Raw genomic sequence first — 51,195 nt, 5'->3', positions numbered from 1 at the left:
TACGGCTACAGCCTGGACGCCACCTGATGCGGCCGTCGATGTTCATGGGAGCGGGGGGGCTGCCGCCTGCGGAGTTCGTCGGCTCCCTCATTGGTGAGGTGATCGGGACGGCAACGGTTGGGCTGGGCCTTATCTCCGGACTGCGCGCCGGTGACTATGTCCTCATGTTCGCCTGCACCAACAGCGGCTCGCCCCAACCCGATATTGCTGGTTGGGACCGGGAAAACCACACCTGGGGCGCCGGCTATACGACAACCACCTATCGTCGGCGGATCACCTCGCCAGCCTCCTTCGTGGTGTCGGGCTGGGCGGTGCCGACGACACTCATGATCGTCGCCTATCGAGGCGCTACGCGGTCGGCTAGGCGGTCCATCGGGGGCGGGTCGAGCCTCAGCACCAGCCTGACCCTCGCCGGAGTCACGCGGCAGCCAGACTGCGTGGGCCTGATGTCGGCGATAAGCGATCGGCAGGCTGGGCTGGACAACTTCACGGTGTCGAGCGGTTGGACGCGTCGCGTCATTAGCACCGTCGGCAACTTCCGCATGTCAGCGGCGGATGTCCTGCCCCGGTTGAACTACGTGGACGGCACAAGTCTCACCTGGGGCTCGCTCGGCGGAAACTACGTCGGCGGCCAACTCTACGAGCTGCTCCGCTAGCAGCGCCCACTCACAACGACACGCGCAAGCGCCGAGCCTCCAGGCCGGTGAGCGCTCCCCCTTTGCCCAGCTTAAGAGGTCTGGCCCATGGCCGATGATGTGAACACGGACGTCGGCGTGATCGCGGCCGACGAGATCGGCGGCGTGAAGTTCCAGCGGATCAAGATCACTTGGGGCGTCGATGGCGCCTGGATCGACACGTCGCTCACCGATCCGTTCCCGGTCCAGATTGCGAAGCCGCTGCCGGTCGGCGCGAACACGATCGGCAAGGTTGATGTCACCAGCCTGCCGAAGGGGCGCGCCGCGGGGGGCAACTCCACCTCAGTCACCACGGCGATCGATGAGCTGAAGGTGACCGAGGTCACGGTGACCACGGACACCAACGCTTACGCGGCTGGTGACCTACTGGCGGACACTCAGGCCGTGCTCGCGTGCATGAAGGCCGATGATGCTCCGGGCATGCTGCAATCGGTCACTGTGCTGGACGAGAGCGACCAGGGCGCCGCCTTCACGATCTACTTCCTCGACCAGGGCGTGACGTTCGGGACCGAAAACGCCGCTCCCACAATCTCCGACGCCAACGCCCGGGCGATCCTCGGCTTCGTCTCGATTGATGCTGCTGACTACAAGGACATCGGCGGCTGCCGGGTGGCCTGCAAAACCGGCATCGGCCTGATGCTCAAGCCGCAGCCCCTCTCCGACGATATCTGGATCGCCATCGTCAACGGCGCAGGCACGCCGACCTATGCCGCGGACGCCCTGAAGCTCCGTCTGGGCATCGTCGGCTAAGGGGAGGCATCCATGACCCTGACCCTAGCGCTCCGCTTCGGCGGTGTGAGGCCGCCTGCCTCAAGCACGCCGGCCGACGACACTTTCCCCGACGCCTTCTCGTTCACCGCGGTCACCGACGCTGATCCGTCGACGCTGTACACGAGCAACGAGGTCACGATCAGCGGGATCAATGTCGAGGTCGCCGTAACGGTCACGGGCGGCCAGTACCGCAAGAACGGGGGCTCGTGGACGAGCACTGCAGGCGTCGCCGTCGCTGGCGACAAGTTCGAGGTTCGCGGCACATCCTCGGCCGACTACGAGACCGACGTCAACGTGGTCCTGAATGTCGGCTCCGGCTCAGGGGCCTTCACGATCACGACCGAGGAAAGCCCGGCGGGCCCGGTCTCGGCGATCCAGTCGCTGACGATCATGAACGCGACCCCGCTGGACGCCACGGGCGACTATGGCGACGCGACCGCGCGAACCGGCGTCGACGGCAACGGCTGGGTCGGTGTCATCACCGTCCCCTATCTGGTCGCTCAGACCTTCGACCCCAGCAAGATCGTCCACGAGGTCCGCGACCCAGGCTACGACGCCACCGGCTCGACGACCGTCACCCGCAACATCCGCGGCACCGTGATCCTGCGCCGGCAGTACAACGCGGCGAGCTCCAAGCAGCAGTCCAACAACGGCGTGACCATGACGGTCTTCTACGCCCTGGAGGATCTGGTTTACGAAGGCAGCACCATCGCCTCGGCGACGGCTGAGGCGGGCTTCTATGGGGCCTCCGCGGCCGGCAGCGTCTCGAACCTGTCGAACAATTCGACCCGGCCGTACTACAAGCCGCTCGCGGCGTGGTTCAACACGCAGCACGAGCGGGCGACCGGCTCTGGATATGCGGTGGAACTCGCCGCGGCGCACGTTCACGGCATGAACGGCCGCATGGTCGCCCGGGTCGAGTTCATCGCCACCGACGGCGCCAGCCACACCGCCGCGACGCAGACCGCCATCGTTCCCAGCCTTTCGGCCCTCCAGACGCAGGGCAACCCGACCGAGGCCTACAAGGCCACAATCCCGCTCACGGCGCTGGACCAAGGCGCGGTCTGCCAGGTCAACGCCAAGGTCTATCCCTGGATCGGTGACGCCTCGGCTGTGCTGGACCTTGCGGTGGATGGCTTCGCTTGGCCGACGGCCAACCCGCAGACCCCCCTGCGCTTCTGGAACGACAAGTCCGGCACGCGCGGCGCCATCGCCTTCGTCCGCGCCGGGGCAGGGGGCACGCCCCAGGTCTCCAAGACGCTGGCGACCGCCCGCGCTAACCCCTACGCGACCATCGGCGCGGCCTTCACCGCGCTCGCGTCGTTCAACGGCGGGAACCACTCGGGCTCAACGATCTACCTCATGGATGACGGGGCGGGCGGGGCCGTGGCGCACACCATCGGCGCCTCGATCTCGACGACGGCCGGGGAATGTTGGACGGATATTCGGGTCGACGCCTCTGCGGCCGGGGCCGTGAGCCTCGATATGGCCGTGGCCCGCAGCATCCCCGACAAGGTCCGCTGGTTCGTCGACATCAACCACACCGCCGGCAACGGCTTCAACGGCAGCGCCACCGCGAACAACCAGATGCTCGCGTTCGGCGGCGGGACGATCACCAGCACCTCGACCGGATCGCTGCACTACCGCGTCGGCCTGAACTACCTGTCGAACGTGACCATCAACGCGACCGGCAACCGGGCGCTGATGGACAGCTTTGCCAACACGCGGACACAGACGGCTCTGGCGCTGGGCGTCATCGCCGAGGGCGCGACCGGCGACGGCTCCATTCGTCTCTACGCCATGATCGGCTGCCGCGTGCGCCGGTTTGCGCTGCAGGAGTTCGTTCCGACCGACCGGCCGACGTCCGACGACCAGGACGGCATGTTCATCATGAACAACTGGTTCCGGCAGATGCAGTCGAGCGGGACGTTCAGCGCTCTGCTCTCCAACCGGACCTGGAGTCGCGGCCTCGCGGTCGTTCAGAACCTGTTCGAGCAGGGCGCCAACCAGACCTGCTTCCGCCTCGGCGGTGACGGCACGACCATGGCCAGCGACAACGTGCTGTTCCTCTACAACACGGCCGTCGGCGGCCGGGTGAACCATGGCTACACCGACGTTGCGGCGGCGGCCGGGGTGATCCGTCGCCTGCGGATGCGGTTCAACCTCTGCAACGACACGTGGAACTGCAAGTCCGACACCTTCACCACCCAGACGACCGTCACCGGCCGGGTCGGGAACTGGGAGCACCTGCACAACGTCGGCAACAAGGGCAACGTCGTCACCGGCGGGTCGGCGAACGCGTCTGTACCGAGCCCGGAAACGTCCTGGCTCGGACCCTGGTGGCCGGCTGAGACCTATAACGTGGGCGCGGCGAACGTCACCTTCACCGACGACAAGTCGCTGCCGATCGGCGCCGGCGCGCTGGGCGGGACCTACAGCCTCACCGGGGCCAGCAACGCGGCCTACTCCGCCGTCGCGGCCAACGACTCCATGCTCGCTTACGACATCGCCGGGAACGCGCGGCGCAACAACGGGACCGGCGCGTCCGGTTGCTACGAGAGGGCTGCCTGATGAAGCCGACGATCGCCTACGTGCGCGCCGCGTGGTCAACCCGCCCCGGCAAGACCTCCAGGGAGTGTGCTGACCCGCGCGCCCACCCGTTTCCGACGTTGGCCGCCGCCTTCGCCGCGCTGGCCGCAAACAAGAGGGCTGCATAATGGATCAGTCGAAGATCGACGCCGCGCGCGAGAAGATCGCTCGGGGTCAGGCCACTCTGAACGAAGGCGTGGCCGATCTGCTGGAGGCGACGGCCCCAGTCGTGGAGGCGCCGAAGGAAGAGCCAAAGCCGGTCGAGCCCAAGCCGCCGATCGTCGGGCCGGTGATGAAGGTCGCCACCCTGGCCGCGCTCACGACGGCGCTGAAGGCGGCGAAGGCCGGCGAGGTCATCGAACTGGCGGCCGGCGAGTACGGCGCCTACAGCCTGAAGGGCGTGGTCGCGGCGGGCGTCACGGTGCGCGCTGCCGGCGCCAAGGTCACGGGGCTGGTGCTGACGGCGTGCGAGGGGATCACCTTCGACGGCCTGTCCGCCGATCTAGCGGCCGGCGGGTCCGTGAAACTCGACGGCTGCAAGAGCATCGGCCTGATCCGGCTGACCTCCCGTAACGCTAAGCTCTACGGCGTGAGCATCCTGCGCAGCCAGGACGTCCGGGTGATCGAGGCCGACATCTCCGACGTGAAGGACGGCGTCCAGGGCGCTAACTCCCGCGGCGTGCTGGTCGAGCGCTGCACGATCCGCCGCTTCCGCGCCGACGGCATCAACATGTGCGGGGTCTCGGACCTGCGGGTGATCAAGAACGACGTCAGCGACTGCATCGCTGACGAGACCGCGCACCCTGACGCGGTACAGCTGCACACCGCCAGCGCCGATGCGCCGGCCGAGAACATCGAGGTCGTGGGAAACCGCTTCTGGCGCGGGACCGGCCGCAAGTTTCAGGGCGCCTTCATCACCGACCAGACCGGCGTGAAGCCCTATCGGAATGTGACCGTCGACGACAATGTCATCGAGGGCGGCATGTACAACGGGATCGCCCTCTCGAACGTCGACGGCTTCAAGGTGACCGGCAACACGGTCCAGCCCTTCAGCGACATGGATAGTCGCATCCAGATCACCGGCTGCCGAAACGGCCTCGTCGAGGGCAACAAAGCCAAGGTGCTTCAGGGCGCAGGGAATGCGGCCCTGAAGCTCGCCGGGAACACTACCCCGGCTGCCATCGCCGCCTAGAGGTTCAGGCGTAGGCAGCCCGACGACGGCGAAGCGCCGTGCCGGCCAGGCCGAAGCCCATGATCATCATCGCCCAGGTCGCCGGCTCGGGAACCGCCCCCGACTTTCCAAGCTCGAAATAGGCAACCGGCGGGCCGTCGCTGTACGCAAAGTCGGCCTCGAACCACGCCCCAAACGGAACGTAGCGCTCATAGCAGTATGATCCCTTGTGGCCAGGCTGGCAGTTTTCTAGCGAGCCCTGGCCGCGGGGCATCTCGATCCTGCCGATCGCGTGGCCCTCTCCGACAATCGAGAAGCACGGTTGGCCGAGATAGCACGTCGCACTGTACTCGCCCTCGTTGCCCCAAATCATATCCATGCCGTAGTCCCAGTAGAGCCAGCGATGCTGGTAATCCATTCTCAGCAAGAGGCCGCCTGGAAGCGGTTCGCCAGAAGTCCACCGTACGTGCACGTACTGGTACATGCCGTCCGAAGGGGGCGTGAACGCAGTCGAACCGAAGTAGGTGCTGCCGTCCCCGTCAAAAGCAATCGGCGTCGCTGCTGAAGCGGCGTTGACTGATAGTCCAAGCGCGGCGACGGCCGCGGCAATCTTCCTGAACATGTAGCTCTCCCCAGAGTTGGTTAACGAAGACGCGGGGTTGAGAGCCTGTCAATTGCTGCTCGCCCCCGAGGCGAGTCGCCCACCCGACATTTCAAGCTGGAACCCTCGGACGGAGCTCGCCCGAATGAACATCCGTGACCTCGCCTCGGAGGCGGGCGGCATTGTCTACAAGTCCGTTCCGGGGGCGGCCGGCACTGCCGGAACAGCCCTGTCCGGCGACGTCATGCTGAGCGTGTTGGTCGGCTTGGCGACCCTGCTCTTCGTGCTGCTGCAGATCGCCTACCTGCTCTGGAAGTGGCGCCGAAACTCCAAAACACCAGGAGCGCTGCCATGAACAACGCCGTGAAAGCCGGCGCGAGCCTTGCTGCCGTCTTCGGGGCGCTCGCCCTGGCCGCGCCCGGCCTGATCCAGGACGAAGGCTGGATGACGGTCACCTACGACGACCCGGCCCATGGCGCGGCGCTGCCGACGGTCTGCGCCGGCGTCACGGGCGCGAAGTACGGCGTGAAAGCCGGCAAGCGCTACACCCAGGCCGAGTGCGAGGCGATGACCGCCCAGGCCATGCTCGACCACGCCCTGGCGATCCAGTCGTGCGTGCCGGGCAACCTGCCGCTGAAGACCCACGCCGCCTTCATCCGGTTCACTTACAACGTCGGGCCGGGCGCAGCCTGCAAGTCGACGATGTTCAAGAAGGCGAGGGCGGGCGACCTGCCTGGCGCCTGCGCCGAAATCCCCAAGTGGGTCTACGCAGGCGGCCGGACGTTCCCCGGTCTCGTGAAGCGGCGAACCCATGAGCGGGCCATGTGCGACGCCGGGGTCACGGAGCGCGCGCGGGGGCTCAACTGATGCCCCGGTTTACCTACGCCCACGTCATCGCCATCGCCACGGTCATCATCCTCAGCTCGTTCGCCTGGTACTTCTACAAGGACGCCGAGCGCCAACGGGCGAGGGCCGAGAACGCCACGCTCCAGGCCGAGTTCAACGCCGAGGCGACCCGGCAACTCGACCATTACACGACGACCACCACCATCATCCGCGAGAAGACCAAGGAGGCCGAACATGCCGTTCGCTCTGCGCCTGGCGCTGACGCGCCGCTCGAAGCTGACGATCGCCGGGCTGTCTGCGCTGCTCTTGAGCGCGTGCGCGGGACTGCCGTCTGCACATCCGAAGGTGCCGGCGACGTTCCGTGAGGCCTGCAAGGGGCCGACTTCGCCCATGCGCACCCAGGGCGACAAGAACGTGCTGCTGATCGGCTACGAGGGCGCGCTGAAGGACTGCGACGCCAAGCGAGCGGGGGCGGTGGCAATCATCGACAAGGCCGCCCCGAAGCGACCTTGGTGGCAGTTCCGCAAACCGGACAGCTAGTGGACCCGTTCGCGGCCTACATGATCGGCGTCGGCACACTGGCCTTGAGCGCTCTGCTCGGCTGGGCGGCCTGGGACGCACATAAACATCGGCGCTAGACGCCTGACTGGCCCGCTCCCTACCAAGGGGGCGGGTCTTTTTGCGTTTCAGGCTCCGTCGCTGGCGGTCGCTCGCCGTTGCGCACCTTCTCGCGCCAGTACTCCCGCGAGGTCTCAACCAGCGCCGCCCATGGCGGGCTCGGCCGCTTGGGGCCGAGGGGGTAGGGGATCTGTTGCAGGGCTATGGCGAGTTCTTCGATCTCGTCGTCGGTCATGACCAGACGGGTAGGGCGATTCCATCTAGTCGCTCGCGTATCGTATTTTTGCGGAATTGCGCCACCAGAACACATGTCCGATGATCGGCACATGGAAGGCGAGGGCGCGCGGCCGAACCTTCCTAGCCCGGTTGCTTTATCCAGGACGCTGAGGCTTCGGGCGCCCTTTCGGGGCTGATCACGCAGGCATGGCGCGTCTGCACGGGTACGCGTCTGCAAGCGCCCTGAACACGACGTCCACGGTTTGCTCGTCCGGATCGGGCTTTTGCTTGGCCGCATACTTGTCGAGGATCGTCCACGCTTCCTCGGCGGTAATCACGTGCTTAGCCGGCGGGCAGAATGGCTGCTGTCCACTGCTCGAACTGATGTGGGCGCCCACCGACTCAAAGCCATCCAATACGCCCGCCATCCAGAGGTCCCCCATTGCTGGGTGGCTTTCGCGTAGCATCCTCAAGTCGCGATATGCCGGCCCGGAGGTTGCGCTGGTCGCGGTGAGGATCACGACAGCGGCTGCCAACACTGCAGGACATTTCAATGTGCTACCCCTCGGCTTGGTCATGCAGGCAAGGCGAGGCCGAAGCGGTCGGAGAGTGCGGCCGAGGGCTTCTTGTTTGACTTGATTGGGGGGCGGGCTTGGCGTTGGCTCGACTGAGAGCCTTCGAACGCCAGCCCCAGCGCCAGGAAGGCCAGCAGGCCCACCACCACCAGGATTCGCTTCAACAGTTCGCCAGTGCGCGGCGCGGTGCGCGCCTGCAGCCTCTCTTTTCCCGACATGCGTTCCCCACCCCGTCCGCTCCACTAAATCGAGCGGCGCTTACGCTACTATCGCTTGAGATGTAGCGCCGGCAATCGACGGTCGCAACGGTTCGATGACAGTGCGGCAATCAGGCGCGAACCTGCTCCAGGGCGTCCGGCCGGCCGAGCCGTAGCGCAACCGCCACGGGATGCGGGCCAACCTGGGCCACGGCGTCGGCGAGGTCCGCTTCTGAACAGTCCAGCTTCTCGGTCATTTCCCTGACCTTCTCCGGATTGGCGAGGTCGATGGGCTCGTGCGGGTCGAAGGTCTTCGGCTCGTCGGGTCGCATGGCGATCTCCCGGGGCTACCCCAGCGCTTACGAAAGCGCGCGTGCGCCGCCTGCGTTCCCTCAGTGCCGGGACGGTTCGGCGCCGGCCGGCGGCAGGTCAAGGCCTGGGAGGGGGAGGTGGCCGCGCTCCTCATGGTGGAAGACCTGACCGAGATCGCGCTTATCGACGGCCTGGCCGCACGTCGGGCAGCGGTAGAAGTGTCGCGCCTCGTCGATCGGCTCGCCATCGTCTCGACCGATGTAGTGAAAGTCGCTGGGCTTGGTCATGGAACCGCTGGTCTCCTCCACGACTCGACTCCTTCGAGGCCCGAGAGGTTCCATGGCGCCGCGCCTGACCCCCGAAGATCGCGAACGTCTGCGCCTGATTAGCCAGGCCGGCGGCAAACTGCACATCGTCACCGCGCGCAACCGGCAGCGGTTTCCCGATCAGGCGGCACTGGTCCGCTGGGCCGAGGGCATGTGCCGCTCGGACTACATGCGCCTGGAACGTCGAGGAGGGGACGCCAACAACCCGACCGGAGAGCAGTTCTACGACTACTTCCTGACGGCCAAGGCAGAGCGGGCGGCGAAGCGGGGCGATTGACGGCCAAGGATTGGCGCCGTCAGTTGCGCATCATGACGGAACAGGAATCCCAGGCGGCCGTCGTCAGACTGCCAGCAAAGTATCAGCGTCCGCTTCGGTACCTTGTGTACTACCTGATGGCGGTCGCGGCTGTTGGCATACCTGTCGCCTATATCATCGCAGGCAACAGCCCCTCAGCGCCAGACTTTGCGACGGGCCATGTTTATCAAATGAAGAGGCCGGGGAAGGGATCGACTGGGTTCGTCTTCGTGACCTACGAGTCGATCATGATCTCGCGGTTCTTTTTGGCTCACCTGTTCGCGGTGCCGTTGCTTGGCGTGGCCGCGCTGGCCTGGCGGGTGGCGAAGAACGTGATCGCCGATAGCCGATACGTCGAGACGCGACCGGATGTGTAACCTCTACGGCCTGACGAAGGGGCAGGCGGCGATCAGCATGCTCGTCCGGCACATGGAAGACCGGACCGGCAACATGCCGCCGCTGCCGGGGATCTTCCCTGACTATCAGGCCCCGATCATCCGTCACGCGGCCGAGGGCGGTCAGGAGATGGTCATGTCCCGCTGGGGCATGCCGAGTTCCAGCCAGGCGATCTACAAGAACGCCACGACGCGCGCCGACAAGCTCCGCGCCAAGGGCAAGGCGTTCGACTTCAACGAGCTGCTGAAGATGGAGCCGGACGGCGGGACGACGAACGTCCGCAACACATCGAGCAAGCACTGGACGCGCTGGCTGGGGCCGGCGAACCGCTGCCTGGTCCCGTTCACCAGCTTCAGCGAGTTCAACCGCGATGCAGGCGGCGACGTCTGGTTCGCCCACGCCGAGGATCGGCCGCTCAGCTTTTTCGCCGGCATCGAGGTCCGCGACTGGGAGAGCGTGCGCAAGATCAAGACCGGCCTGGAGACGATCGACCTGTTCGCCTTCCTGACGACCGAGCCCAACGCCGAGGTAGGCGCGATCCATCCGAAGGCCATGCCGGTGATCCTCACGACCGAAGAGGAGCGGGATGTCTGGATGCGGGCGCCGTGGGACGAGGCCAAGGCGCTTCAGCGGCCCTTGCCGGACGGCTCGCTGCAGATCGTGGCGCGGGGCGTGAAGAAGGATGAGGCTGGGGCCAATGGGTGAGCAAAAGTACGGCGAGTGGACCCTAAGTCACGAGCTTGCAGCCAAATACGCCGTAGAGGGGTTGCGCGCGCTTGTTCTCGCAAACGGTGGCGCTGTGGTCGCTATTCTGACGTTCGCGGGGAACGCCAATGCGCGCGTTGACCCTGCAACTGTCGCAACATCCCTCCGACAGTTCTCCTGGGGTCTGGTCGCCGCATTGTTGGCGATCCTCCTCACCTACCTTGCGCAATCGGCGGCGACGCACGAGCGGCGCGGCACGACGACCGTCATCGAGACGACGTCTCTCATCATTGCGATTGCGTCGATCGGGCTCTTCGGCTGGGGCGCCAACACTGCGGTATCGGCTTTTCAAGCCTACGTTCCGCCAGCCCAAGTCTCGCAATCGATGAGCTGCGAGGACGCGGTCTCATTTGTTCGTGCACAAGCTGATCCCGGCGAGTCCAGTGCTCGGAATGAGAAGACCGGACATGACGCGGTGCTCGTCCGCGGCGGATGGGTTGTCCTCCCGCGCTGCACATCGGCGCACTAGATCGTCACCTCGACCTTTCCGACCTCATGGCAGCGGCTGCAGCGCAGGCGGTGGCGGATGTCAAAAGGCGTGGCGTCTGGACCAAAGACCTTGATCGCGTCGGCCTGGCTGAAGTCGCCCTTGTGGCCGCACTTGCAGGCGACCTTGAGCCGGTCCTGGTAGCGCATCGCCGTCGTCAGGGTCTCGTACTTGGTCATGAGTCGGGCTCCGGCGACGGGCCCCTTGCGGCCGTGACTGCGGCGGGCTCGATCTCCTCCGGTGAGACGAACTTCCCGTTGCCGTGCGACTGCGGCCCATAGCCGGGCCGGCGGGGGCGTGGCGCGGCGCCAAGGAAGTCGTAGCCCGACGAGCCCGGCGGCTTGGCCTTGAAGAACAGCCGGCCCTGGCAGACGCCCAGGTCGAGCACGCGCTGACAGCTGCCGGTCTTGTCCCAGAGCACGAGGCCGGGGCCGCGCAGGCGGATCATCGCGTCGAGGTTCTCCTGGCGCTGGACGCCGCAGGCCTCACAGACCGACCGCAGGCGCCAGTTGTACTTCCACATGTCGGAGATCGTGCTGGCCTTGCTCCGGTACTCGGAGACGTGGACGCGGTCAGTGTTGCGGGCGCCCATGGTCGGCCTCTTGGACGTCGACGGGGAGGGCGGGGCGCTTTCCCGCGAGTACGAACCCTGGATCGTGCCGGTGATCGATCCACGCGCCCTTGTGGCCGCAGCGCTCGAAGCGGGCATTGTTCGCCAGCGTGGCCATGGTCATCGACGGGTCGTAGCGCTCCAAGTCGCCCCACTCGATGAGTGCGCCCGACCGCCCGCCATGGCCGCAGGTCGAGCACGTCAGAACTATGCACCAGCCTCGCTCCCGGCAGAGACCCACGGTCTGCGTTTGCAGGCTGTCAGCATAGTAGTCGGGCCACGTCCGTTCCATGCGATGGACGTGAACAGAAAGAGAACATCCGAGTCAAGGTCAGACCATTCTGGCAAGCATTCTGGCAAGTGAAGCGGGGCCGCCGGGGGCGGCCTTCACTCAACGCCTTACAGTGCAAGGAAAAGGAATGGTGGATGCGACAGGGATTGAACCTGTGACCCCCTCGGTGTGAACGAGGTGCTCTCCCGCTGAGCTACGCATCCGCCGCAGGAAGGGTGCGCCTATAGCGGCTAGCTTTGCGCCGGGCAAGCGGTCAGAAGCCGAACACACGCATTTGCCATCTGATCGAAGTGATCGACCAGGATATCGGGGGCGAGTTCAGCCGCCGGAATCTCGGTGTAGCCGAAGCTGACCAGGATCAGCGGAGCCTTGGCCGCACGGGCGGCGCCGGCGTCGGTGGAGGCGTCGCCGACCATCACCGCGCGGTCGATCCGGCCGCCCGCCGCCTCGACGGCGAAAATCAGGTGGCGAGGGTCCGGCTTCGGCGCTGGAGCGGAATCGGCGCCCACAACGGCGTCGAAGAATCGGGCGAGGTCGAGCTTTTCGAGAATCGGCGTCGACAGCCCGGTCAGCTTGTTGGTGCACACCGCCAGCTTCGCGCCGGCCGCCTTCATCTGCGTCAGGCACTCGACGACGCCGGGATAGGGCCGGGTCAGGTCGGCGCTGTGCTCGTTGTAGTGGGCGAGGAAGCGCTCGAAGAGCGCCGGCATGTGGTCGGCCGACAGCGGCCGGCCCTGGGCGGCGAACCCGCGCTCGATCAGCCGGCGCGCGCCATGGCCGATGAGGGGACGGGCCTCGTCCAGCGGCAGCGGGGCGATCCCTTCCTGCTGCAGGATGACGTTGAGCGTCCCGATCAGGTCGGGCGCGGAATCCACCAGGGTTCCGTCGAGGTCGAAGGCGATGGTCGCGCCGCCCAGCGCGCTGAGATCGGTCAAGGAAACGCTCCGTCGAAACCGCTCGCCGTTTCGGCTAAACGCCGCATGATTGCAACATCGCCCGACTCGTAAGGATCGATCCATGACCAGACGCGCCGCCGTGATTATGGCCGCCGGCCAGGGCACGCGCATGAAGTCGCCGACGCCGAAGGTCCTGCACAAGGTCGGCGGGCGCACCATCCTCGACCGGGTGATCGACACTGTGCAGGCCAGCGGCTGCGAGCAGATCGTGGTCGTGGTCGGCAACCACAGCCCCGGCGTCCGCGCCCTGGTCGAGGCGCGCCTGGGCGCGTCCGCCGTGGCGGTGCAGGATCCGCCGCTCGGCACCGCCCACGCGGCGTTGGCCGCGCGTGAGGCGTTGGCCGGCTTCGACGGCGACGTCCTGGTCCTCAACGGCGACTGCCCGCTGCTGGAAGCCCATCACCTGGAGCCGCTGTTCGAGCTGCGGGCCGGGGGCGCCGACATGGCGATGATGGCGTTCGAGCCGGTCGACCCGCTGCTCTACGGCCGTGTGCTGCGTGGCGCCGACGGGCATGTGTTGCGGATCGTCGAGGCCAAGGAGGCGACGCCGGAGGAACTGGCGGTCAAGGTCTGCAACGCCGGCATGATGGTCGCCGACCGCGGCCGCATGTTCAGCTGGCTCTCCCAGGTCGGCAACGACAACGCCAAGGGCGAATACTATCTGACCGACACGGTGAAGATCGCGGTCGCCGAGGGGGGGCTGGTCAAGGCCTCGATCGCGCCGGAGAGCGCGGTCATGGGCGCCGACACCGCCATGCAGCTCTCGCAGGCCGAAGCTGTCTTCCAGCAGCGCCGCCGCGCCCACTTCTTGGCGCAGGGCGTGCAGATGCTGGCGCCCGACACCGTGCACTTCAGCTGGGACACGCAGATCGCCGCGGCGGCCATGATCGAGCAGTTCGTGGTCTTCGCGCCGGGCGTCACCGTCGAGACCGGCGCGGTGATCCGCGCATTCAGCCATCTGGAGGGCGCGGTGGTGAAGGCCGGCGCCCTGATCGGTCCTTACGCTCGCCTGCGGCCCGGCGCCGAGATCGGCGAGGAGGCGCACATCGGCAACTTCGTCGAGGTCAAGAAGGTCAAGGTCGGGCCGGGCGCCAAGGCCAACCACCTGTCCTACCTCGGCGACGGCACGGTGGGCGCGAAGGCCAACCTCGGGGCGGGCACGATCTTCTGCAACTACGACGGCTTCGACAAATACGAGACCCACATCGGCGAAGGGGCTTTCGTCGGGTCGAACTCGGCCCTCGTCGCCCCGGTGACCATCGGGGCCGGGGCCTATACCGGCTCGGGCTCGGTGATCACCCGCGACGTGGCGCCCGACGCCCTGGCGCTGGAGCGCAGCGACCAGGTCGAGAAGCCCGGCTGGGCGGCCCGCTTCCGCGCCGCGAAGCTGGCCAAGAGGGCGAAGAAATAACGTCGCCGCCCGTCCGCGCTTAGCCTATGTCACCGCCATGAGCACTGCAGACGATCAGAAGCGCGCCGCCGGCGAAGCCGCGGCCGCTCTTGTGGAAGACGGCATGACCGTCGGCCTCGGCACCGGCTCGACCGCCGCCTGGTTCGTCAGGGCGCTGGCCGCCCGCGGCCTCGACATCGTCGGGGTGCCGACCTCGCTGGCGACCGCGCAGCTGGCGCAGAGCCTCGGCGTCCGCCTGGGCGAGCTGGGCCAGGTGAAATCCATCGACCTGACGATCGACGGCGCCGACGAGATCGGCCCGGCCCTGTCGCTGATCAAGGGCGGCGGCGCGGCCCTGCTGCGCGAGAAGCTGGTCTGGGAAGCTTCCAGGCGCTGCGTGGTCATCGCCGACGCCGAAAAGCGCGTCGCCAGGCTGGGCAAGTTTCCGCTGCCGATCGAGGTCGTGGCCTTCGGACACGAGACCACGGCGCTGCGGATCTGCGACGCGCTGGCCGAGTGCGACCTCGGGATCGCGCCGCGTCTGCGGCTCAAAGACGGCGCCCCGGTGAAAACCGACGGCGGCAACCTCATCTATGACGCAGCTTGCGGGCGTATCGAGGACCCCGCTCAGCTCGCCGACGCGCTGAAAAGCGTGACCGGCGTGGTCGATCACGGCCTCTTCCTGGACCTCGCGGACATGGCCCTGGTGGGCACGCCGGACGGCGTCGTCACCCTCGAGCCGTAAGGAGTCATCTGTGGCGAAGTACGACTACGACCTCTTCGTGATCGGGGCCGGTTCGGGCGGCGTGCGGGCCGGGCGGCTGGCGGCGCTGTCCGGCGCCAAGGTCGGCATGGCCGAGGAGCACCGCGTCGGCGGCACCTGCGTGATCCGCGGCTGCGTGCCCAAGAAGTTCATGGTCTACGCCTCCGAGTTCGCCAACCAGGCGCAGGTCGCCGAGGGCTACGGCTGGAGCGTCGGCGAGGCGCAGTTCGACTGGAAGCGCTTCCTGGAGGCCAAGGACCGCGAGATCGCCCGCCTGTCGGGGATCTATGTGACCAACCTCAGCAACGCCGGCGTGGAGATCGTTCACGCCAAGGCGCGGCTCAAGGACGCCCACACCGTCGAACTGGTCGGCAAGGGCGAGGTCACCGCCGACAAGATCCTGATCGCCACCGGCGGGCGGCCCTGGACGCCGACCGAGTTCGCCGGCGCCGAGCACATCATCACCTCGGAAGAGGCCTTCCATCTGCCTGAACTGCCCAAGCGGATCATGGTCGCCGGCGGGGGCTACATCGCCGTGGAGTTCGCCGGCATCTTCGCTGGACTGGGCGTCGACACGACGTTGGTCTATCGCGGCCCGAACATCCTGCGCGGCTTCGACGACGACATCCGCTCGCACGTCACCGAGGAGATGAAGAAGCGGGGCGTGAAGATCATGCTCGGCTGCCAGCACCAGAGCATCGAGAAGACCGCCAGCGGCCTCGTCAGCCACATGGACGGCTGCGGCGACATCGAGACCGACGTCATCATGTTCGCCACCGGCCGCAAGCCGTACGTTGAGGGCCTGGGCCTGGAGACCGCGGGCGTGAAGCTCAACGAGGCCGGCGCCATCGCGGTCGACAAGTTCTCGAAGACCAACGTCGACAACATCTGGGCGGTTGGCGACGTCACCGACCGGATCAACCTGACGCCAGTGGCGATCCGCGAAGGCGCGGCCTTCGCCCAGACCGAGTTCTACGACAACCCGACCACCTTCGATCACGACATGGTCGCCTCCGCGGTCTTCTCGCAGCCGCCGGTCGGCTCCGTGGGCCTGTCGGAGGCCGACGCCCGCCATCTTCATGGCAAGGTCGACATCTACCTGTCCCGCTTCAGGCCGATGAAGACGACCTTCTACGGGGGCGACGAGCGTTGCATGATCAAGCTGGTGGTGGAGGCGGGCACCGAGAAGATCCTCGGCTGTCACGTCGTCGGACCGGACTCGCCGGAGATCATCCAGATGGCCGCCATCGCGCTGAAGATGGGCGTGACCAAGCCGCAGTGGGATTCGACCTGCGCCGTGCACCCGACCCTGGCCGAAGAGCTGGTGACGATGCGCGACAAGCATGTGCCGCAGGGCGTGGCTGCGTGACGACGGCTGAGGCGAGCGCTCCGGTCCGGGAGGCCTCCTGGTACGGCTGGGTGCTGGCCTTCGCCTTCTTGCTGGCGCCGGTCGCCGGCTGGGTCGGGCCGCTGGCCTTCGCGCCGATCGTCAGCCTGACGGGCCTGCTCAGCCTCGGGGCGCTGCGCGCCTACGAGCGCGACCGGCCGGCCGCCCTGGCGATCCTGGTGCTGTCGACTTGGGCGCTGGTCTCGATGGTGTGGAGCCCGTTCCATCCGACCAAGCCCGAGCAGGCGACGGCGATGAAGCTGATCCTGCAGGGCGTGCTCTACTGGGCGCTGTTCCGCGCGGCAGGGTCGATGACCTCCGACAGCCGCACAGTCGCGCTGCGCATCTTCGCCTGGGGCATGGCGCTGCTGGGCGCGCTGCTGGCGATCGAGGCGCTGACCGGGGCCGGCGTCTATCAGGCGCTGCGCCATGCAATGAACGATCCGATCCGGCCGGACCTGGCGGTCAAGAACGTCGCCCAGGGCGGCTTCGTGCTCGCCGTGCTGACCCCGGCCGCGGCGCTGGCCGGCTGGCGCACGGGCGGTGGCGTCTGGCCGGGGGTGCTGATGGCGGCCGGGATTCTGGGGGCCAGCTTCGGGCTGGACGCCGATGCGCCGGTCATCGCCTTGGTGTTCAGCGCCCTGGCCGTCTGGGCGGTCTGGCGTTGGCCGGTCTGGGCGCCGCGGACGATCGGCGGCCTGGCGGCGGTGCTGTTCCTGGCTGCGCCGGCGGTGGTCTGGGCCACGCGCCAGCTCGGCTGGTTCCAGGCGCTCGAGCGCGAAGTGCCGCTCTCCTGGTCGATGCGGATGAGCTACTGGCGTCACGCGGCCGACTGGATCGGCGATCATCCGCTGCGCGGCTGGGGCATCGACGCCAGCCGCATGTTCGGGCCCGGCATCACCCTGCATCCGCACAACGGCCCTCTGCAGGTCTGGCTTGAGCTTGGCCTGATCGGGGCCATGGCGGCCGCGGTGTTCTGGCTCGCCGCCATCGCCAGCCAGAGTCAGGGCCGGCGCGATGTCGGCCGCGGCGTCGCGGTCGGCACGGCGGTGGCCTACCTGACCTTCTCGGCCGTCTCGTTCGGCGTCTGGCAGGAATGGTGGTTGGCCGTGGGCGGCCTGGCGGCGGCCGGATGCATGGCGGTTCAGCGACAGGGCAGGGCGGAAAACGCCTAGCAGGGGCCCCAACGCCTTCCTACGTCATCGACTGCGTAATCATTCTGGGTTTAGAAGCCCACGGCCCGTTCGTCGTGCGGGCGCGGAGTTGAGCCATGACCGAACATTGGACGCCTGCCTCCTGGAGGAACAAGCCCGCCAAGCACGTGCCGACCGACTATCCGGATCTGGCCGAGGTGGCGAAGGTGGAGCAGGTCCTGCGCGGGATGCCGCCGCTGGTGTTCGCCGGTGAAGCCCGCCGCCTGAAGAGCCTGCTCGGCGACGTCGCCGAGGGCCGCGCCTTCCTGCTGCAAGGCGGCGACTGCGCCGAGAGCTTCAAGGAATTCCACGCCGACAACATCCGCGACACCTTCCGCCTGATCCTGCAGATGGCGGTGGTGCTGACCTTCGCCGGCGGCAAACCGGTGGTGAAGGTGGGCCGCATGGCCGGCCAGTTCGCCAAGCCGCGCTCGTCGCCGGTCGAGAGCGTGAACGGCGTCGAGCTGCCGTCATATCGCGGCGACATCATCAACGGCATGGAGTTCGACGAGGCTTCCCGCCGTCCCGATCCCCAGCGCCTGCTGCAGGCCTACGGCCAGTCGGCGGCGACGCTGAACCTGCTGCGCGCCTTCGCCGGCGGCGGTTACGCCGATCTCTACAACATCCACCGCTGGACCCTGGGCTTCGTCGCCGACAGCCCGCAGGGCGCCAAGTACCGCGAGCTGTCCGAGAAGATCAGCGAGGCGCTGACCTTCATGGCCGCAATCGGGGTCACCCCGGAGAGCCAGCCCGACCTGCATCGCGTCGAGTTCTTCACCAGCCACGAAGCCCTGCTGCTGGGCTTCGAGGAGGCCATGACCCGCGTCGATTCCACCTCGGGCGAGTGGTACGACACCTCGGCCCACCTGGTCTGGATCGGCGAGCGCACCCGTCAGCTCGACGGCGCGCATATCGAATACTTCCGCGGCATCAAGAATCCGATCGGGGTGAAGTGCGGCCCGACCATGGAGCCCGACGACCTCCTGCGGCTCATCGACGTGTTGAACCCGAAAAACGAGCCGGGCCGCCTGACGCTCTACGGCCGCTTCGGCCACGACAAGATCGCCGAGCGCCTGCCGCGCCTGCTGCAGGCGACGAAGAAGTCTGGCCGTTCGGTGGTCTGGGCCATCGACCCGATGCACGGCAACACTCTGACGGCCGCCAACGGCTACAAGACGCGGCCCTTCGACCGCATCCTGTCGGAGGTGAAGAGCTTCGTGCAGATCGCCGAGTCCGAAGGGGTGCATCCCGGCGGCGTCCACCTGGAAATGACCGGCCAGAACGTCACCGAGTGCCTCGGCGGCGCGCGGGCGCTCTCCGAGACCGACCTGGCCGATCGCTATCACACGCACTGCGACCCGCGCCTCAACGGCGAACAGGCGCTGGAGCTGGCCTTCCTTGTGGCCGAGAAGCTCAAGGAAGAACGGCTGGAAGCGGCGCTGCGCGCGGCGATCTAGGACAAGGCGGGGCGCAGGCGCGTCCCGCATCTCCGCCGGAGAGTGAGCGCTCGCCTGTGCCTTGGCGGGCGCCGGCGCCTGGAAAATGAGCACGCGAGCTAAGCCGCCTCTTGCGGCTTGTGTTGCAACGCGTCACGTTCCGCGCCTCTTTGAAAACCGGTGAGATCATGGCCGACCCGGCCCAGGCTGCTCTTCCCTCGGGAGAGCGCGAAATCGATGTTGTGCGCACGGAAACGGCGGAGCTGTGGAAGCTCTCGTGGCCGGTCGTGCTGTCGCGCCTGGGCATCATGGTCATGGGCCTGTCCGACGCCATCGTCGTGGGCCGCTTTTCGGCGACGCAACTGGGCTATCACGCTCTGGCCTGGGCCCCGACCAGCGTGGTGGTGACCATGTGTGTCGGCCTGCTGACCGGGGTGCAGGTGATGACTGCCCGCCGGATCGGGCAGGGGCGGCGCGAGATGACCGGCGCGGTGCTGCGCCGCGGCCTGTCGTACGGCTTCTGGATCGGCGTCGTCTCCATGGTGGTCACCCTGGCGGCCGGCCCGACCTTCCTGCACGTCATCGGCCTGGAAAAGGACCTGGCCGACGGCGCGGCCAAGGCGATGCTGATCTTCGCCCTGTCGCTGCCCGGCTACGCCTTCAGCGTGGCGGCCAGTTTCTGGCTGGAGGGGCTAGGCAAGCCCAAGCCCGGCGCGGTGATGATGTGGTTGGCCAACGGCGTGAACCTGGCCCTGCTGCTGGTCCTGGTGCCGGGCAACTTCGGCCTGCCGGCGCTGGGCGCGGTCGGCGGCGCCTGGGCCACGACCGGGGCGCGGACCTTCCTGGCCCTGGCGATGCTGGCCTACATCTGGCGGATGCCCGAGGCGCGAGCGCTGGGCGTGTTCAACAAGCCCGAGCGTGACAAGCCGTCCGAGGTCGAGCAGCGCCGCATCGGCTACGGCGCTGGCGCCTCGAACTTCTTCGAGGTCGCGGCCTTCGCCTCGATGAACATCTTCGCCGGCTGGATGGGCGGCCTCAGCGTCGCGGCCTGGGCGGTGGTGCTGAACGTCGCGGCGCTGGTGTTCATGGTCCCGCTTGGCCTCTCGACCGGCACCGCGGTGATGGTCGGCCGCGCCTATGGCGCGCGCGACGCCCACGGCGTGACCCGCGCGGGCCTGATCGGCTTTGGCATGACCGCCGTCTTCGGTCTGGTCATCTCGCTGGTGATCTGGCCGACCGCGGGCCTGATCAGTCAGGCCTACACCTCCGACAAGGTGGTCATCGCGATGGCGGCGGCGGCGCTGGTGCTGTCCTGCCTGTTCTTCCTGGTCGACGCTTTGCAGGTGGTCATCGCCCAGGCGCTGCGGGCGCGCGGCGACGTTTGGCTGCCGACCTTCACCCACCTGACCAGCTACGTCCTGGTGATGATGCCGCTGGCCTGGTTCCTGGCGATCCACCTGAAGATCGGGCTGAACGGAATCGTCTGGGCGGTAATCGCCGCCTCGTTCCTGTCGGCCGGTCTGCTCAGCGCGCGGTTCTGGATGCTGGCGCGCCGGGGGTTGTAGCGGAACTATTTTTCGCGCGGTGAACCGTCGATTCACGCTGATCTGCGAGGGTGCCGCCCATGGTTCTTTCGCCGAAGATCGCTGCTCGCTTCCTGCTCGTCGCCGCCGCCCTGGTGTGCGGCATCGGCATGATCACGCCCGGACTGCAGGGCGTGGAGAAGAACTTCGTGCCGGCCGACAAGGCTGCGCACTTCATCGCCTTCTACGGGCTGACCGCGCTGATGATGGTCGCGTTCCCGAAGAACCGCCGCTTGGAAATCGCCCTGGCGGCGGTCATGCTCGGCGGCTCGATCGAGGTGGCGCAGATGTTCACCCATCGCGGCGTCAGCTTCAGCGATCTGGCCGCGGATGCGGCCGGCGCCTTCGCCGTCTGGGTTCCGATGTGGATCCAGTCGCTGCGCAGCCCGCCGGTGGTCGAGCGCCGCCGCCGGGCGAGCGACCGGCTTCCTGAGGCCTCATCGGTCTAGGTCGCAGGGCCGAGCAGGCCGGGGGCCATCGAACTGCTTGTGTGCGTCAGCGCGAGCGCGGGGCGCCGCTCTGCCGAAGTCCGGACAGTTTCGCGGTTTGTCTCAGGCTAGTCAGCGGCGGCCGTCTTAAGGTGCAGGATGGGCCGTTTGCCCAGCGCTGCATGGGACGTCGGCGTCAGCCGAGCCGGCTGGGCTTCGCGGACGTGAAAGCGTTTCGGGCGCCGAACGACTGAGGTGAAGGACATTTGTGTTCCATTGTTTGCGGTGAAGCCTGCCCACGCCTGATGCGTGTGGTGGTCGGTCCGCGATGAGAGGGATGCTTGTGGCCGCTCGGCCGAATTGCGACCGCTGAGGGAGCGGCGTCTGCGCCGGACGGCCCGGGCGACGAGGTGTCTTGGCGGCAGAGAGGTTGGACGTGGCCGCTCGTCCTATAGGCGATCGCCTGGGCGCGATTGGAAACCCGCCCAGGCCTCTAGCGCTTAGGCCGTCTGCAGTTGACCAGCCGACGTCTTGCCGCTGCGCTGATCGCGTTCCAGCTCGTAGCCAAGCTTCTGGCCTTCGTTCAGGGAGGCCATGCCTGCCCGCTCGACCGCTGAAATGTGGACGAAGACGTCGGGGCCGCCATTGTCAGGTTGGATGAAGCCGAAGCCCTTAGTCGAGTTGAACCACTTAACCGTGCCGGTAGTCATGAGAAAATGTCTCCGCGTGAGAGTTTTCGCGCGCTCAAGATGAGGCGTGATTGAGTTTTTCGAGAGGGTTCAAGAGGGGCCGCGGTTTGACGCTAAGGTCAAAAAGCCTGTTCGGCCGAAATTAAATCGCAAATCGATTTTGAATTTATTCCACGTATTTCAACTCTGCGCGAGCGAAAAATAATAAAATGCATTTCCAGTAGGGCGATATCACCGGGTCGAGCCGTCCTCACCTCACGCCCAAAGAAGAATTCGTGGTATGTTTCTTGATGCAAAAGGAAATCGAACTCACGCGATTGATCGCCGATCTCCAGGCTCGATCAGTTGTCCACCATCACATCATCATGCAGTTGGTTCGCGCCAACGCTCGGGAAACAGGCAACCCTCGCGCCTATCTGTCCAGCCTCGCCGAAGATCTCACGCAGATTGTTGATCAAAGCCTTCCCCTCGACGACGTACGCGCTGCGGCAATGAGCATGCGTCAGTATTTCGACGAGTTCCTGGTCACCGTCGGGGCCGAACTGCTGACGAAGGAGCAATCCGGCAAGGCCTAAGGCCGGCCTGACCTCATCTGCGCCGCGCGGGAACCCCAGCTGTCGCGGTGTTGCGGCGGGTTTGGGAGGTTGGCGCTTGGCGCGCGCTCATTGGGGCTACGGCGACTTGGCGTCCTCGTCGCGATTGATTTGCGCCCGCTCGTTGCGCCTCGCGCGCTGGTTCCTCTTTTCCAGGCGCAGAAACACTGCGAGTCCGCCCGCGAATCCGGCGGCCATCAGCACAGCAAGGCTTTCGAGGTTGTCGCGCAGGCGCCAGCCGTAGAAGCCCGAGATGATGGCGTCAGCGGCGAGAAGCAAACCGGCGCCTGCAACGCCGGCCATGAAGAGGCCCCCGGTGGGGCGCGGTGCGTATTCTTCCGCTCTGGAGGCGGCCAAGTCGTTGCGTCTCTTCTCTTCCATGAGCGACGATATCACACGCACCGCTCAGGCGGGGGCGCAATGCGCCGTATTGAGGGACCGGGACTTGGGGAGGGGGCCGGCCGCGGCCTAGGCCTCGATGCCCAGGATCCAGCCTTCCTCGGTCTCGGCGTCGACGATGACGTTGGCCGCCGTGCTCTTCGCGCCGAAGATCGCCCCCAGCTTGCCGGTCTCGTCGAGCCGCGCGAAGTGCTCGGCGGTGACGCGCACCTGGGCCTGGTCCTTGATCTCGCCGGGCTGCGGCTGGGCCTTGTAGATGGACGGATAGACCTCGGCGACCACCACCTCGACGCCGGCCAGGTCGGCCTCGCTCAGCGCCTTGAATCCTCCCTCGAACGGCCAGATCTTCACGGCCTCGCCGCGCGCCAGCTTCAGACGCCGCACCGCTGGGATGCCCAGGATCGCCTGACCGCCGACCGAGCCGTTGTAGTAGAGCTTCCAGATCGAGGCCGCGCCCTTGGCGGCCAGGTCCGCATGGCGGAACTCCGGCAGGTCGTCGGGGCCGTGCGCGCGGGTGCGCTTGGGCTGCAGGGTGGTCAGCGCGTCCTTGGGCGGGCAGCCCCAGAACGGGAAGGGGCCGCCCGTCAGCCGGCGGTTGATCTCCGAGCCCACGCCGAAGCGGTTGTTGGTATTGTCGGCCTTGTCCTTGACCATCTTGTCGAGCTGGTCCCAGACCGCGCGCCACGGCAGGTCGCCGGGCAGGGCGAGCGCCTTGGCCAGGCCGCGCGGGAAGCCCAGCGGAAAGTCGAAGCCGACCAGCACGCGCTCGCCGCGCTTTTGGAAGTCATCGAGGATCTCCGCCAGCTTCTTCTCGGCCTCGGCGCGGGTGGCCGGGTTGAACGCCTCGAACGACAGACGGAACCGCAGGTCGCGCTTCATCACCCCGATCCAGACGGAGTCGGGGCCGGTCGCGGGCTTGGCGGCCGCGCTCCAGTCGACGATCACATAGGCGCTGAACAGGCGGGACACGCGAAACTCCGGCAGTAACTAACCCAAGGCTTGTAGCGGCTCGTTCCCGAGCGGCCAACGTCCTCAGGAAAGCTTGACCAGCATCTTGCCGAAGTTCTCGCCGGAGAACAGCTTGAGGAAGGCCTCGGGCGCGCGATCGATGCCCTCGACCACCGTCTCGCGCCACTGCAGCTTGCCGGCGGCGTGCCACTCGGCGAGGTCGTGGTGGAAGGCCTGCAGCAGGTCGTAGTGGCTGGAGACGATGAACCCCTCCATGCGGATCTGCTTGCCGACCGCCTGGGCGATGTTGCGCGGGCCCGGCGGCGGCGTGGTGGCGTTGTACATCGAGATCATGCCGCACAGCGCAAAGCGCGCGAAGGGGCGGGCGGAGTTGAGCGCGGCCTCCAGATGTTCTCCGCCGACATTGTCGAAATAGACGTCGATGCCTTCGGGGGCGGCGGCTTCCAGCGCCTTCATCAGGTCGGGCGCTGCCTTGTAGTCGATGACCTCGTCGACCCCGAGCTCGTCCTTCAGGAAGCGGACCTTCTCCGCGCCGCCGGCCGAGCCGATCACCTTGTGGCCCTTGAGTTTGGCGATCTGGCAGACCATCGAGCCGACCGCGCCGGAGGCGGCCGAGACGAACACCACGTCACCGTCCTTCAAGGCCGCGACCCGCAGCAACCCGACGTAGGCGGTCATGCCCGGCATTCCGGCCGCGCCCAGGAACGCCTGCGCCGGCAGTCCCATGGTGTCGAGTTTCTGCACCATCGAGGCGTGGGCGTTGAACGCCTCGCGCCAGCCGTAGTTGGACTGCACGAGGTCGCCGGGCTTGAAGCTCTCGTCGCCCGAGGCGATCACCGTGCCGACCGCACCGCCATGCATGGCCTCGCCCAGCGCGAAGGGGGCGGCGTAGCTCTTGGCGTCGCTCATCCGGCCGCGCATGTAGGGATCGACGGTCATCCAGTCGTTGCGGACCTGGACCTCGCCGGCGGCGGGCGCGGGCAGGGTGACGGACACCAGTTCGAAGTTGTCGGCGATCGGCGTGCCGACGGGGCGGCTCTTGAGCCGGACCTCGCGCGAGGTGGTCATTACGGCGTCTCCCTTGCCCGCCTGTGGTCTCTTGCGGCCCATGTTGGCGCTCGGCGCAGGTGGCGTCGAGTGGGGCTTCCGTGTAAGGCGCGGCGCTAGAGTTGGTTGCGGAGCGAATCCATGGGCGAACCCCTGCGAGGCGGCGTGATCGGCGCCGGCGTGTTCGGCGGCCATCATGCGCGCAAGTATGCGGGCGCCAAGGGCGCCGTACTGTCTGCGGTGCTGGACACGCATCACCCCGATCGGGCCGCGGCTCTGGCCGTCCCGCTGGGAGGCCGCGCGTTCCATAAGATCGACGAGTTTCTCGAGGCCTGCGACGTCGTCACGGTCGCCTCGCCGGCCAGCGTCCATATCGAAGGCGCCCTGGCGGCGCTGAAGGCGGGCAAGCCGGTCTACATCGAAAAGCCCATCGCCATCAGCCTGGCCGACGCCGACAAGATCATGGCCGAAGCGGCCAAGCAGAAGCTGGTCGTAGCCTGCGGCCATCAGGAGCGGGTCGTGTTCCAGGCCATGGGGCTGTTCGACATTCCCGAGCAGCCGCTGCGCCTGGAATCGATCCGCCACGGCACGCCGTCCGAGCGCAGCCTCGACGTCTCGGTGGTGCTCGACCTGATGATCCACGACCTGGACCTGGCGCTGTCGTTGTCGACCGCCCAGCCGGTGGCGGTCGAGGGCGAGGGAACGGTCGACTTCTCGGGCGGCTGGGACCAGGCCCGCGCCGAGGTGACCTTCGACGACGGCTTCACCGCGGTGTTCGACTCCTCGCGCATGGCGCTGGAGCGCAAGCGCAGCATGAAGCTCGTCTATCCGTCGGGCGAGGTCGAGATCGACTTCATCAGCCGCCAGTTCCGCAACACCACCGGCTTTGCGTTGAACGAGGACTATGCCGACGCCCCGGCGGTGAAGGACACCCTGGCGACCAGCGTCGAGGGCTTCCTGGCGGCGGTGCGCGGCGAGGCGCCTCGCCCGATCGTGACCGCCGACGAGGCGGCCCGCGCACTCGATCTGGCCTTGGCCGTCGAACAGGCGCTGGAGGATCGGGGCTAGCGGCGTTAGGCTCGCGCAAGACCCCATCGGTGGAGCACGGCCATGACCAAGTTCGCCTACGACTTCGAGTTCCACACCATCGAAGGCGGCCACCTGCCGCTCGAGACCTATCGGGACAAGGTCGTATTGGTGGTGAACACGGCCTCGCAGTGCGGGCTGACCCCGCAGTACGATGGCCTCGAGAAGCTCTACAGCGACTATCGTGACCAGGGATTCGTGGTGCTGGGCGTGCCCTGCAACCAGTTCGCTGGCCAGGAGCCGGGCACCGAGACCGAGATCAAGGAATTCTGCGAGACCCGCTTCAACGTCGACTTCCCCCTGACCGGCAAGACCGACGTCAAGGGCGACACCGCCCATCCGTTCTACAAGTGGGCCAAAGAAGTGCTGGGCGAGCCCGCCGAGCCGGTGTGGAACTTCCACAAGATCCTGGTCGGCAAGGACGGCAAGTTGATCCGCGCCTTCGGCCCGCGCACCGAGCCGCTCGACGACGAGGTCGTCGGCGCGATCAAGGCGGCGCTGTAGGCAGGTAGCGGAACGCCACCAGGAACACCCGCTCGCCGCGGCCGTGGCGCGCGATCGACATCAGGTCGTCTAGGTCGGCGAAGCCGGATTCTCGCGCCAGGGCAGGCGTCACGTCGGCCAGATCGATCTCGCAGAGCCGCGTCACCTCGACGTGGCCCGGCCCCAGCGCATAGCGGCCCCCGAGCCGCACGCGCGGCGACTGCCAGATCCGGATGCTGCAGGTGATCTCGCCGCGCATGATCGGTTCGCGCAGCCTGGGCGTGAAGCTCAATGTCATGCCCCACGCTTCGGCAGGGGCGGGGCCAAGTCAACGAAGTAGAGGCTTACATGCGTACGGTCGGACTGTTGGGCGGAATGAGCGCCGAGAGCACCACGCTCTACTACCAGGCCATGAACCGGCTGGTGCGCGAGCGGCTGGGCGGCCTGCACTCGATCCAGCTGCTGATGTGGTCGGTGGATTTTGCGCCGATCGCCCAGATGCAGGCCGACGGCGAGTGGCAGGCGGCGGGTGATGTGCTGGCGAAGGCCGCCGCCAAGCTGGAATTGGCCGGCGCCGAGGCGATCATGATCGGCGCCAACACCATGCACCTCGTCGCCGACCAGGTGCAGGCGGCCGTGAGCGTGCCGCTGATTCACATCGCCGACGCCACCGCCGACGCGGTGAAGGCGGCCGGCTGTTCGCGGCCGCTGCTGCTGGCCACCCGCTTCACCATGGAGAAGCCGTTCTACCGCGACCGCCTGAAGACCCAGGGCGTCGAGGCGTCGATCCCCGACGACGCGGAACGCGAGCGGCTGCACGCGATCATCTATGACGAGCTGTGCCAGGGCGTGATCTCGCCGGCCTCGAAGGCCGAGGTGCTGGCCATGATCGCCCGCGCCGCCAACGCCGACTGCGTGATCTTCGGTTGTACAGAGGTCGGCCTGCTGCTGTCGCCGGAGGATCTGGACCGTCCGGTGATCGACACCGCTCTGGTCCATGCCCAGGCTGGCGTCGACTTCGCCCTGGGCTAGCGCGTCACAGCAGCCGCTCGTCGCTGCCCAGCTGGAACGGCGGCTCCTCGTCGTCCTCGTCGTCGAGCGGCGCAGCCGCCGGTCCTGGCATGGACGCCGCGACGCGCGGCGCGATCGGCCGGCGCAGGATCGCCTCGGCCCGCGCCAGCCAGCGGTTGGCTTCCTGCATGGCGTCGCCCGGCGAGATCGCGCGTCGGCGCGTCTCGTCGCCGGCCAGCCACAGGTCCAGGTCGAAGTCGGGGTGGTGTGGATCGTCGAAGATCAGCCGCAGCGTCACGCGGGCGGCGTGCTCCAGGGTCTGGTCCAGAGTGCGCCGCGGCTCGCCACGATAGGCCCGCGCCACGACTTGGCCGTCGACGATGACCTCCGCGCCCATGAGCTCGTCCAGGCGGTAGATCAGCAGCCAGGCGCCGGCGTCCCAGGCCACGGCCATCAGTCCCGTCGAGGTGTTGAAGCCAGCGCCGCGCCCGCGCCCGCGGGCGATGATCACCGCCTCGGCAGGTCCCTTGAGCACCCGCTTCAGCGCGCGCCGGATGCGGCGTTCCTCGTCCATCAGCCAGGCGGCCGCGCTGCCCAGCAGCGTGACGACGACGCCGGCCAGCGCCAACAGCAGGAAAAGCCTGGGCCATTCGCTCATGTGCTGACGCTAGCGCCGTTCGCCATAGCCGAGAAGAGCGGCCGCCAGCCAATGATTGAAGTGTCACGCAGCTGGTGTCTCATATGAGCTGACGGCCTGATAGGTCACCACGACAGGAGCGCGACATGGGTCTGCTGGACAGCATTCTGGGCGGCGCGGGCGGCGACGGATCGCCGATCGGCGCGATCACCGACCTTCTCGGCCAACAGCAGGGCGGCCTCGGCGGTCTGCTCGGGGCCTTCGAGCAGGGCGGCCTGGGCGAGATCGCCAAGTCCTGGGTCTCCACCGGCGGCAACCTGCCGGTCTCGGCCGAGCAAATTCAGGCCGTGCTGTCTTCGGGCATGCTGGCCGACTTCGCCGCCAAGCTCGGCGTCGATCCGCAAACAGCGGCGAACACGCTGGCTCAGGTGCTGCCGCAGGTGATCGATCATCTGACCCCCGGCGGCCAGGTCCCGGCCGGCGGCGGCCTGGGCGGCCTCGGCGGGATCGCCGACATCCTCGGCAAGCTCAGGGGTTAGGTGCTGGGGTCGCTCGACCACCAGCGTTTGAGCCGCCTCAGAATGCGCCAGCTGACATAGATCACGCCGACCGCGCAGAGCAGCAGCACGGTCGCCACTGCAATGGCGATGTGCGGCTGGCTCAGCACCAGCCACAGGCCGCCGGCGGTCATCACGTCCTCGAAGCCGCTGACGGCGATGTTGCTGACCGGCTCGGGGCTGGTGTTCACCGCCGCGCGGGCGCTGGCCTTGGCGCTGTGGCTGAGCAGAGCCGCGCCGCCGCCGAGCATGAACACCACCACCTGCCATGCCGGGTCCGACGCATCGACGATGGCCAGCGCCAGCAGCGCCCCGCCCAGCGGGCGGATCAGGGTGTGGGCGCCGTCCCAGAGACTGTCGAACCACATCAACTTGTCGGCGACGAGCTCGGCGATCGCGCCCAGGCAGGCGACGCCGATCACCCAGGGGTTGGCGAGCGCGTCCAGCGCCTGGATCTTCTGCGGCAGGTCGATGAGTCCGAAGCGCATGGCTAGGCCGGCAGCCGCGATGCAGGCATACAGGCGCCAGCCCGCCAGAAAGCTCAGGCTCGCCGCAACCCCGACCAGTTCGACCGCGCCCATCGCCCGATCTCCCAGCAGCTTCTTGCGGCCACGCTAGCCCCGAACGCCGGGCAGGAGAAGCTCAGCGCTGGAAGTTGAAGACGTAGGCTTCCTGCAACATGTTGTTCTCGCGCATGAACTCGGCCATCGACTCATAGGTCGCGGTCCGGACCGTGGCGTCCTGATCGTCGGTGCGCAGCCGCTGGTCGGCGATCGGCCCGAACATCCGCACGACGGCGTTGGTCTTCACGACCGTCGGCTTGTAGTGGGCCTTCAGGTTGGCGGTGATCCGTTGCGGATCGTCCGTCTCCCAGATCGCCGCGCCGATGACGTTCAACATGAAGTTGTTGCAGTTCTGGTACTTGCGCGCCCAGGGATTGGCGACCAGCGAGTAGGCCGGGTTGTGGACCTTCTGGTAGGTCGGGCTGTCGATCACAGCCAGGATGCGGCGCTGCATCTCCGGGCTCGGGATGATCACCGCCATGTCGTCGACGGTGGAGCCGCGGGTGAAGTCCAGCGGGAAGTCCTGCACCAGCCGGCTCTCGGTCTTGGACCAGTCCGAACCGTTGCCGGCGTAGAGATTGTAGACCGCGTAGCCTTTGATCGTGCCGCCGTCGGCGGTCTTGATGTCGCGATAGACCCAGAAGGCGCCGTGGGTATAGGCGATGCCCTCAGGCAGCTGGTCGCGCATGCGGCCGGCGCGGAACACCATCGCCACCCGCGCGCCCTTGGACGCCAGATCGCGCTCGACCTGCTTGGAGAAGGCCGCGGCCTGTTCGGCGCTGAGGTGCGGGGAGATCGCGCGGACCGAGCTGTCCTGCGCGCTCGCGGGGACGGCGGCGGCGCTGAGCGCCGCCGCGGCCAGGGCGGCTTGAAGAGTCTTCATCAGGGATTCGGCTTCTGCGCGTTGTAGGGCACAGCCGGCATCGGGTCGGGCGAGACGACGACCTTGTCGTCGACCTTGAGCGGCCCGGACGCGAAGTCCGCCGAGGCGCCGGCCGCTTCCGAGATGCCGCCGCCGACCGCCGCCGATCCCGCGCCTGCGCTCGCCACTGCCGAGCCGCCGACGACCGAGGCGCCTGCCGCGGCGCTGACGGGCACGGCGGCGACGCCGACCACCGCCTGCACGCCGGCGGCGGCGAGGTGACCGGCCGCTTCCGAAGACGCGCCGCCTGCGGCCGAGGCGTTGGCCGCGCTGTCCTGGGCCAGGGCCTGGGCGCCGGACGCCGCCAGGGCGAGCGTCGCAATAAGGAGAACTCGCATGGGGAACACCTCCGATGAACTCATGGTGCAGCTAGGATCGGGCCGGAATTGCGGCAACCGCTTTGCGACGAACTAGACGTCCAGTTCGACGACCAGCGGGACGTGGTCGGACGGCTTGTCCCAACCGCGGACGTCCTTGTGGATCACGCAGCCGCGCAGCAGGTCCGCCGCCTGGGGCGAGAGCAGGGCATGGTCGATGCGGATGCCGTTGTTCCGCTGCCAAGCCCCGGCTTGGTAGTCCCAGAAGGTGTAGGCCCCGGGCGCGCCGTCGGCGGTCATGTAGGCTTCGGTGAACCCCAGCCACTGCAAGGCGCGAAAGGCCTCGCGGCTCTGCGGCTGGAAGAGCGCGTCGCCCAGCCAGTTCTCTGGATGGGCCGCGTCGCGCGCTTCGGGAATGACGTTGTAGTCGCCGACCAGGGCCAGCGGCTCCTCGTAGCTCAGCAGTTCGCGGGCATGGGCGTTCAGGCGCGCCATCCAGTTCAGCTTGTAATCGAACTTCTCGGTGCTGATCGGATTGCCGTTGGGCAGGTAGATCGAGGCCACCCGCACCGGGCGCGGCCCGCTGATCACGGCCTCGAGATAGCGCGCCTGCTCGTCGGAATCGTCCCCGGGCAGCCCTTTGCGGACATCCTCCAGCGGCGCCTTCGAGAGGATCGCCACGCCGTTGTAGGTCTTCTGGCCATGGACGGCGACGTTGTAGCCGAGGCGCTCGAACGCCTCGGCCGGAAACTTCTCGTCGACGCACTTGATCTCCTGCAGGCAGGCGACGTCCGGAGCGGCCTCCTCGAACCAGCGCAGCACCGTTTCGAGGCGTGCGTTGACAGAATTTACGTTCCAGGTCGCGATGCGCATCGACTGCTCCAGCTTGGGGTCGGGACGCTAGAGGCGCCGCCTCTGTGGCTCAACCCCTCCGAACGTACGTGACCTCGTCGCAATGATGGTCTAGCTACCTGCGACCAAATGTCATTGCACGGGGGTATTCATGTCGCGTTTCGCAAAGCTGGCCATGGTCGGCGCAGCGGTGCTGACTGCGGCGCCGGTTGGTGCGTTCGCTCAGGGCCGTCCGGCCAAGGCGTCTAACGCCCAGAAGATGCAGGAAGCCGCGTCGGCCGAGGTGCCGCGTTGCACCCGCAAGCTCGGCACGCTGTCGATCACCAACGGCGACGATCCGCGCGGTTGGAACCAGTACAATCTTGCCCCGCCGGCCAAGCTGCTCCGCTCCATCGTCCAGCGTTCGGGCTGCTTCAACCTCGTGGACCGCGGCGCCGGCCTCAACGCCGCGCAAGCCGAACGCGACATCGGCACGGGCCTGGGCATGCAGCGCGGCTCGAACGTCGGCCAGGGCCAGATCAAGGCCGCCGACTACGTGCTCGTGGCTGAACTGCAGGCGGCTGACGGCAATGCCGGCGGCTCGGCGCTGGCCGGCATCGCCGGCGGCCTGATCGGCGGCACCGCCGGCGCGCTGGTCGGTGGGATCAAGACCCGCAAGCTGGAAGCCAACACCGTGCTGTCGCTGACCAACGTTCGCACCACGGAAACCGTGGCGGTGACCGACGGTTACGCGGTGAAGAACGACATCGGCTGGAGCGCCGGCGGCGGCGGCTTCGGCTCGACCGGCTTCGGCGGCGCCGTCGGCGGCGGCTACGAAGACACCGAGACCGGGCGCATCGTCACCCTGTCCTTCATCCAGGCCTATTCGAAGATGGTCAATGAGTTGGGCCTGGTGGCCAACTCGGCCGGCTCGGCCCAGGCTTCGCCGACCAAGACTTTCACGGCCACCGCGCCGGTCAACATGCGCCGCTCGCCCGACGCCAAGGGCGCGCTGGTGCGCGCCCTGAACCCGGGCGCGATCGTCTATCCGACCGGCCAGAAGGAAGGCCTCTGGTGGGAGGTCGCCGACGAGAACGACAACGTCGGCTGGGTGCTGAACACCAAGCTCGAGCCCTCGCGCTAAGGACTCGAAAGGGGCGGGGGCCAGGGCTCCCGCCCTTTTTGATTCGGGCTAGATCGAGAAGCTGACGCCGCAGCCGCAGCTGGACTTGGCGTTGGGGTTGCGGACCTTGAACTCGGCGCCGGCGAGTTCGTCGACGAAGTCGATTTCCGAGCCCTTCAGCAGGACCAGCGACATCTCGTCGACCAGGGCCGCCGCGCCGTCGCGCTCGATCTTCAGGTCGTCGGGCTCTGCGGCGTCGACCAGGTCGAACTGGTACTGGAAGCCGGAGCAGCCGCCGCCCTCGACGGCGATGCGCAGCATGATCGGCTTGCCTTCTGCGGCGCCGATTTCGTGCAGCCGCTTGGCGGCGGCGGGCGAGAGTGTGAGTTCGGTCGTAGTCATACTGCGGAAAACCTCTGCCTGGACTATATGAGATCGCCAAGCCCTTCGTCCAAGAGGGCGTCGTCAAACTGAGACCCGATGATCCTTCCGCCCCGCGCGCCCTACGCCGAAGATCCCGCCAAGTCCTTGGGCCGCAAGGTTTCCGAGCCGGAGAGCCGGACCCGCACGCCGTTCGCGCGCGATCGCGACCGGATCATACATGCGACGGCGTTCCGGCGACTCAAGGAGAAGACCCAGGTCTTCGTCGCCCACGAAGGCGACCATTTCCGGACCCGCCTGACCCATTCGCTGGAAGTGGCGCAGATCGCCCGCTCGGTCGCCACGGCCCTGGGCTTCGAGGCCGACCTCGCCGAAACCATCGCGCTCGCTCACGATCTCGGCCATCCGCCGTTCGGCCACGCCGGCGAAGACGAGCTGCAGATCCAGATGGAGAAGTACGGCGGCTTCGACCACAACGTGCAGACCTTCCGGGTCGTCACCAAGCTCGAGCGCCGCTATCCGGGCTGGGACGGCCTGAACCTCACCTGGGAAACCCTGGAGGGGATCATCAAGCACAACGGGCCGGTCGCCGATAAGCTGGACCGACCGTCGTGGGCCTCGATCGCCGAGTTCAACAAGGACTACGACCTGCGCCTGTCGACCTGGGCGTCGGCCGAGGCCCAGGTCGCCGCCCTGGCCGACGACATCGCCTACAACAATCACGACGTCGACGACGGCGTCGCCGCCGGCCTGTTCACCCTCGACGACCTGCTGGACGTGCCGCTGATCGGACCGATCCTGGCCGGGGTCTACAAGGATTATCCGGGCGTCGATCCGGTGATCACGCGCCTGGAGGCCGTCCGGCGCATGATCGGGGCCATGGTCGACGACGTTTTGGCTGAGACCCATCGCCGCGCCCTGGAGGCCAAGGTCGCAACGCCCGAGGACGTGCGCAACATGGACCATGCGCTCGTCTCCTTTTCGCGAGACATGAGCGAGGACCTGTCGCGCCTGCGCGAGTTCCTGATGAACCGCATGTATCGCTACTGGAAGGTCAATCGAACGCGCAGTCAGGCCCGCCGCATTCTTGCCGAGATGTTCCAGTTGTTCATGGCCGAACCCGACGTCCTGCCGACCGAGTGGTTCGCTCGCTCGCAGAACCGCGACGAGGCCGGGCGGGCGCGAATAGTTTGCGATTACATCGCAGGGATGACCGACCGGTTCGCCATCGAAGAGCACCGCCGACTTTTCCACCTCGACGTCTGGAATTAGGCGTAGGGCTGGCTTCGAAGCCCGGTTCCCTTCGGTAAACTCACCGAAACGCCGCGCGCGATTCGCGCTGCGGCCACCGAGTCCTTTTCGGAGCCTTCCATGTCCGACCCCGATCGCGGCGCCTATACGCCCCCGACCGACGCGCCGCTGTCCTTCGACGCGCGCCAACCGGTGCGGGGCGGCGGTCCCGCGCCCGTCATGCTGATCCTGAGCGCGCTGGTTCTCATCGCGCTCGTCGTCGCCATCGTGATGTTCTACCGCTCGGGCGTGCGCGAGGCCGGCGAAGCGCCGCGCACCGTCGGCGCGCCCGTCGCCGAGATGAAGGCCGCGCCGCCGGCCGAGGCTCAGCCCGCCGATCCGGCCGCCGGCCTGCAGATCTATCACTCCGAGGATGGCTCGGAGGCGCCGGCCGCGCCGAACTTCACCGCGCCGCCGGAAACGCCGCAGGCCCGCCCGGCTCCGGTGACCGTGCAGCCGCCGCCGCGTCCGGCCCCGACGTCGCCGGTCTCGGCCGCCCCGATCGGCCCGACCACTTCGGGCGGCCTGCGTCCGGCCGTCGCTCCGCCGGCCGCGCCGGTCACCAAGGTGACGCCGCCGGCCGCTCCGGCTCCGAAGTCGATCGACGCGGCCCTGGCCCAGGCGCCGGCGCCCAAGCCTGCGGCTGCAGGCGGTCCGGCCGCGGTGCAGATCGGCGCCTTCTCGTCGCAGGCGCTGGCGGATTCGGAATGGAGCAAGGCCGTTGCGGGCGCGCCCGGTAAGGGCAAGAAGGTCGAGGCGGTCCAGAAGGGGACCTCGACGCTCTACCGCACCCAGGTCACCGGCTTCGCCAGCCGCGCCGACGCTTCGGCCTTCTGCGACAAGCTGAAGGCGGCCGGCAAGAACTGCTTCGTGAAGTGACCAGCGCCGCGATCCTCGGCTGCTCGGGGCTGACGCTCACGCGGGAGGAGGAGGCCTTCTTCCGCGACGTGCAGCCGTGGGGGTTCATCCTCTTCGCCCGCAACGTCGAGACGCCCGACCAGGTGCGCAAGCTGGTCGACCAGCTGCGCGCCACGGTCGGCCGGCCCGATGCGCCGGTGCTGATCGACCAGGAAGGCGGCCGGGTCCAGCGCCTGGGGCCGCCGCACTGGCGGCGCTACCCGCCGGGCCGCGCCTATGGCGAACTGCCATCCAACGATCCGCTGCTGCGGCGGGAGATCACCCGCCTGGGCGCGCGCCTGCTCGCCTCTGATCTGGCCGCGCTGGGGATCAATGTCGACTGCGTGCCGGTGCTCGACGTGCCGGTCGCCGGCGCCCACGACGTCATCGGCGACCGCGCCTACGCCAAGACCCCGGATGGGGTAGCGCTGCTTGGCCGCGCGGCCTGCGAAGGCCTGATCGCCGGCGGCGTGCTGCCGGTGATCAAGCACATTCCCGGTCACGGCCGGGCGATGGCCGACAGCCACCATGACTTGCCGGTGGTCGACACGTCCTACGATGAGCTCGATGCCTGGGATTTCGCGCCTTTCAAGATGCTCTCGGACATGCCGATGGCGATGACGGCGCACGTCGTCTACGCGGCCGTCGACGCCAAGCTGCCGGCGACGACCTCGAAGAAGGCCATGCGCCAGGTGATCCGCGGGACGATCGGCTTCGACGGCTTGGTGATGAGCGACGACCTGTCGATGAAGGCGCTCGGCGGCGAGTTCGCCGGCCGCGCCCGCGCCTCCCTGGCCGCCGGCTGCGACGTGGTCCTGCACTGCAACGGCGACATGGCCGAGATGAAGGCCGTGCTGGCCGGAACCAAGCCGCTGTCCGGCCAGGCCCTGCGCCGCGCCAAGGCCGCGCTCGGCCGGCTGGCCAAGGTTCCCGAGCCCTTCGACCTCGACGAAGCTCGCGCCCGGTTCGACGCCGCCTTCGACGGCAGGTGGGCCGCGTGAGCGGCTTCCAGCCCACGCTCGACTTCGAAGCCGCGAACACCGCGGCCGAGGACGGCGATGCGCTGGTTATCGACATCGACGGCTACGAAGGGCCGCTGCACGTCCTGCTGGCCCTGGCCCGCAATCAGAAGGTCGACCTGCTGCAGCTGTCGATCACCAAGCTGGCCGACCAGTACCTCAGCTTCGTTCAGCAGGCGCGGCGCGTGCGGTTCTCGCTGGCCGCCGACTATCTCGTGATGGCCGCCTGGCTGACCTATCTGAAGTCTCGGCTGCTGCTGCCCAAGCCGGAGAAGGCCAAGGCCGAAGAACTTCCGGCCGAGGAGATGGCCGCTCAACTGGCGTTCCGGCTGGCGAAGCTGGACGCCATGCGCAAGGCCGCCGACGCCCTGCGCGACGGGGCCCAGCTCGGCCGAGAAGTCTTCGTCCGCGGCGACCCGGAGGCGATCAAGGTCGTGCCCTCGACCCGCCTGGAAGGCGATCTCTACGGCTTGATGAGCGCCTATATCGACCAGCGCCGCAAGGAGCAGGGCCGCCACTACACGCCCCGCGTCCAGCAGGCCTATCCGCTGGAGGACGCCCGCGACCGCCTGCGCCACATGCTGCCCGACCTCGAGCGCTGGACCCCGCTGACCGGCGTTGCGCCGCTGCGGCCGACCGGCGAGGGGCCGAGCCAGGCCTCCTATGTGGCCTCGACCCTGTCGGCCAGCCTGGAACTGGTGAAGGAGGGCGCGCTCGAGACCCGCCAGCTCGAAGCCTTCGCAGACATCTATCTGCGCGCCCGCAAGGAGTTGCGGCCATGAGCGGCGACACCGAACGCCAGATCGAGGCGCTGCTGTTCGCCGCGGCCGGTCCGCTCAGCCTGGAGGATCTCGCCAAGCGGCTTCCGGCCAACGCCGACGTGCCGGCGGCGATCGCCGCCTTGCAGCAGACCTACGAGGGCAGGGGCGTCGAGCTGGCCTGCATCGCCGGCCGCTGGCGCTTCCAGACCGCCGAAGATCTCGCCTTCCTGATGACCGAGGAGCGCGAGGAGCCGCGACGCCTCTCGAAGGCCGCCCAGGAGACCCTGGCGATCATCGCCTATCACCAGCCTGTCACCCGCGCCGAGATCGAGTCGGTGCGTGGCGTTCAGGCCAGCAAGGGCACGCTCGACGTATTGCTGGAACTCGGACTGGTGCGGATGCGCGGCCGCCGTCGGACGCCGGGTCGTCCGGTGACCTACGGCACCACCGACGCCTTTCTCGAGCACTATGGCCTCGCGAACCTCGGCGATCTGCCCGGGGTGGCCGAGATGAAGGCGGCCGGGCTGCTCAGCCTCGACCTGCCGCCGGACTTCAACGTTCCCAACCCCGCGGGGCTCGGAATGCCCGAGGAAGACCCGCTCGGAGACGACGAGGCGCCCGAGTTCCACACCGATTTCTTGGGCGAGGACGATCCGGCGCAGTAGGACGCGTTGGCGTCTTGCAGCGTGACCGACTATATTCCGTTCTCAACAGGGGGCGGGCGCGCGGCCGCGAATGGCCGCCGACGTTAAGGAGTTTGGCCTGATGGGCTCATTTTCGATTTGGCACTGGCTGATCGTTCTGGTGGTCGTGGCGCTGCTGTTCGGCGGCCGCGGCAAGCTTTCGGGCATCATGGGCGACGCGGCCAAGGGCATCCGCGCGTTCCGTGACGGCCTGAAGGACGAGCCGACCTCCGCGGAGAGCAAGCCGCTGCCGAACACCGAGCGCGAGAAGGACGAAGCGCGCGGCTAACCGCGTCCGTCCCATCGACCATTTCGCCCGCGCCGGTTCCGACCGGCGCGGGCTCTTACGTCTAGGCTGCCTCACGAATGCTTCCCGAGATCGGCGGGCTTGAACTCCTGGTCATCGCGGCGGTCGCTCTGATCGTCGTGGGACCCAAGGACCTGCCTGTGATGCTGCGCAAGCTCGGCCAGTTCACGGCCAAGATCCGCGGCATGGCCAACGAATTCCGCGCCAGTTTCGACGAGATGGCGCGCCAGTCCGAGCTGGACGAGCTGCGCAAGGAAGTCGAGGCCATGCGCCGCGGCCAGCTGGCCGACTCGGCGGCGGCCGACGCTTCCAAGGCCCAGGTCGATCAGGTCTTCAAGGAGATCGGCGACAGCCTGCAGGGCGGCGGCGTCCAGTTCCCGCCCTCGGTCAGCCAGGCCTATGAGCCGTCGGCCGAGCCGGAGCCGGTCGCCGCGCCGATCGTCGAGGAGGCCAAGCCGAAGGCCCGCGCCGCAAAGCCCAAGACGCAAGCCGCCGCCAAGCCTGCGGCGGCCAAGGCGTCTGCGCCCAAGGCCCCCAAGGCCAAGCCGAAGACGGCCGCCAAGCCCAAGGCGGGAGCCAAGGCGTGAGCAATTCCTACGAACAAGACGAGTCAGAGATCGAGGCCTCGCGCGCGCCGCTTCTCGATCACCTGGTCGAGCTTCGCTCGCGCCTGATCGTCTGCGTGCTGGCCATGGCCATCGGGTTCGCCATCTGCTTCGGGTTCTCCAAGCAGATCTACATGTTCCTCCTGCATCCGTTCGCCATCGCCGCCCAACTGCTGGCGGCCGAGCAGGCGGCCCACGCCCAGCAGGCGGCGGGTTTCGACATCGCCAAGTTCCTCTCCGGGACCAAGGATCTGTTCCTGGCCCTGATCGGCGCGCGCGAAGTGCCCGACGTCGCCGGCGCCGAGAAGCTGAAGCTGGTCTTCACCGCGCCGCTGGAGTTCTTCTTCACCAAGCTGAAGCTGGCCGGTTTCGGTGCGGTCGTCCTGACCTTCCCGGTGCTGGCCTGGCAGGTCTACGGCTTCGTCGCGCCGGGGCTCTACAAGCGCGAGCGCAAGGCCTTCCTGCCGTTCTTGCTGGCCTCGCCGACCCTGTTCCTGATGGGCGCGGCGCTGGTCTACTACGTCATTCTGCCGTTCGTGCTGTGGTTCTCGCTGTCCCAGCAGATCGTCGGCGACGCCGGCGTCACGGTCGAGTTGCTGCCCAAGGTCTCGGACTATCTGAGCCTGGTGACCACGCTGCTGCTCGCCTTCGGCCTCTGCTTCCAGCTGCCGGTGGTGCTGACCTTGCTGGGCATGGCGGGACTGATCTCGTCCAAGGCGCTGTCGAGCGGCCGCCGCTACGCCATCGTCGGCGTCTTCGTGGTCGCCGCCGTCGTCACCCCGCCCGATCCGATCAGCCAGACCATGCTCGCGGTGCCGATCATCCTGCTCTACGAAATCTCGATCTGGTGCGTGCGGTTGATCGAGATCCGCCGCAAGCGCGAAGAGGACGAGGCCGGCACGGACGTGGTGGCGGTCTAGGGGACCGTCGGATTTGCGGCGATCCAGTGAGAGACATCGGTCTTGGCGCGGGTCAAAACCGCCGCGATGTCCGAAGCCTTGTCGCCGTTATTGTAGACGTTGTAGCTCAGCACGTGCCCCTTGATCGATGTGATCGCGACCGCCACGACCGAGGTGCTTGGCTTCTCGTCAACCTGTAGCTTCAGGACGCCGGCGAGATAGTACCCTGTCTCGTCGCGGTCGACGGGCTGAATGCTGCTCTGAATTTCGCCCTTCATTCCGAACACCTGGCTGAGGCTCTTGTTGGCGCTGGCGTCGATCTTGTCCTTGTCCAGCGCGGCGGCCAGTTCGGATGGGGGGATGGCGCCCATCATCTCAAGCAGCTCCGGACGTTCGATCCTGGCGCGCAGGCTGTTCCTGGGGGCCTTGATGAGGACGTAGTTGGCCGAGGTCTCGCCCCGGTCCATCGCCGCGCAGTCGTAGAGGGTCATGAAGGTGAGGTTCTGCTCGTCGCCCGCCGCCAGCATCTGCGCCAGGGCGACGTGCTCGCCGCGGACCTCGCACAGGCCGGCTGGAATTGGGGTGCGAATATCGTCGCCCATGACATTGAAGGTCACAACGCGTTCGCTCGGCGCTGCGCTCGCCGCGCTTGCGAGCATCGCCCCGGTCGCCGCCAACGCCGCCGCCTTGATCCGCCAGTTCATCGGTCGCTCCCTGCAAGCGGCGATCAATGTCAGGCGCAGTAGAGCTTAGCAACGGCGTGCGGGCGACGGGCTAGGGCGGCGCCCGCCCTTGGCGCCCCTACCAACGCGCACTAGAGAAGTCCGCTCACTCTCACCTGTGGCGGCCCCATGCACGATATCCGAGCCATTCGCGAAACCCCGGAGCTTTACGAGCAGGCGTGGGCTTCGAAGGGCCGATCGGGCGCCGCCGCCCAGGCCGTCGAACTGGACGCCAAGCTTCGCGCCGCCAAGCTGGCGCTGGAGACCGCCCAGAGCCGCCGCAACGAGGCCTCCAAGCTGATCGGCCAGGCCAAGGCCAAGAAGGACGAGGCCGAGGCCCAGCGCCTGATGGCCGAAGTCGAACAGGTCAAGGGCGTGCTGGCCGAGCAGGCCGAGGTCGAGCGCGCCGTGTCAGCTGAGCTGCACGACCTGCTGGCCGCGCTGCCGAACATCCCGCTGCCGGACGTGCCGGTCGGCGCTGACGAGCACGACAACGTCGAGGCGCGCCGCTGGGGCGAGCCCTTCGCGATCTCCAACCCGAAGGACCACGTCGACCTGGGCGAGAGCCTCGGCTTCGTCGATTTCGAGGCCGCAGCCCGCATGAGCGGCGCGCGCTTCGTGGTGCTGAAGGGGCAGATCGCGCGGCTGGAACGGGCCATCGGCCAGTTCATGCTCGACCTGCAGACCCAGGAGCACGGCTACACCGAGGTCTCGCCGCCGCTGCTGGTCAACGACGCGGCCGCCTATGGCACCGACAAGCTGCCGAAGTTCGCCGACGACCTCTTCAAGACCACTGACGGCCGCTGGCTGATCCCGACGGCGGAAGTGCCGCTGACCAGCATGGTCATGGACCAGATCGTCGCCGAGGAAGAGCTGCCGCTGCGCATGACCGCGCTGACGCCGTGCTTCCGCTCCGAGGCCGGCGCCTCGGGCCGCGACACCCGCGGTATGATCCGACAGCACCAGTTCTACAAGGTCGAGCTGGTCTCGATCACCGCCCCCGACAAGTCCGAGGAAGAGCACGAGCGGATGGTCGGCTGCGCCGAGGCGGTGCTGAAGGCGCTCGAACTGCCGTTCCGCACCATGCTGCTCTGCACGGGCGACATGGGCTTCGGCGCGCGCAAGACCTACGATCTCGAGGTCTGGATCCCGTCGGAAGGCCGCTATCGCGAGATCAGCTCCTGCTCGAACTGCGGGGACTTCCAGGCCCGGCGGATGAACGCCCGCACCAAGAAAGCCGGCGAGAAGGGCACCCGCTACGTCCACAGCCTCAACGGCTCGGGCCTGGCCGTCGGCCGCACGCTTGTGGCTGTCATGGAGAACTATCAGGACGAGAAGGGCCGCATCGCCATCCCGCAGGCGCTGCACCGCTATCTTCCCGGCCTGACGCATATCGGTGGCGAATGAGAATCCTCCTGACCAACGACGACGGCATCCACGCTGAAGGCCTCGTCGCGCTGGAGAACATCGCCCGCGCCCTGACCGACGACGTCTGGATCTGCGCGCCGGAATACGAACAGTCGGGCGCCAGCCGCGCCCTGACCCTGTCCGATCCCGTGCGTGTGCGGAAGCTGGACGACCGCCGCTTCGCCACCACTGGCACGCCGACCGACTGCGTGATGCTGGCCGTGACCGAACTGATGGGCGGCCTGAAGCCGGCCCTGGTGCTGTCGGGGGTCAACCGCGGCGCCAACCTGGCCGAGGACGTCACCCTGTCGGGCACCGTCGCCGGCGCCATCGAGGGGATGGCCATGGGCATTCCGTCGATCGCCCTGTCGCAGACCGGCTGGCCGCTCGTCGATGGCCAGGACATGTTCGCGCCGGCAGAGCGCTTCGGCCCCGGCATCGTCAAGCGGCTGGTCGAAATCGGCTGGCCCAAGGACGTGGTGATGAACGTCAACTTCCCCTCGCGGGACCCGGACGCGATCACCGAGGTCGAGGTCACGCGGCAGACCTTCCGGGATGTGGCGGTTCGTCACGCCGAGAAGCGCACCGACCTGCGCAACCGCGACTATTACTGGATGGGCTTCCGCCACGAAATGTCGCAGCCGGCCGACGGGACCGATCTGCGGGCCATTTACGACGGTAAGATTTCCGTCACCCCCTTGCATATCGACCTGACTCACGCCGAAACCGTCTTTCGCCTGAAGGGCGTGCTCGGGGGCGCGCCGCCGAAGGCCTGAGGCGGATATGGGCAAGCAAGACGACAACGGCGAAGAGGGGCGGGACGTCCAACTCGCACGACTGGTGCTGTCGCTGCGCGCCCAGGGCGTCGGCGACCCGGCCGTGCTGGCCGCGCTTGAGTCGACCCCGCGCGAGCTGTTCACCCCAGACCTCTTCAAGGAAAGGGCCTTCGAGGATTCGGCCCTGCCGATCGCCTGCGGCCAGACGATCAGCCAGCCGTTCATCGTCGGCCTGATGAGCCAGGCGCTGCAGGTCGAGCCGCGTTCGCGCGTGCTGGAGATCGGCACGGGCTCGGGCTACCAGACCACCATCCTCTCGAAGATCTCGCGGCTTGTGTACACGGTCGAGCGCTACCGCACCCTGCTGGGCGAGGCCGAGGCCCGCTTCAAGCAGCTCGGCCTGACCAACATCATCACCCGCTTCGGCGACGGCGGGATGGGCTGGCCCGAGCAGGCGCCTTTTGACCGCATTTTGGTCACAGCGGCGGCGCCGGATGAGCCCAAGGCCCTGCTTTCACAACTGAAACCCTCGGGCATCCTGGTGGCGCCCGTCGGCAAGGGCCCGGTGCAGAAGCTGATCCGCTATCTCGGCGACGGGGCGGGCGGCTTCCGGGCCGAACACATGACCGACGTCCGCTTCGTTCCTCTGCTCGACGGCGTCGCCAAGGAGCCGTGAGGAGCGACTAATTGGGTGGCCTGGGCGTCGGCCGTAACCCATCATTAACCCTGACGCCTCGACTGATTCCGATCCAATGTTCTCCGGAGCGGCGATGACGCTTTCTCTTTCGCGTACGGTTTTGTTCCTCCTGGCCGGCACGGCGCTGACCGCCTGCACCACGGTCGAGCCGGTACGCCCGAACTTCCCGACCAGGCCCAATCCCGCGCCTAGCCAACCGCCGCCGGCGACACCGCCGGCCGTGCGTCCGGCCGAGCCGCTGCCCGAGGCGCGGCCGACGCCGCCGGTCTCGACCACGCCGCTGCCCAGCATCCAGCCGGCGCGCCCGCTGCCGCCGCCGACGACCACGCCGGCCCTGCCGCCTGCGCCGCCGGCCATGCAGACGATCACCCGCACCACGGTCGCCGGCCGCGTGGTCGATACCGCCGGTCCGGCCAAGGACTACACGGTCAAGAAGGGCGACAACCTCGACGCCATCGCGCGCACGCTGGGCACCGACCGCAAGCAGCTCGCCGAGGACAACAATCTAAAGGCGCCGTACGCCCTGCGTCCCGGCCAGGTGCTGAAGGGCCCGCGCACGGCCAACAGCAAGGCCTATGTGGTGGAATCCGGCGACACGCTGTTCGCCATCGCCCGCCGCTTCAGCGTCGGCGCCGCGGCGATCGCCGAGGCCAACGAGCGCGAGGTCGACGCGCCGCTGTCGCCCGGCCAGCGCCTGATCCTGCCGGACGGATACAAGGACAAGGGGCCGACGGTCGTCCGCACCCAGGTCCCGGTCGCGTCCAGCGGCTACGAGCCGCCGCCGACCGCTACGCCGCCGTACACGCCGCCTGCGAGCACCCCGCCGTATACGCCGCCCCGCGTCACCCAGCCTGCGCCGCCGCCCGTCGTGGGCGAGCCCGCGACCACCGTGCGGATGCGCGTGACCGGCAAGGTTGTCGACACCGCCGGCAAGCCCAAGACCTACACCGTCAAGAAGGGCGACAACCTCGACGCCATCGCTCGCAGCCTCGACACCACCCGCAAGGACCTGGCCGACGACAACAAGCTGAAGGCGCCTTACGCGCTGCAGCCTGGTCAGGTGCTCAAGGGGCCGGAGACCAAGGCCAAGGCCTACGTGGCCGGGCAGGGCGACACCATGGCCCTGATCGCCCGTCGCTTCGGCGTCACCCAGAAGGCCCTGGCCGACGCCAACGGCCTGCGGGTCGGGGCGTCGATCAAGGCTGGCCGCCAGGTGATTCTGCCGGCTGGTTACCGCGACCGCGGACCGATCCGCGAGGAAGTCGCCGCGCCGCGTCCGACGCCGGCGCCGCCGCCAGCCTATACGCCGCCGCCCTACACGCCGCCGGCGACCACGACCCCGCCGCCGTACACGCCGCCGCCTGCGACGACGCCGGCGCCCGCCTATCCGACCCCGGCCCGACCCGCGCCGCCGCCGCCGCCGCCGCCGAAGCCTTCGACGCCGGCCCCGAGTTCACCGGCGCCCACCAGCGGCACGCCGACCGACGCCCAGATTTCCAGCTTCGGACGCGGTCGCTTCGTCTGGCCGGTGCGTGGCGATCTGGTTTCGGACTACGGCCCCAAGGGCACCGGCCAGCGCAACGACGGCATCAACATCCGCTCCTCGCAGGGCGAGACGGTCCGCGCTTCGGCGGCCGGCGACGTCGTCTACGCCGGCGACCAGGTGCCGGGCTTCGGCAATCTCGTGCTGATCAAGCATGCCGACGGCTGGGTGACCGCGTACGGTCACCTGGCGCGCGTCGACGTGAAGATGCAGCAGAAGGTCGTGCAGGGGCAGCAGGTGGGTCAGGTCGGCTCGACCGGCGGCGTCTCCGAGCCGCAGCTGCACTTCGAAGTGCGCTACGCCCCGACGCCGCAGGAGCGCGCCCGGCCGATCGATCCCAAGCTGGTGCTGCCGAAGTGATGAATTTCCCTCCCCGGCGGGGGAGGGAAGCTTCGCCTACAGCGGCAGGTGCTTGCCCTGTTCGCCCGCCAGGTCGCGGATGAACTGGTAGGCGACGCGCCCGGAGCGCGAGCCGCGCAGCTGCGCCCATTGCAAGGCGCGGCGGTCGAGATCCGGATCGGTCAGCTCATAGCGTTTCGCATAGGCGTTCACCGCGGCCAGGTAGGTGGCCTGATCCATCGGCGGGAAGCCGATCCACAGCCCGAAGCGGTCCGACACGCTGACTTCTTCTTCGGCGTCCTCGGCCGAGGCGACCAGGCCGCGGTCCTCGGTGTTGGTGCGCGGCATCAGATGGCGACGGTTCGAGGTCGCCACGAACAGCACGTTGCTCGGCGGGCCGGAAACGCCGCCTTCCAGCGCCGACTTCAGGGCCTTGGCGGCCGCCGCGCCTTCCTCGAACGAAAGGTCGTCGCACAGCACCACGAAGCGCTCCGAACGTCCGCGCAGCTCGTCGAACAGCGACGGCAGCTCGGTCACCTGATCGCGGTCGACCTCGACCAGTTTCAGGTCCGGCGCGGTCTGCGACACCTGCATGAACGCGGCCTTGGAGATCGAGCTCTTGCCCGTGCCGCGCACGCCCCAGAGGAGGACGTGGTTGCTGGGCAGTCCCTTGGCGAAACGCTGCAGGTTCTCGAGGAACCGGTCCTTCTGGCGCTCGATGCCCAGCAGGGATTCGAGCGGCAGCGGATAGTCGGGGGCGGGGTGAAAGGCCCCGGTCACGGGATCGTGGCGGAACAATCGCGCCCCGTCGAACGAGGGGGCTACCTTGGCCGGCGGCGCCAGTCGTTCAAGGGCTTCGGCGATGCGGACGAGAACTGGTTTCAACGCGTCTTCCATGGCGAAGGTGCTTAGCCGCACGGCGCTTCCATTGCAAAACGAAGACGCAGCGCATAGCTTCCGCCGACCTGAAAAACCGGGCCGAGACGCGCCCGACTATTGAGCTTCGGAGCGCCATGTTCGCCACTCCCGCCTTCGCCCAGACCGCCGCCGGCGCCGCCACCGGCGGTACGGAGGCTATGCTGATCCAGTTCCTGCCGCTCGTGGGCCTGGTCGTTCTCTTCTACTTCCTGATGATCCGCCCGCAGCAGCGCCGGATGAAGCAGCACCAGCAGATGATCACCAACCTGAAGCGCAACGACACCGTCGTGCTGAACTCGGGCGTGATCGGCAAGGTCGTGCGCGTCGAGGACAAGGAGATCGGCCTCGAAATCGCCCAAGGCGTCACCATCAAGGTGGTGAAGGGCATGATCGCCGAGGTCCGCGTCCGCGGCGAGCCGGCTCCCGCCAACGACTCCAAGGCCTAAGGGCTCGAAGTACACATGATCAATCTTTCGCGCTGGAAGGTGATCGCCGTCGTGTTCGCGGCGATCTTCGGCGTGGTGTTCACTCTGCCGAATGTGCTGCCCGCCAACGTGCGTGACAGCCTGCCGGGCTTCATGCCCAAGCAGACGCTCAATCTCGGCCTGGACCTGCAGGGGGGCTCGCACCTCCTGCTGGAAGTGGACACTGCGGCGCTCAAGCAGGAGCGGCTCTCGAACCTGCTGGAAGACGTGCGCACCCAACTGCGCGAAGCCAACATCCCGTTTGCCGAACTGCGCCTGGTCAACGACCAGGTCAGCGTTCTGGTCAACGACCCGGCCCAGGCCAATACCGCGGTCAACAAGCTGCGCAGCACCGTCGCGGCGGCTTCGGCCGCGACGCCGGGCGGAAGCGGCATCACGGTGTCCTCGGCCGGCGGCGGGCGCATCGTGCTGTCGCTGTCGCAGGACGCGATGAACGCCGAGGCCGGCCGCGCCGTCGATCAGTCGATCGAGATCCTGCGCCGCCGGATCGACGAACTGGGCACCAAGGAACCGACCATCGTCCGTCAGGGCGTCAACCGCATCGTGGTTCAAGCCCCGGGCGAGAGCGATCCGCAGCGCCTGCGCGACGTGATCGGCCAGACCGCCAAGCTGACCTTCCAGATGGTCGACGAGACGGTCACCCCGGAAGACCTGGCCGCCGGCCGCGTGCCGCCCGGCTCGCAGGTCTATCCGGCCGACGACGGTTTCTCGCAGTCGTATGTCCTGAAGAAGCGCGCGCTGGTCACCGGCGAAATGCTGACCGACGCCCAACAGCAGTTCGACCAGCAATCGGGCCAGCCGGTCGTGTCGTTCCGCTTCAACGGCCAGGGCGCGCGCCGCTTCGCCGACGCGACGTCGCAGAACCTCGGCAAGCGCTTCGCCATCGTCCTCGACGGCAAGGTGATCTCGGCTCCGGTCATTCAGAGCGCGATCACCGGCGGCAACGGCCAGATCAGCGGCAGCTTCACGCCGCAAAGCGCCAACGACCTGGCGATCCTGCTGCGCGCCGGCGCCCTGCCGGCTCCGCTGAAGGTCGAGCAGCAATCGACCGTCGGCGCCGAGCTCGGGGCCGACGCCGTGAAGGCGGGGATCATCTCGCTGGCCATCGGCGGCGTCGCGATCATCGTCTTCATCATCCTGGCCTACGGGCTGTTCGGGGTGTTCTCGGCCATCGCGCTGATCGTCAACGTGCTGCTGATCTTGGGGATCATGTCGCTCACACAGGCGACGCTGACATTCCCCGGCATCGCCGGTCTGATTTTGACATTGGCCGTGGCCGTCGACGCCAACGTGCTGATCTACGAGCGGATACGGGACGAGGCCCATGCTGGCAGGACGCCCATAGCATCGCTTGAGCACGGCTACTCGCTGGCCCTAGTCTCGATCATGGACGCCAACATCACCAGCGCCATCTCCGCGCTGATCATGTTCCAGTTCGGCTCCGGTCCGATCCGCGGCTTCGCCTGGACGCTGCTCATCGGGGTCATCACCTCGGTGTTCACCGCCGTCGTCATCACTCAAGTGCTTATCGGTCTGTGGTTCCGCGCCACCCGGCCGAAGGCGCTGCCGATCGTCTAGGATTTGAGAACATGTGGCCTCTGATCCGACTGCTGCCGCGCGAGTTCCACTTCAACTTCGTGCGTCTGGCGCCCTACGCCGCGATCTTCTCGGCGATCCTCATCGCGCTTTCGGGCGTGTCGTTCTTCACCAAGGGCCTGAACCTGGGCATCGACTTCATCGGCGGTTCGATGATCGAAGTGCAGACCGTGGGCCCGGCTGACATCGGCCTGCTGCGTCAGACCATGATGCGGGTCGGCGGCGAGGACGCCCAGGTCCAGCAGATGGGCGCGCCCAACAGCGCCATGCTGCGCTTCCGCACCGCCGAGGGCGTCAATCCCGTCGACGGCGCCCAGCGCATCAAGAACGAGCTGACCAAGACCTTCCCGGGCATCACCTTCAAGAAGGTCGAGGTCGTCGGGCCCAAGGTCTCTGGCGAGCTGATGACCAGCGGCTTCCTGGCCCTGGGCGTCGCGGTGTTCCTGATGCTGCTATACATCTGGTTCCGCTTCCAGCTGCAGTTCGGCCTCGGCGCCGTGGTTGGCGTGTTCCACGACGTGCTGCTGACCTTGGGGATGCTGTCGCTGACGCATCTCGAGTTCTCGGTGACGTCGATCGCGGCGCTGCTCACCGTCATCGGCTACTCGATGAACGAAAAGGTCATCACCTTCGACCGGCTTCGCGAGAACCTGCGCAAGTACAAGACCGCGCCGCTCGCCGACATCATCAACAAGTCGGAGAACGAGCGTCTGTCCCGCACCCTGATCACCGGCACCACGGCGATCCTGGCGCTGTCGGGCGCGGTGTTCTTCGGCGGTCCGGTGCTGTTCCCGCTGGTCATCACCATGGTGTTCGGCGTCGTCGTCGGGACCTATTCGTCGATCTACGTGGCCCTGCCGATCATCCTGCTCTGGGGTGTGAAGCGCGGCGACGAGCCCGCCGAGCCCCTCAAGCCCGCGGCCGCCCGCTAGGCGCGCCATGGCCAGGGACGCCCCCCAGATCGACGCCTACGGAGACGGCGGCTTCCGCCTCTCCACCGGCCGCCACGAGGGCTCCCTGCTGATCGTGCGCGACGAGGCCAGCTCCTGGCCCGTCCGCACGATGGGCGAACTGTCGCCCGACCATCTCGCCGAGATCATCGCCGCTGGCCGCGGCGAGGTGGAGTTCGTGCTGCTGGGGACCGGGCTGCGCAACGCCCTGCCGCCGCGGGCGGTGCGCGAGGCCCTGCAACGGGCCGGCATCGGCCTGGAATTCATGGATACGCCGGCCGCCTGCCGGCTCTACAACATTCTCACGGCTGAAGGCCGCAAGCTCGCGGCCGCTCTGATCGCCGTCTAAGCTTGGCTTTTCGACAGCTGCGAAGCGCCCTATACCCGATCCCCAAGGGCTGGAAACAAGAGGGGCATCGATATGCAGGGACTGCTGTCCAATTTCCGAAACACCATGATCGTGAGCTTCCTGCTCGCCGTGATCATGGTCGTTGGTTACATGAGCCACTACGGCTCGGCTGACGCGATCTTCTGGCAGGCGGTGTTCCGCTGGATGCACACGTTCTTCGGCATCCTCTGGATCGGGCTGCTGTACTACTTCAACTTCGTCCAGATCCGGAAAATGCCGGACATCCCGGCCGAGCTGAAGCCCGCCGTCTCCAAGTACATCGCGCCCGAGGCGCTGTTCTGGTTCCGCTATGCGGCGCTGGCCACCTGGATCATGGGCGTGATCCTGGCCTTCAATCGCGGCTACCTGTTCCAGGCCTTCACCCTGGGCGCGCTGGACGGCTTCTCGGTGCCGCAGCACACCTTCATCGGCGTCGGCATGTGGCTGGCGACGATCATGTTCTTCAACGTCTGGGTCTTCATCTGGCCGAACCAGAAGATCGCCCTGGGCATCGTCGACGGCGACGCCGACGCCAAGGCCAAGGCCGGCAAGGTGGCGATGCTGTTCTCGCGCACCAACACGCTGCTGTCGCTGCCGATGCTGGTCACCATGACGATGAACCAGACCATCTTCGGCTAATTTCCGAACAGGTCTAAGATCGGAAGGCCCGCCCGACCCGGCGGGCCTTTTGCTTGTGTGTGATGTCCGAAACCCCACCCGCCGCCGACCTCGACGACCAGGCCCGCCGACTCGATCCCGAGCGCTGGCTGTCCAGCCGCTTCATCGCCGACCCGGCGGCTCGCGCCGACGCCATGGCGGTCTACGCCTTCGACTATGAGCTCGCACGCGCGCCAAAGGTCGCCTCCAACGCCCTGATGGGCGAGATCCGCCTGACCTGGTGGCGCGAAGTGCTGGACGAGGTGTTCGAGGGCCGCCCTGTCCGCCAGCATCCCACCGCCCAGGCGCTGGCCGGGGCCATCGGCCGTCACGCCCTGCCGCGCGAGCCGCTGGAGGCGATGATCGACGCGCGCTACCGCGAGCTCGATCCCGCGCCGATGAACCTGGCCGACGCCCTGGAATGGGCGCGAGGCTCCGCCGGCGGGGCCGCCCGCGCTGTCGCGCTGATCTTGGATCCCCAGGCCGACCTCATCCGCGCCGAACGCGCGGGGGAGGCATGGGCGGTCGGCTTGCTCATGGGCACCGCCGGCATGGAAGGCGAGGCCGCCCACGCGGCGCTGACCGAGGCGCTCGCGGCGGGGCAGGGGGTGTCGGTGGCCGCGTTTCCGGCCGTCGCTCACGCCACCCTGGCGCGGGTTCGCGCCCAGGGCCGGCGCGCCTCCGACCTGGAGGCCCGCCTGCGCTTGTTCTGGGCCAGCGCCCGCGGGCGGCTCTAGCTACTCGGCGGCCAGGGCCGGCGCGCCGGCGACCCAGGCGTCGAGATCGGCCAGGGCGCGTTCGCCCACCGCCAGCTTCTTGTTGCGGCCGCGCTCCTTGGCGCCGATGCGGCTGCCGTCGTCGCGGCGCTTGGGGCCGGCGGCGTCCAGCGGCGGCAGCAGGCCGTAGTTGATGTTCATCGGCTGGAACGAGCCCTTGCCGGCGTCGATGTGGCCGCCGGTGATATGGCCGATCAGGGCGCCCAGCGCCGTGGTCGCGGGCGGGGCCTCGATCGGAGCGCCCAGGCGCTCGGCGGCGGCGAAGCGGCCGGCCAGCAGACCGACGGCCGCGCTCTCGACATAGCCTTCGACGCCCGTCACCTGGCCGGCGAAGCGCAGCCGCGGCTGGTTCTTCATCCGCAGCTGGCCGTCGAGCAGCTTGGGGCTGTTCAGGAAGGTGTTGCGGTGCAGACCGCCGAGCCGCGCGAACACCGCCTTCTCCAGGCCCGGAATGGTCCGGAAGATCTCGGTCTGGGCGCCGTGCTTCAGCTTGGTCTGGAAGCCGACCATGTTCCACAGCGTGCCCAGCGCGTTGTCCTGGCGCAGCTGGACGACGGCGTAGGCCTTGACCTCGGGGTTGTGCGCGTTGGTCAGGCCGACCGGCTTCATCGGACCGTGGCGCAGCGTTTCGCGGCCGCGCTCGGCCATCACCTCGATCGGCAGGCAGCCGTCGAAATAGGGGACGTTCTCCCAGTCCTTGAACTCGGACTTCGGACCGGCCAGCAGGGCGTCGATGAAGGCCTCGTACTGGTCCTTGTCCATTGGGCAGTTGATGTAGGCGGCGGTGTCGCCGGCCGGACCGGCCTTGTCGTAGCGCGACTGACGCCAGCAGACGTCCATGTCGATCGACTCGAAGTTCACGATCGGGGCGATGGCGTCGAAGAAGGCCAGCTCGCCTTCGCCGGTCAGCTGCAGGATCGCTTCGGACAGGGCCGGCGAGGTGAGCGGCCCGGTGGCGACGATGACGTTGTCCC

69 protein-coding genes and 1 tRNA gene (2 of these 70 only partly in view) are annotated in these 51,195 nt (G+C 67.8%); 45 read left to right on the top strand and 25 right to left on the bottom strand.

Translation table 11 applies throughout. The features are described from left to right. The 6 genes from AC1Q87_RS06050 to AC1Q87_RS06025 form a co-directional block, all read left to right on the top strand. Positions 1-27, top strand: the 3' portion of a protein-coding gene (locus AC1Q87_RS06050) for a hypothetical protein (RefSeq protein ID WP_492608062.1). It extends 933 nt beyond the left edge of the window; 27 of the gene's 960 nt are visible here — the last part of the coding sequence; its start codon lies beyond the left edge, outside the window; its stop codon occupies positions 25-27. Next, positions 27-656, top strand: coding sequence for a hypothetical protein (locus AC1Q87_RS06045; protein ID WP_492608061.1), 630 nt, complete (start codon positions 27-29; stop codon positions 654-656). The genes AC1Q87_RS06050 and AC1Q87_RS06045 overlap by 1 nt, the downstream gene beginning before the upstream one ends. An 87-nt stretch (positions 657-743) precedes the next feature. Further along, positions 744-1,445 carry a hypothetical protein gene (locus AC1Q87_RS06040; RefSeq protein ID WP_492608060.1) on the top strand — a complete coding sequence of 234 codons (702 nt, stop codon included), beginning with the start codon at positions 744-746 and terminating at the stop codon, positions 1,443-1,445. A gap of 12 nt (positions 1,446-1,457) precedes the next feature. Next, the gene (locus AC1Q87_RS06035) at positions 1,458-4,037 is read left to right on the top strand and encodes a hypothetical protein (protein WP_492608059.1); all 2,580 of its coding nucleotides are present in this window, start codon (positions 1,458-1,460) and stop codon (positions 4,035-4,037) included. Further along, positions 4,037-4,183, top strand: coding sequence for a hypothetical protein (locus tag AC1Q87_RS06030; protein ID WP_492608058.1), 147 nt, complete (start codon positions 4,037-4,039; stop codon positions 4,181-4,183). Before AC1Q87_RS06035 ends, AC1Q87_RS06030 begins: the two co-directional genes overlap by 1 nt. After that, positions 4,183-5,247, top strand: a complete 1,065-nt coding sequence (locus AC1Q87_RS06025) for a right-handed parallel beta-helix repeat-containing protein (protein WP_492608057.1) — start codon at positions 4,183-4,185, stop codon at positions 5,245-5,247. Before AC1Q87_RS06030 ends, AC1Q87_RS06025 begins: the two co-directional genes overlap by 1 nt. A gap of 4 nt (positions 5,248-5,251) precedes the next feature. On the opposite strand, the gene AC1Q87_RS06020 is transcribed toward AC1Q87_RS06025, so the two are convergent. Beyond that, on the bottom strand, positions 5,252-5,848 hold the full coding sequence (locus tag AC1Q87_RS06020) for a PEPxxWA-CTERM sorting domain-containing protein (RefSeq protein ID WP_492608056.1): 597 nt from the start codon (positions 5,846-5,848) through the stop codon (positions 5,252-5,254). 124 nt (positions 5,849-5,972) lie between these two features. Between AC1Q87_RS06020 and AC1Q87_RS06015 the strand changes: the two genes are divergently transcribed. From AC1Q87_RS06015 to AC1Q87_RS06000, 4 genes are read left to right on the top strand one after another with little or no spacing between them, the layout of a single operon-like run. Then, the gene (locus tag AC1Q87_RS06015; protein WP_492608055.1) at positions 5,973-6,182 is read left to right on the top strand and encodes a hypothetical protein; all 210 of its coding nucleotides are present in this window, start codon (positions 5,973-5,975) and stop codon (positions 6,180-6,182) included. After that, positions 6,179-6,694, top strand: coding sequence for a lysozyme (locus AC1Q87_RS06010; protein ID WP_492608054.1), 516 nt, complete (start codon positions 6,179-6,181; stop codon positions 6,692-6,694). Before AC1Q87_RS06015 ends, AC1Q87_RS06010 begins: the two co-directional genes overlap by 4 nt. Next, positions 6,694-7,038, top strand: a complete 345-nt coding sequence (locus tag AC1Q87_RS06005) for a hypothetical protein (RefSeq protein ID WP_492608053.1) — start codon at positions 6,694-6,696, stop codon at positions 7,036-7,038. Before AC1Q87_RS06010 ends, AC1Q87_RS06005 begins: the two co-directional genes overlap by 1 nt. A 25-nt stretch (positions 7,039-7,063) precedes the next feature. After that, positions 7,064-7,213, top strand: a complete 150-nt coding sequence (locus AC1Q87_RS06000; protein ID WP_492608052.1) for a hypothetical protein — start codon at positions 7,064-7,066, stop codon at positions 7,211-7,213. 118 nt (positions 7,214-7,331) lie between these two features. Here AC1Q87_RS06000 and AC1Q87_RS05995 read toward each other — a convergent pair whose 3' ends face one another. The 5 genes from AC1Q87_RS05995 to AC1Q87_RS05975 all read right to left on the bottom strand — a co-directional run bounded on the left by AC1Q87_RS05995 (position 7,332) and on the right by AC1Q87_RS05975 (position 8,878). Next, a complete protein-coding gene (locus AC1Q87_RS05995) occupies positions 7,332-7,526 on the bottom strand; it encodes a hypothetical protein (RefSeq protein ID WP_492608051.1) in 195 nt (64 codons plus the stop codon). 178 nt (positions 7,527-7,704) lie between these two features. Then, on the bottom strand, positions 7,705-7,935 hold the full coding sequence (locus tag AC1Q87_RS05990; RefSeq protein ID WP_492608050.1) for a Rap1a/Tai family immunity protein: 231 nt from the start codon (positions 7,933-7,935) through the stop codon (positions 7,705-7,707). Between the two features lie 146 nt (positions 7,936-8,081). Then, the gene (locus AC1Q87_RS05985) at positions 8,082-8,300 is read right to left on the bottom strand and encodes a hypothetical protein (RefSeq protein ID WP_492608049.1); all 219 of its coding nucleotides are present in this window, start codon (positions 8,298-8,300) and stop codon (positions 8,082-8,084) included. A 110-nt stretch (positions 8,301-8,410) separates the two neighbouring features. Then, positions 8,411-8,611 carry a DUF3606 domain-containing protein gene (locus AC1Q87_RS05980; protein ID WP_492608048.1) on the bottom strand — a complete coding sequence of 67 codons (201 nt, stop codon included), beginning with the start codon at positions 8,609-8,611 and terminating at the stop codon, positions 8,411-8,413. Positions 8,612-8,671: 60 nt separating this feature from the next. Next, complete coding sequence (locus tag AC1Q87_RS05975; RefSeq protein ID WP_492608047.1) at positions 8,672-8,878, bottom strand: hypothetical protein; 207 nt, start codon at positions 8,876-8,878, stop codon at positions 8,672-8,674. 52 nt (positions 8,879-8,930) lie between these two features. On the opposite strand from AC1Q87_RS05975, the gene AC1Q87_RS05970 reads away from it, so the two are divergent. From AC1Q87_RS05970 to AC1Q87_RS05955, 4 genes are read left to right on the top strand one after another with little or no spacing between them, the layout of a single operon-like run. Continuing rightward, positions 8,931-9,194: a hypothetical protein gene (locus tag AC1Q87_RS05970; protein WP_492608046.1), complete on the top strand. Its 264-nt coding sequence runs from the start codon at positions 8,931-8,933 to the stop codon at positions 9,192-9,194. Then, positions 9,191-9,589, top strand: a complete 399-nt coding sequence (locus AC1Q87_RS05965; RefSeq protein ID WP_492608045.1) for a hypothetical protein — start codon at positions 9,191-9,193, stop codon at positions 9,587-9,589. The genes AC1Q87_RS05970 and AC1Q87_RS05965 overlap by 4 nt, the downstream gene beginning before the upstream one ends. After that, positions 9,582-10,313 (top strand): SOS response-associated peptidase, encoded by a 732-nt coding sequence (locus AC1Q87_RS05960; RefSeq protein WP_492608044.1) that lies wholly within the window; start codon positions 9,582-9,584, stop codon positions 10,311-10,313. Before AC1Q87_RS05965 ends, AC1Q87_RS05960 begins: the two co-directional genes overlap by 8 nt. Beyond that, positions 10,306-10,842, top strand: coding sequence for a hypothetical protein (locus AC1Q87_RS05955; protein ID WP_492608043.1), 537 nt, complete (start codon positions 10,306-10,308; stop codon positions 10,840-10,842). Before AC1Q87_RS05960 ends, AC1Q87_RS05955 begins: the two co-directional genes overlap by 8 nt. Here AC1Q87_RS05955 and AC1Q87_RS05950 read toward each other — a convergent pair. The 5 genes from AC1Q87_RS05950 to gph all read right to left on the bottom strand — a co-directional run bounded on the left by AC1Q87_RS05950 (position 10,839) and on the right by gph (position 12,697). Then, positions 10,839-11,039, bottom strand: coding sequence for a hypothetical protein (locus AC1Q87_RS05950; RefSeq protein ID WP_492608042.1), 201 nt, complete (start codon positions 11,037-11,039; stop codon positions 10,839-10,841). The two genes, AC1Q87_RS05955 and AC1Q87_RS05950, sit on opposite strands and share 4 nt — an antisense overlap. Then, a complete protein-coding gene (locus tag AC1Q87_RS05945) occupies positions 11,036-11,452 on the bottom strand; it encodes a hypothetical protein (protein ID WP_492608041.1) in 417 nt (138 codons plus the stop codon). The genes AC1Q87_RS05950 and AC1Q87_RS05945 overlap by 4 nt, the downstream gene beginning before the upstream one ends. Continuing rightward, positions 11,433-11,615 carry a hypothetical protein gene (locus AC1Q87_RS05940; protein ID WP_492608040.1) on the bottom strand — a complete coding sequence of 61 codons (183 nt, stop codon included), beginning with the start codon at positions 11,613-11,615 and terminating at the stop codon, positions 11,433-11,435. The genes AC1Q87_RS05945 and AC1Q87_RS05940 overlap by 20 nt, the downstream gene beginning before the upstream one ends. 275 nt (positions 11,616-11,890) lie before the next feature. After that, positions 11,891-11,965, bottom strand: a tRNA-Val gene (locus AC1Q87_RS05935). Between the two features lie 27 nt (positions 11,966-11,992). Further along, the gene (gph, locus tag AC1Q87_RS05930; protein ID WP_492608039.1) at positions 11,993-12,697 is read right to left on the bottom strand and encodes a phosphoglycolate phosphatase; all 705 of its coding nucleotides are present in this window, start codon (positions 12,695-12,697) and stop codon (positions 11,993-11,995) included. An 82-nt stretch (positions 12,698-12,779) separates the two neighbouring features. Between gph and glmU the strand changes: the two genes are divergently transcribed. From glmU to AC1Q87_RS05895, 7 genes are all read left to right on the top strand, one after another. Continuing rightward, positions 12,780-14,129, top strand: a complete 1,350-nt coding sequence (gene glmU / locus AC1Q87_RS05925; protein WP_492608038.1) for a bifunctional UDP-N-acetylglucosamine diphosphorylase/glucosamine-1-phosphate N-acetyltransferase GlmU — start codon at positions 12,780-12,782, stop codon at positions 14,127-14,129. Between the two features lie 37 nt (positions 14,130-14,166). After that, entirely contained in the window at positions 14,167-14,853 is a 687-nt protein-coding gene (gene rpiA / locus AC1Q87_RS05920) for a ribose-5-phosphate isomerase RpiA (RefSeq protein ID WP_492608037.1), read from the top strand. A 10-nt stretch (positions 14,854-14,863) separates the two neighbouring features. Further along, positions 14,864-16,240: a glutathione-disulfide reductase gene (gene gor / locus AC1Q87_RS05915; protein ID WP_492608036.1), complete on the top strand. Its 1,377-nt coding sequence runs from the start codon at positions 14,864-14,866 to the stop codon at positions 16,238-16,240. Continuing rightward, complete coding sequence (locus AC1Q87_RS05910; RefSeq protein WP_492608035.1) at positions 16,237-17,433, top strand: O-antigen ligase family protein; 1,197 nt, start codon at positions 16,237-16,239, stop codon at positions 17,431-17,433. The genes gor and AC1Q87_RS05910 overlap by 4 nt, the downstream gene beginning before the upstream one ends. Positions 17,434-17,528: 95 nt before the next feature. After that, on the top strand, positions 17,529-18,908 hold the full coding sequence (locus AC1Q87_RS05905; protein WP_492608034.1) for a class II 3-deoxy-7-phosphoheptulonate synthase: 1,380 nt from the start codon (positions 17,529-17,531) through the stop codon (positions 18,906-18,908). Between the two features lie 167 nt (positions 18,909-19,075). Then, positions 19,076-20,452: an MATE family efflux transporter gene (locus AC1Q87_RS05900; protein WP_492608033.1), complete on the top strand. Its 1,377-nt coding sequence runs from the start codon at positions 19,076-19,078 to the stop codon at positions 20,450-20,452. 59 nt (positions 20,453-20,511) lie between these two features. Further along, positions 20,512-20,919 carry a VanZ family protein gene (locus tag AC1Q87_RS05895; RefSeq protein WP_492608032.1) on the top strand — a complete coding sequence of 136 codons (408 nt, stop codon included), beginning with the start codon at positions 20,512-20,514 and terminating at the stop codon, positions 20,917-20,919. 479 nt (positions 20,920-21,398) lie between these two features. Here the strand turns inward: AC1Q87_RS05895 and AC1Q87_RS05890 are convergent, their stop codons facing one another. Then, the gene (locus AC1Q87_RS05890; protein WP_492608031.1) at positions 21,399-21,608 is read right to left on the bottom strand and encodes a cold-shock protein; all 210 of its coding nucleotides are present in this window, start codon (positions 21,606-21,608) and stop codon (positions 21,399-21,401) included. 269 nt (positions 21,609-21,877) lie between these two features. Between AC1Q87_RS05890 and AC1Q87_RS05885 the strand changes: the two genes are divergently transcribed. Continuing rightward, a complete protein-coding gene (locus AC1Q87_RS05885) occupies positions 21,878-22,162 on the top strand; it encodes a hypothetical protein (RefSeq protein ID WP_492608030.1) in 285 nt (94 codons plus the stop codon). Between the two features lie 96 nt (positions 22,163-22,258). Here the strand turns inward: AC1Q87_RS05885 and AC1Q87_RS05880 are convergent, their stop codons facing one another. The 3 genes from AC1Q87_RS05880 to AC1Q87_RS05870 form a co-directional block, all read right to left on the bottom strand. Next, positions 22,259-22,561 (bottom strand): hypothetical protein, encoded by a 303-nt coding sequence (locus AC1Q87_RS05880; protein WP_492608029.1) that lies wholly within the window; start codon positions 22,559-22,561, stop codon positions 22,259-22,261. 87 nt (positions 22,562-22,648) lie between these two features. Then, positions 22,649-23,548, bottom strand: a complete 900-nt coding sequence (locus AC1Q87_RS05875) for a cobalamin biosynthesis protein CbiG (protein ID WP_492608028.1) — start codon at positions 23,546-23,548, stop codon at positions 22,649-22,651. A 63-nt stretch (positions 23,549-23,611) separates the two neighbouring features. Beyond that, a complete protein-coding gene (locus AC1Q87_RS05870; protein WP_492608027.1) occupies positions 23,612-24,616 on the bottom strand; it encodes an NADP-dependent oxidoreductase in 1,005 nt (334 codons plus the stop codon). A 120-nt stretch (positions 24,617-24,736) separates the two neighbouring features. On the opposite strand from AC1Q87_RS05870, the gene AC1Q87_RS05865 reads away from it, so the two are divergent. Then, positions 24,737-25,663, top strand: a complete 927-nt coding sequence (locus tag AC1Q87_RS05865) for a Gfo/Idh/MocA family protein (protein WP_492608026.1) — start codon at positions 24,737-24,739, stop codon at positions 25,661-25,663. A 42-nt stretch (positions 25,664-25,705) separates the two neighbouring features. Next, a complete protein-coding gene (locus tag AC1Q87_RS05860) occupies positions 25,706-26,185 on the top strand; it encodes a glutathione peroxidase (RefSeq protein ID WP_436061821.1) in 480 nt (159 codons plus the stop codon). Here the strand turns inward: AC1Q87_RS05860 and AC1Q87_RS05855 are convergent. Next, positions 26,169-26,462 carry an ASCH domain-containing protein gene (locus AC1Q87_RS05855; RefSeq protein ID WP_492608025.1) on the bottom strand — a complete coding sequence of 98 codons (294 nt, stop codon included), beginning with the start codon at positions 26,460-26,462 and terminating at the stop codon, positions 26,169-26,171. The genes AC1Q87_RS05860 and AC1Q87_RS05855 overlap by 17 nt on opposite strands. Positions 26,463-26,512: 50 nt before the next feature. Here AC1Q87_RS05855 and AC1Q87_RS05850 point away from each other — a divergent pair, with 50 nt between their 5' ends. Further along, a complete protein-coding gene (locus AC1Q87_RS05850; RefSeq protein WP_492608024.1) occupies positions 26,513-27,196 on the top strand; it encodes an aspartate/glutamate racemase family protein in 684 nt (227 codons plus the stop codon). A 4-nt stretch (positions 27,197-27,200) separates the two neighbouring features. On the opposite strand, the gene AC1Q87_RS05845 is transcribed toward AC1Q87_RS05850, so the two are convergent. Continuing rightward, complete coding sequence (locus tag AC1Q87_RS05845; protein WP_492608023.1) at positions 27,201-27,833, bottom strand: hypothetical protein; 633 nt, start codon at positions 27,831-27,833, stop codon at positions 27,201-27,203. Positions 27,834-27,958: 125 nt separating this feature from the next. Here AC1Q87_RS05845 and AC1Q87_RS05840 point away from each other — a divergent pair, with 125 nt between their 5' ends. Further along, complete coding sequence (locus tag AC1Q87_RS05840; protein WP_492608022.1) at positions 27,959-28,351, top strand: YidB family protein; 393 nt, start codon at positions 27,959-27,961, stop codon at positions 28,349-28,351. Here the strand turns inward: AC1Q87_RS05840 and AC1Q87_RS05835 are convergent. The 4 genes from AC1Q87_RS05835 to xth all read right to left on the bottom strand — a co-directional run bounded on the left by AC1Q87_RS05835 (position 28,348) and on the right by xth (position 31,044). Beyond that, on the bottom strand, positions 28,348-28,950 hold the full coding sequence (locus AC1Q87_RS05835; protein ID WP_492608021.1) for a DUF4126 domain-containing protein: 603 nt from the start codon (positions 28,948-28,950) through the stop codon (positions 28,348-28,350). The genes AC1Q87_RS05840 and AC1Q87_RS05835 overlap by 4 nt on opposite strands. A 61-nt stretch (positions 28,951-29,011) precedes the next feature. After that, positions 29,012-29,815, bottom strand: a complete 804-nt coding sequence (locus AC1Q87_RS05830; protein WP_492608020.1) for a DUF2145 domain-containing protein — start codon at positions 29,813-29,815, stop codon at positions 29,012-29,014. Then, positions 29,815-30,192: a hypothetical protein gene (locus AC1Q87_RS05825; RefSeq protein WP_492608019.1), complete on the bottom strand. Its 378-nt coding sequence runs from the start codon at positions 30,190-30,192 to the stop codon at positions 29,815-29,817. The genes AC1Q87_RS05830 and AC1Q87_RS05825 overlap by 1 nt, the downstream gene beginning before the upstream one ends. Positions 30,193-30,264: 72 nt before the next feature. Next, positions 30,265-31,044: an exodeoxyribonuclease III gene (gene xth / locus AC1Q87_RS05820; protein ID WP_492608018.1), complete on the bottom strand. Its 780-nt coding sequence runs from the start codon at positions 31,042-31,044 to the stop codon at positions 30,265-30,267. A gap of 130 nt (positions 31,045-31,174) precedes the next feature. Between xth and AC1Q87_RS05815 the strand changes: the two genes are divergently transcribed. Continuing rightward, positions 31,175-32,146, top strand: coding sequence for a CsgG/HfaB family protein (locus tag AC1Q87_RS05815; protein ID WP_492608017.1), 972 nt, complete (start codon positions 31,175-31,177; stop codon positions 32,144-32,146). A 48-nt stretch (positions 32,147-32,194) separates the two neighbouring features. Here the strand turns inward: AC1Q87_RS05815 and erpA are convergent, their stop codons facing one another. Further along, complete coding sequence (gene erpA, locus AC1Q87_RS05810) at positions 32,195-32,527, bottom strand: iron-sulfur cluster insertion protein ErpA (RefSeq protein ID WP_492608016.1); 333 nt, start codon at positions 32,525-32,527, stop codon at positions 32,195-32,197. Between the two features lie 78 nt (positions 32,528-32,605). Here erpA and AC1Q87_RS05805 point away from each other — a divergent pair, with 78 nt between their 5' ends. From AC1Q87_RS05805 to tatC, 8 genes are all read left to right on the top strand, one after another. After that, positions 32,606-33,778, top strand: coding sequence for a deoxyguanosinetriphosphate triphosphohydrolase (locus tag AC1Q87_RS05805; RefSeq protein ID WP_492608015.1), 1,173 nt, complete (start codon positions 32,606-32,608; stop codon positions 33,776-33,778). A gap of 99 nt (positions 33,779-33,877) precedes the next feature. Then, positions 33,878-34,675: a cell division protein FtsN gene (gene ftsN / locus AC1Q87_RS05800; RefSeq protein ID WP_492608014.1), complete on the top strand. Its 798-nt coding sequence runs from the start codon at positions 33,878-33,880 to the stop codon at positions 34,673-34,675. Next, complete coding sequence (gene nagZ / locus AC1Q87_RS05795; protein WP_492608013.1) at positions 34,672-35,694, top strand: beta-N-acetylhexosaminidase; 1,023 nt, start codon at positions 34,672-34,674, stop codon at positions 35,692-35,694. The genes ftsN and nagZ overlap by 4 nt, the downstream gene beginning before the upstream one ends. Next, on the top strand, positions 35,691-36,494 hold the full coding sequence (locus AC1Q87_RS05790; protein WP_492608012.1) for a segregation and condensation protein A: 804 nt from the start codon (positions 35,691-35,693) through the stop codon (positions 36,492-36,494). Before nagZ ends, AC1Q87_RS05790 begins: the two co-directional genes overlap by 4 nt. Then, entirely contained in the window at positions 36,491-37,138 is a 648-nt protein-coding gene (gene scpB, locus AC1Q87_RS05785) for an SMC-Scp complex subunit ScpB (RefSeq protein ID WP_492608011.1), read from the top strand. Before AC1Q87_RS05790 ends, scpB begins: the two co-directional genes overlap by 4 nt. A gap of 100 nt (positions 37,139-37,238) precedes the next feature. After that, positions 37,239-37,445 carry a twin-arginine translocase TatA/TatE family subunit gene (locus tag AC1Q87_RS05780; RefSeq protein ID WP_183769598.1) on the top strand — a complete coding sequence of 69 codons (207 nt, stop codon included), beginning with the start codon at positions 37,239-37,241 and terminating at the stop codon, positions 37,443-37,445. 77 nt (positions 37,446-37,522) lie between these two features. Then, on the top strand, positions 37,523-38,050 hold the full coding sequence (gene tatB, locus AC1Q87_RS05775) for a Sec-independent protein translocase protein TatB (RefSeq protein WP_492608010.1): 528 nt from the start codon (positions 37,523-37,525) through the stop codon (positions 38,048-38,050). Beyond that, a complete protein-coding gene (gene tatC / locus AC1Q87_RS05770; protein WP_492608009.1) occupies positions 38,047-38,988 on the top strand; it encodes a twin-arginine translocase subunit TatC in 942 nt (313 codons plus the stop codon). The genes tatB and tatC overlap by 4 nt, the downstream gene beginning before the upstream one ends. Here the strand turns inward: tatC and AC1Q87_RS05765 are convergent. Continuing rightward, positions 38,985-39,671, bottom strand: a complete 687-nt coding sequence (locus AC1Q87_RS05765; protein WP_492608008.1) for a hypothetical protein — start codon at positions 39,669-39,671, stop codon at positions 38,985-38,987. The genes tatC and AC1Q87_RS05765 overlap by 4 nt on opposite strands. A gap of 147 nt (positions 39,672-39,818) precedes the next feature. Between AC1Q87_RS05765 and serS the strand changes: the two genes are divergently transcribed. From serS to AC1Q87_RS05745, 4 genes are all read left to right on the top strand, one after another. Further along, positions 39,819-41,096, top strand: a complete 1,278-nt coding sequence (gene serS, locus AC1Q87_RS05760; RefSeq protein WP_492608007.1) for a serine--tRNA ligase — start codon at positions 39,819-39,821, stop codon at positions 41,094-41,096. Beyond that, positions 41,093-41,872: a 5'/3'-nucleotidase SurE gene (gene surE, locus AC1Q87_RS05755; RefSeq protein WP_492608006.1), complete on the top strand. Its 780-nt coding sequence runs from the start codon at positions 41,093-41,095 to the stop codon at positions 41,870-41,872. Before serS ends, surE begins: the two co-directional genes overlap by 4 nt. A gap of 7 nt (positions 41,873-41,879) precedes the next feature. Then, the gene (locus tag AC1Q87_RS05750) at positions 41,880-42,548 is read left to right on the top strand and encodes a protein-L-isoaspartate(D-aspartate) O-methyltransferase (RefSeq protein WP_492608005.1); all 669 of its coding nucleotides are present in this window, start codon (positions 41,880-41,882) and stop codon (positions 42,546-42,548) included. A 94-nt stretch (positions 42,549-42,642) separates the two neighbouring features. Further along, a complete protein-coding gene (locus AC1Q87_RS05745) occupies positions 42,643-44,472 on the top strand; it encodes a LysM peptidoglycan-binding domain-containing protein (protein WP_492608004.1) in 1,830 nt (609 codons plus the stop codon). 36 nt (positions 44,473-44,508) lie between these two features. On the opposite strand, the gene AC1Q87_RS05740 is transcribed toward AC1Q87_RS05745, so the two are convergent. Continuing rightward, positions 44,509-45,348 (bottom strand): ATP-binding protein, encoded by an 840-nt coding sequence (locus tag AC1Q87_RS05740; RefSeq protein ID WP_492608272.1) that lies wholly within the window; start codon positions 45,346-45,348, stop codon positions 44,509-44,511. A gap of 116 nt (positions 45,349-45,464) precedes the next feature. Here AC1Q87_RS05740 and yajC point away from each other — a divergent pair, with 116 nt between their 5' ends. The 6 genes from yajC (at position 45,465) to AC1Q87_RS05710 (ending at position 50,182) form a co-directional block, all read left to right on the top strand. Beyond that, positions 45,465-45,815: a preprotein translocase subunit YajC gene (gene yajC / locus AC1Q87_RS05735; protein ID WP_436061799.1), complete on the top strand. Its 351-nt coding sequence runs from the start codon at positions 45,465-45,467 to the stop codon at positions 45,813-45,815. A gap of 15 nt (positions 45,816-45,830) precedes the next feature. After that, on the top strand, positions 45,831-47,432 hold the full coding sequence (secD, locus tag AC1Q87_RS05730) for a protein translocase subunit SecD (protein ID WP_492608003.1): 1,602 nt from the start codon (positions 45,831-45,833) through the stop codon (positions 47,430-47,432). A gap of 11 nt (positions 47,433-47,443) precedes the next feature. Continuing rightward, the gene (gene secF, locus AC1Q87_RS05725; protein ID WP_492608002.1) at positions 47,444-48,382 is read left to right on the top strand and encodes a protein translocase subunit SecF; all 939 of its coding nucleotides are present in this window, start codon (positions 47,444-47,446) and stop codon (positions 48,380-48,382) included. A gap of 7 nt (positions 48,383-48,389) precedes the next feature. Next, positions 48,390-48,749 (top strand): Mth938-like domain-containing protein, encoded by a 360-nt coding sequence (locus AC1Q87_RS05720; protein WP_492608001.1) that lies wholly within the window; start codon positions 48,390-48,392, stop codon positions 48,747-48,749. 72 nt (positions 48,750-48,821) lie between these two features. Continuing rightward, positions 48,822-49,427 (top strand): urate hydroxylase PuuD, encoded by a 606-nt coding sequence (locus AC1Q87_RS05715; RefSeq protein WP_492608000.1) that lies wholly within the window; start codon positions 48,822-48,824, stop codon positions 49,425-49,427. Between the two features lie 62 nt (positions 49,428-49,489). Continuing rightward, positions 49,490-50,182, top strand: coding sequence for a squalene/phytoene synthase family protein (locus tag AC1Q87_RS05710; protein WP_492607999.1), 693 nt, complete (start codon positions 49,490-49,492; stop codon positions 50,180-50,182). Here AC1Q87_RS05710 and trmFO read toward each other — a convergent pair whose 3' ends face one another. Further along, positions 50,183-51,195, bottom strand: the 3' portion of a protein-coding gene (gene trmFO / locus AC1Q87_RS05705) for a methylenetetrahydrofolate--tRNA-(uracil(54)-C(5))-methyltransferase (FADH(2)-oxidizing) TrmFO (protein ID WP_492607998.1). It continues 394 nt past the right edge of the window; the window shows 1,013 of its 1,407 coding nt (coding positions 395-1,407); its start codon lies off the right edge, out of view; it ends in the stop codon at positions 50,183-50,185.

It is taken from the genome of Phenylobacterium sp. GW823-FHT02A09 (genome assembly GCF_058797775.1).
This window is presented reverse-complemented; position numbering and strand designations above follow the sequence as displayed.

What these genes read in the sequence shown, in the direction of transcription:
- AC1Q87_RS05880 (WP_492608029.1), bottom strand. Translation starts at nt 22,561, where the DNA reads ATGGAAGAGAAGAGACGCAACGACTTGGCCGCCTCCAGAGCGGAAGAA.
- secF (WP_492608002.1), top strand. Translation starts at nt 47,444, where the DNA reads ATGTGGCCTCTGATCCGACTGCTGCCGCGCGAGTTCCACTTCAACTTC.
- AC1Q87_RS06020 (WP_492608056.1), bottom strand. Translation starts at nt 5,848, where the DNA reads ATGTTCAGGAAGATTGCCGCGGCCGTCGCCGCGCTTGGACTATCAGTC.
- AC1Q87_RS06045 (WP_492608061.1), top strand. Translation starts at nt 27, where the DNA reads ATGCGGCCGTCGATGTTCATGGGAGCGGGGGGGCTGCCGCCTGCGGAG.
- AC1Q87_RS05780 (WP_183769598.1), top strand. Translation starts at nt 37,239, where the DNA reads ATGGGCTCATTTTCGATTTGGCACTGGCTGATCGTTCTGGTGGTCGTG.
- AC1Q87_RS05970 (WP_492608046.1), top strand. Translation starts at nt 8,931, where the DNA reads ATGGCGCCGCGCCTGACCCCCGAAGATCGCGAACGTCTGCGCCTGATT.
- ftsN (WP_492608014.1), top strand. Translation starts at nt 33,878, where the DNA reads ATGTCCGACCCCGATCGCGGCGCCTATACGCCCCCGACCGACGCGCCG.
- AC1Q87_RS05980 (WP_492608048.1), bottom strand. Translation starts at nt 8,611, where the DNA reads ATGCGACCCGACGAGCCGAAGACCTTCGACCCGCACGAGCCCATCGAC.
- AC1Q87_RS05765 (WP_492608008.1), bottom strand. Translation starts at nt 39,671, where the DNA reads ATGAACTGGCGGATCAAGGCGGCGGCGTTGGCGGCGACCGGGGCGATG.
- AC1Q87_RS05900 (WP_492608033.1), top strand. Translation starts at nt 19,076, where the DNA reads ATGGCCGACCCGGCCCAGGCTGCTCTTCCCTCGGGAGAGCGCGAAATC.
- AC1Q87_RS05885 (WP_492608030.1), top strand. Translation starts at nt 21,878, where the DNA reads ATGCAAAAGGAAATCGAACTCACGCGATTGATCGCCGATCTCCAGGCT.
- AC1Q87_RS06000 (WP_492608052.1), top strand. Translation starts at nt 7,064, where the DNA reads ATGCGCACCCAGGGCGACAAGAACGTGCTGCTGATCGGCTACGAGGGC.
- AC1Q87_RS05865 (WP_492608026.1), top strand. Translation starts at nt 24,737, where the DNA reads ATGGGCGAACCCCTGCGAGGCGGCGTGATCGGCGCCGGCGTGTTCGGC.
- AC1Q87_RS05710 (WP_492607999.1), top strand. Translation starts at nt 49,490, where the DNA reads ATGTCCGAAACCCCACCCGCCGCCGACCTCGACGACCAGGCCCGCCGA.
- xth (WP_492608018.1), bottom strand. Translation starts at nt 31,044, where the DNA reads ATGCGCATCGCGACCTGGAACGTAAATTCTGTCAACGCACGCCTCGAA.
- AC1Q87_RS05825 (WP_492608019.1), bottom strand. Translation starts at nt 30,192, where the DNA reads ATGCGAGTTCTCCTTATTGCGACGCTCGCCCTGGCGGCGTCCGGCGCC.
- tatB (WP_492608010.1), top strand. Translation starts at nt 37,523, where the DNA reads ATGCTTCCCGAGATCGGCGGGCTTGAACTCCTGGTCATCGCGGCGGTC.
- erpA (WP_492608016.1), bottom strand. Translation starts at nt 32,527, where the DNA reads ATGACTACGACCGAACTCACACTCTCGCCCGCCGCCGCCAAGCGGCTG.
- AC1Q87_RS05805 (WP_492608015.1), top strand. Translation starts at nt 32,606, where the DNA reads ATGATCCTTCCGCCCCGCGCGCCCTACGCCGAAGATCCCGCCAAGTCC.
- AC1Q87_RS06035 (WP_492608059.1), top strand. Translation starts at nt 1,458, where the DNA reads ATGACCCTGACCCTAGCGCTCCGCTTCGGCGGTGTGAGGCCGCCTGCC.
- AC1Q87_RS06015 (WP_492608055.1), top strand. Translation starts at nt 5,973, where the DNA reads ATGAACATCCGTGACCTCGCCTCGGAGGCGGGCGGCATTGTCTACAAG.
- AC1Q87_RS05815 (WP_492608017.1), top strand. Translation starts at nt 31,175, where the DNA reads ATGTCGCGTTTCGCAAAGCTGGCCATGGTCGGCGCAGCGGTGCTGACT.
- AC1Q87_RS06025 (WP_492608057.1), top strand. Translation starts at nt 4,183, where the DNA reads ATGGATCAGTCGAAGATCGACGCCGCGCGCGAGAAGATCGCTCGGGGT.
- AC1Q87_RS06005 (WP_492608053.1), top strand. Translation starts at nt 6,694, where the DNA reads ATGCCCCGGTTTACCTACGCCCACGTCATCGCCATCGCCACGGTCATC.
- AC1Q87_RS06030 (WP_492608058.1), top strand. Translation starts at nt 4,037, where the DNA reads ATGAAGCCGACGATCGCCTACGTGCGCGCCGCGTGGTCAACCCGCCCC.
- AC1Q87_RS05745 (WP_492608004.1), top strand. Translation starts at nt 42,643, where the DNA reads ATGACGCTTTCTCTTTCGCGTACGGTTTTGTTCCTCCTGGCCGGCACG.
- AC1Q87_RS05945 (WP_492608041.1), bottom strand. Translation starts at nt 11,452, where the DNA reads ATGGGCGCCCGCAACACTGACCGCGTCCACGTCTCCGAGTACCGGAGC.
- secD (WP_492608003.1), top strand. Translation starts at nt 45,831, where the DNA reads ATGATCAATCTTTCGCGCTGGAAGGTGATCGCCGTCGTGTTCGCGGCG.
- AC1Q87_RS05990 (WP_492608050.1), bottom strand. Translation starts at nt 7,935, where the DNA reads ATGGCGGGCGTATTGGATGGCTTTGAGTCGGTGGGCGCCCACATCAGT.
- AC1Q87_RS05835 (WP_492608021.1), bottom strand. Translation starts at nt 28,950, where the DNA reads ATGGGCGCGGTCGAACTGGTCGGGGTTGCGGCGAGCCTGAGCTTTCTG.
- AC1Q87_RS05720 (WP_492608001.1), top strand. Translation starts at nt 48,390, where the DNA reads ATGGCCAGGGACGCCCCCCAGATCGACGCCTACGGAGACGGCGGCTTC.
- AC1Q87_RS05950 (WP_492608042.1), bottom strand. Translation starts at nt 11,039, where the DNA reads ATGACCAAGTACGAGACCCTGACGACGGCGATGCGCTACCAGGACCGG.
- scpB (WP_492608011.1), top strand. Translation starts at nt 36,491, where the DNA reads ATGAGCGGCGACACCGAACGCCAGATCGAGGCGCTGCTGTTCGCCGCG.
- AC1Q87_RS05740 (WP_492608272.1), bottom strand. Translation starts at nt 45,348, where the DNA reads ATGGAAGACGCGTTGAAACCAGTTCTCGTCCGCATCGCCGAAGCCCTT.
- serS (WP_492608007.1), top strand. Translation starts at nt 39,819, where the DNA reads ATGCACGATATCCGAGCCATTCGCGAAACCCCGGAGCTTTACGAGCAG.
- glmU (WP_492608038.1), top strand. Translation starts at nt 12,780, where the DNA reads ATGACCAGACGCGCCGCCGTGATTATGGCCGCCGGCCAGGGCACGCGC.
- AC1Q87_RS05975 (WP_492608047.1), bottom strand. Translation starts at nt 8,878, where the DNA reads ATGACCAAGCCCAGCGACTTTCACTACATCGGTCGAGACGATGGCGAG.
- AC1Q87_RS05830 (WP_492608020.1), bottom strand. Translation starts at nt 29,815, where the DNA reads ATGAAGACTCTTCAAGCCGCCCTGGCCGCGGCGGCGCTCAGCGCCGCC.
- AC1Q87_RS05985 (WP_492608049.1), bottom strand. Translation starts at nt 8,300, where the DNA reads ATGTCGGGAAAAGAGAGGCTGCAGGCGCGCACCGCGCCGCGCACTGGC.
- AC1Q87_RS05905 (WP_492608034.1), top strand. Translation starts at nt 17,529, where the DNA reads ATGACCGAACATTGGACGCCTGCCTCCTGGAGGAACAAGCCCGCCAAG.
- AC1Q87_RS05845 (WP_492608023.1), bottom strand. Translation starts at nt 27,833, where the DNA reads ATGAGCGAATGGCCCAGGCTTTTCCTGCTGTTGGCGCTGGCCGGCGTC.
- AC1Q87_RS05895 (WP_492608032.1), top strand. Translation starts at nt 20,512, where the DNA reads ATGGTTCTTTCGCCGAAGATCGCTGCTCGCTTCCTGCTCGTCGCCGCC.
- AC1Q87_RS05860 (WP_436061821.1), top strand. Translation starts at nt 25,706, where the DNA reads ATGACCAAGTTCGCCTACGACTTCGAGTTCCACACCATCGAAGGCGGC.
- AC1Q87_RS05870 (WP_492608027.1), bottom strand. Translation starts at nt 24,616, where the DNA reads ATGACCACCTCGCGCGAGGTCCGGCTCAAGAGCCGCCCCGTCGGCACG.
- AC1Q87_RS05715 (WP_492608000.1), top strand. Translation starts at nt 48,822, where the DNA reads ATGCAGGGACTGCTGTCCAATTTCCGAAACACCATGATCGTGAGCTTC.
- AC1Q87_RS06010 (WP_492608054.1), top strand. Translation starts at nt 6,179, where the DNA reads ATGAACAACGCCGTGAAAGCCGGCGCGAGCCTTGCTGCCGTCTTCGGG.
- AC1Q87_RS05750 (WP_492608005.1), top strand. Translation starts at nt 41,880, where the DNA reads ATGGGCAAGCAAGACGACAACGGCGAAGAGGGGCGGGACGTCCAACTC.
- AC1Q87_RS05890 (WP_492608031.1), bottom strand. Translation starts at nt 21,608, where the DNA reads ATGACTACCGGCACGGTTAAGTGGTTCAACTCGACTAAGGGCTTCGGC.
- yajC (WP_436061799.1), top strand. Translation starts at nt 45,465, where the DNA reads ATGTTCGCCACTCCCGCCTTCGCCCAGACCGCCGCCGGCGCCGCCACC.
- AC1Q87_RS06040 (WP_492608060.1), top strand. Translation starts at nt 744, where the DNA reads ATGGCCGATGATGTGAACACGGACGTCGGCGTGATCGCGGCCGACGAG.
- surE (WP_492608006.1), top strand. Translation starts at nt 41,093, where the DNA reads ATGAGAATCCTCCTGACCAACGACGACGGCATCCACGCTGAAGGCCTC.
- AC1Q87_RS05955 (WP_492608043.1), top strand. Translation starts at nt 10,306, where the DNA reads ATGGGTGAGCAAAAGTACGGCGAGTGGACCCTAAGTCACGAGCTTGCA.
- AC1Q87_RS05960 (WP_492608044.1), top strand. Translation starts at nt 9,582, where the DNA reads ATGTGTAACCTCTACGGCCTGACGAAGGGGCAGGCGGCGATCAGCATG.
- rpiA (WP_492608037.1), top strand. Translation starts at nt 14,167, where the DNA reads ATGAGCACTGCAGACGATCAGAAGCGCGCCGCCGGCGAAGCCGCGGCC.
- AC1Q87_RS05840 (WP_492608022.1), top strand. Translation starts at nt 27,959, where the DNA reads ATGGGTCTGCTGGACAGCATTCTGGGCGGCGCGGGCGGCGACGGATCG.
- AC1Q87_RS05995 (WP_492608051.1), bottom strand. Translation starts at nt 7,526, where the DNA reads ATGACCGACGACGAGATCGAAGAACTCGCCATAGCCCTGCAACAGATC.
- AC1Q87_RS05850 (WP_492608024.1), top strand. Translation starts at nt 26,513, where the DNA reads ATGCGTACGGTCGGACTGTTGGGCGGAATGAGCGCCGAGAGCACCACG.
- AC1Q87_RS05855 (WP_492608025.1), bottom strand. Translation starts at nt 26,462, where the DNA reads ATGACATTGAGCTTCACGCCCAGGCTGCGCGAACCGATCATGCGCGGC.